We start from the raw sequence: 57,671 nt of genomic DNA, 5'->3' as shown, positions 1-57,671 counted from the left end.
ATATATATGGAGAATTCAATATAAATTAGAATACTACTATTTTATTTAATAATAATAGTAAAGGATTTACGATTGTTGATTGATTCAATAATTATTAACCCATATGGGCTTAAAATGCTTTTGCTGAGTCTATAAGGTATTATTTGTGTTGGAATAAAAAACCCATAATTTATTTTGTTTTGTAGAAATATTTATTACTTTTGCTTTTTAATCTACTAAACCGATAGGGTAATAGATTTTTTAATAAATAAAAAAATGAGTTCAACGATAGCGCAAATATTAATTGAAAAAACAAAAAACTTCTCAATAGAAGAGACGTTGGCATTTTTAGCCAATGAGTACAAGGATAAAGTAGTTTTTTCGACTTCTTTTGGACAAGAAGACCAAGTAATTACCGCTTTGATTGCCAAAGATGATTTGCCAATAAACATTTTTACTTTAGATACAGGTCGTTTGTTTCAAGAAACGTATGATGTTTTTCATAAAACATTAAAAAAGTATAAAAAGGAGATCAAAGTTTATTTTCCAGAAGCCACAGCAGTGGAAGAATTGTTAAATAAAAAAGGACCAAACAGTTTCTATGAATCGGTTGATAACAGAAAAGAATGTTGTTTTATTCGAAAAGTCGCACCGCTTACCAAAGCCTTGAAAGGAAATGCAATTTGGATTACCGGTTTGAGAGCCGAGCAATCCGAAAATAGAAATGATTTACAGGAATTTGAATACGATGAAAAATTCGGCATTATAAAATTCAATCCATTGTTAAAATGGACTTTGAAGGAAGTTGAAGATTATATAGAAAAGAATAATGTGCCACAAAATGCCCTGCACAAAAAAGGATTTGTAAGTATAGGTTGCGCGCCTTGCACCAGAGCAATTACTCCTGATGAAGATATACGAGCCGGAAGATGGTGGTGGGAATCCAGTCATAAAGAATGTGGTTTACACCAAAAATAATAGCTTGACTGTTTATTTGTTTAATCGTATTAACGAATAACCAAATAAACGAATAACCAAATAAACAAAGAATGATGAGTTCAGTATTAAAAACAAACGCTTTAGAAAGCGAAGCGATATACATATTTAGAGAAGTAATTTCTCAATTTGACAAACCAGTTTTGCTTTTCTCTGGTGGAAAAGATTCAATCACATTGGTAAGATTAGCCCAAAAAGCATTCTTTCCAGCAAAAATTCCTTTTCCATTATTGCACGTTGACACTGGACATAATTTTCCGGAGACAATTGAATTTAGAGATAAATTAGTTGCTGAATTAGGATTAGAATTAATTGTAAGAAATGTTCAAGACGCTATTGATCAGGGAAAAGTCGTGGAAGAATCGGGTAAATATTCGAGTAGAAACAGCTTACAAACCACAACGCTTTTGGATGCAATCGAAGAATTCAAATTTGATGCTTGTATTGGCGGAGCGCGTCGTGATGAAGAAAAAGCAAGAGCTAAAGAACGTATTTTTTCAGTTCGTGATGATTTTGGTCAATGGGATGAGAAAAACCAGCGTCCGGAATTGTTTGATATTTTGAATGGTAAAATTGAGAATGGTCAAAACGTTCGTGTTTTTCCAATTTCGAACTGGACAGAATTAGATGTTTGGAGTTATATCGAACAAGAGCAAATTGAAATTCCGTCTATTTATTTTTCTCACAAACGTAAAGTATTCATGAGAGATGGTTTGATTTGGTCGCATTCTCCTTTTGTTTACCAAGAAGAAGATGAAGAAATCGAAGAAAGAATTGTTCGTTTTAGAACGGTTGGGGATATGAGTTGTACCGCTGCCGTTGATTCTTATGCTGCGACGATTCAAGAAGTAGTGGGCGAAATTAGAACTTCAACTATTTCTGAAAGAGGGGCGAGAATTGATGACAAGCGTTCTGAGGCGGCGATGGAGAAAAGAAAACAACAAGGGTATTTTTAGAATGAAATTCTCGAAAATATTTTTGTGTCTATTTCTTTTTAGTATTGGAGTAAAAGCACAAACAGAGAAAAACGTTGATAAACAAAGTTTGTTTTGGGCACGATATTATAATCAGTTGGAATTAAACACTAAATGGTCTGTTCATACTGAGATTGATAATAGAATTTTCATTAATCCAGTAACACAAAATACATTTGTAAGCCGCATTCAGCTTAGAGATAAAGTGACGGATAGGGTAGAGTTAGGAGCAGGTTTTGCTTATTTCTCGGTGGCAACACAAGATCCCGAGGTTGAAAATGGGTTTCATATTCCAGAGTATAGGTTTCAGCAAGATGTGACTGTAAAACAGGCTTTGGGTAAGGTGAATTTAACGCACCGGTATCTATTAGAACAGCGATTTGTTCACAATGCCAGTAAATTAATGTTAGAAGATGGAACAACATTTTACTTAAGGTTTAGATATCGCATCCAGGGCGATTATACTTTTTGTAAAAATGAGAAACAGTACCTAAAAGGGATCCTTTCAGACGAGATAATGATTAACGCAGGCTGTAAAATTATTAAAAACACTTTTGACCAAAACAGATTATATGTCGCGTTACAAGTAGGAGTTAGTCCAGCGATTGCATTAGAGTTAGGTTATTTGAACAGTTTTCAAGAAAGAGCAAATGGAGTAGATTATTTCAATAGAGATATCATCAGATTTAGTTTCATTCACAAGGTTAAGATATAGTACAGAGTAAATATTCTGTAGACAAAATAAAAATAGAAACATTTAGATTTAAAGGTTTGTATATAGGCGGTCAACAAAAACTTGAAACCTTAAACTTTTAAACTTTAAACAAAATAAAAAATGGAAGTTTTAAAAATAGCAACAGCAGGAAGTGTAGATGACGGAAAAAGTACATTAATCGGGAGATTATTGTATGATACAAAATCGTTGACTACAGATAAAATCGAAGCAATAGAAAAAAGCAGCAAACAAAAAGGATATGATTATCTTGATTTTTCGTTAGCAACGGATGGTTTAGTTGCCGAGAGAGAACAAGGAATCACGATAGATGTAGCCCATATTTATTTTTCGACTGCTAAGAAAAGTTACATCATTGCAGATACTCCGGGTCACGTAGAATATACACGTAACATGGTAACAGGAGCTTCTACTTCACAAGTTTCAATTATATTGATTGACGCCAGAAAAGGAGTAATTGAGCAAACGTACAGACACTTTTTTATCAATAATTTATTGCGTGTAAAAGAAGTGATTGTTGCGGTAAACAAAATGGATTTAGTGGACTATTCGGAAGAAGTATACAATAAGATCAAAGCCGATTTTCAAGCATTAAACAGCAAAAGTACTTTCAAAGAGCAAACGGTAAGTTATATTCCGTTAAGCGCTATTAATGGAGGGAATGTGGTTGATAAATCAGAAAATATGCCTTGGTATGATGGACAAACGGTTTTGGAACATTTAGAAGCTTTAGAGCCAAAAGATGTTTATGAAAAAGGCCAAGCTCGTTTCCCAGTTCAAACGGTTATCAGACCAAAAACGGAGGAATACCATGACTTTAGAGGATATGCAGGAAAATTATATGGAGACAATATTAAAGTGGGTGATGCGGTGACTGTATTGCCATCTTTAACTGAATCCAAAGTGACTAACATTCATTTTTTCGATAAAAAATATGACGAAGCTTCAGCAGGTTCTTCAATCACAATCGAATTAGAAAATGATATCAATGTGACTAGAGGCGATATGATTGTAAAATCGAATGAACTTCCTAGAATCGAAAAAGATATTAACACAACAATTTGTTGGATGGACAGCAAAAAGTTAGTTGCCGGAACAAAATATTTAATACAGCACAATACCAATAGAGTTTTGGCAAAAATTGAAAGCGTAAAAAATGTTATTGCAACAGATTATTCCGGTTCAACTCCGGCGACTCAATTAGCAATTAACGAAATAGGGGAAGTAAATATTAAGTTGAGTAAAGCTTTGTATTTTGATGCCTATAATGACAATAAATTAAACGGAGCTTTTATTTTAATAGATGTTGCAACCAATACGACTGCGGGCGTTGGTTTTATAAATTAAAAGCCCCCTAGCCCCGGAAGGGGGTACAAAAACTAATATATTATGCACAGTTTTAGAACCGAAATAGAAGATCCGATTGTCCAAAAAGACATTATCGATTTAGAAAGAAAAATTGCTTTATTCCGTGATGGGAAAATTGATGATGAGCGTTTCCGAAGTCTGCGTTTAGCGAGGGGCGTTTACGGACAACGTCAGGAAGGTGTTCAAATGATTCGTATTAAATTGCCTTTTGGAAAAGTAAGCAGCGAGCAATTGTTGCGTATTGCAAAAGTTTCCGATGAATATTCAACTGGACGTTTGCATATTACAACGCGTCAGGATATCCAAATTCATTATGTAAGTTTGGATAGAACGCCGCAACTTTGGGCTGAATTAGAGAAAGATGATGTTACGCTGAGAGAAGCCTGTGGGAACACCGTAAGAAATATTACGGCAAGTGAAACTGCAGGAATCGACGTGGTCGAACCTTTTGATGTTTCGCCTTATGCCTATGCTATGTTTCAATTTTTATTGAGAAACCCGGTTTGTCAGGAAATGGGAAGAAAATTCAAAATATCATTTTCTTCATCAGATAAAGATACGGCGCTAAGCTATATGCATGATTTAGGATTTATTCCAAAGATTGTAAACGGAGAAAGAGGTTTTAAAGTAATGCTTGGCGGTGGATTAGGTTCTCAGCCAGCGCATGCGGAATTACTTTCGGAATTTATTCCGGTGAATCAAATTATTCCAACAACAGAAGGTGTTTTAAGAATATTTGACCGTTTTGGTGAAAGAGCCAAAAGGTTGAAAGCACGTATGAAATTCTTAATCAAAGATATTGGTAGAGAGGAGTTTCTACAGTTGGTAGATGAAGAGAAACTTGCCTTGTCAAATCAAGTGGTTGAAATCGACACGACAGATTTTGATGCTCCAATCCCTGAACCGATTTTGGCAGCCCCAAAAGTGATAATTGAAGATAGAGTTGCTTTCGAAAAATGGAAAAAAACAAATGTGATTTGGCAGAAACAGGCAGGATATGTAGCCATTGGAATCAAAGTTTTATTGGGAGATTTTTATACTGATAAAGCAAGGTTATTGGCTGAGTTAATTAAGAACTATGGAGCTAACGAATTGCGTTTTACTTTGCGTCAGGATATTTTAATCCGCAATGTGAAAGAAGAGAATTTGGAATTTTTCTACCAAGAATTAGCCAAACTTGATTATGTAGCCATAGGATATGATAGCACTGCGGATATTACTGCTTGTCCGGGAACCGATACTTGTAATTTGGGTATTGCAAGCAGCACCGGAATTGCAGTAGAACTGGAAAGAGTATTAGAAACTGAATATCCACAATACAGCAATAATAAAGAAATCACTATAAAAATTAGTGGTTGTATGAATGCGTGTGGACAACACAATATGGCAGAAATTGGTTTCCAAGGAATGTCTATCAATTCAGGGAAATTAGTGGCGCCGGCACTTCAGGTGTTATTGGGCGGTGGAAATTTAGGAAATGGAAACGGAAGATTTTCGGATAAAGTAATCAAAATCCCTAGCCGAAGAGGACCTGATGCGTTGCGTTTTATCTTAAATGATTTTGAGGCTAATGCCAATGGATTATCATTCCTGAATTATTATGACGCCAAAGGAGAGAAATATTTCTACGAATTATTAAAACCTTTAGCTGATTTGACCAACCTTAACGAAGCTGATTTTATTGACTGGGGAAATGCTGATAACTACATAAAAGCAGTTGGAGTTGGAGAATGTGCGGGTGTAGTAATTGATTTGGTTGCTACTTTATTATTGGAAGCCAAAGATAAACTGACCTTCGCGGAAGAAGCTTTCGCAGAAGAAAAATGGTCGGATGCGATTTATCATTCATACGCAGGTTTTGTAAATGGTGCTAAAGCTTTGTTGCTTTCGGAAAACCAAAAAACAAATCATCAAGCTGGAATAATAGACTTATTTGATACGGTTTTTGTTGAAACAAATAAAATTCCGTTGCAATCCACATTGAAGGATTTAGTGTTTCAAATTAAGCAAAATGAACCATCTGAAGAATTCGCTAAAAAATACATTCAAGAAGCAATTGCATTTTTTGACACAATAGAATTGTACAGAGCCAAAGACCTTAAAGATGAAAAATAAAATAGAACCTCAAGTTACTTTAGTAGGCGCAGGCCCAGGTGATCCGGATTTACTGACCATCAAAGGTGCAAAAGCATTGGCTGAAGCGAATGTAGTTTTGTATGATGCTTTGGCTAATGAAGAACTATTGTCTTATGCTCCTAAAAAAGCATTGAAAATATTTGTCGGAAAGAGAAAAGGATGTCATGCCTATACGCAGGATGAAATTAACCAATTAATTGTAGATAACGCACTTACTTACGGTCATGTGGTTCGATTAAAAGGGGGAGATCCATTTATTTTTGGCAGAGGAAGTGAAGAAATAGAATTCGTAGAAAGCTTTGGAATTCCTACATTTGTGGTCCCTGGAATTTCATCTTCTATTGCAGTTCCAGCTTCTCAGGGGATTTCGTTGACAAAAAGAGGTGTTTCGGAGAGTTTTTGGGTAATTACTGGTACGACTTCTGCACGAAAATTATCTACTGATGTAGCATTAGCAGCGCAATCAACTGCAACAGTTGTTATTTTGATGGGGATGAGCAAACTGGATCAAATTGTGGCTTTATTCCAAAAAGAATCGAAAGGGGAAATGCCCGTTGCAATTATTCAAAACGGAACGACTCCAGAGGAAAAAGTAGGAATTGGAACTATAAATACAATTCAAAGCGTTGTGGAAAAGAATAATCTAAGTTCTCCAGCGATAATCGTCATTGGAGAAGTAGTCGGCGATAGTAAGAAAAGGGTAGGTTTTTATAAAGAATTGAAATCAAACCACAATAAGGTACTAGTGTATGGAAAGGAATGAGTTATATCCAATATTTTTAAAATTACATCAACTCAATGTACTTATTGTAGGTGGGGGAAATGTAGGTTTAGAAAAGTTATCATTCTTATTGAAATCGAGTCCAAATGCGAATGTTGAGGTGGTTGCACCAAAGTTTTTGCCAGAATTGGAAGAGTTGGTCGAAAGATATCCGTCAGTAAAATTGACTTATAAAAAGTTCAATCGATGGATGCTTCGCAAACGGCACATAGTCATTGCCTGCACCGATGATTTGAAAGTCAATAAACGAGTATTTGATTTGTCTCGAAAAAGATACTTGCTTTGTAATATTGCTGATACTCCGCCATTGTGCGATTATTATTTGGGCGGAATTGTAACCAAAGGAAATGTGAAAATCGCTATTTCGACCAACGGAAAATCACCGACAACTGCCAAAAGATTACGCGAGTTTTTTGAAGAAATAATTCCGGATGATATCAATAAAATGGTCGAAAACCTGAATGAATATCGCAAGACGCTGAAAGGAAATTTTGAGGAAAAAGTCAATAAAATGAATGAGATTACAGCAGCGTTAAAAATTCCCGTAGCGCCCGTAGCGGGAACAGAAAGGAATATACAAGACGGAAGATAAATAGTAATAAATCTTAATAACAAATTTCTGTTTTTTTTAAAACGAATAATTATGATATTTGTCAGTAAAAAATAATAAAAAGCACAGTTACTTTGCATGATAAAAAAGTAATTCAGTAAATAGAATAACAACAACAAATTTCCTCAAAGTCACCCACTCCTACTAAGGGGGGCAGATGGGAGGATAAATTAATAAAAAAATGATTAAAACAGATATACTTATAATAGGAGCAGGTCCAACTGGATTATTTGCCGTTTTTGAGGCAGGATTATTGAAGCTAAAATGCCATATTTTGGATGCGTTACCTCAAGCTGGTGGTCAATTATCTGAATTATATCCTAAAAAACCGATCTATGATATTCCAGGATTTCCTGAAGTTTTGGCTGGGGATTTAGTAGATAATTTAATGGAGCAAATCAAGCAATTTGAACCCGGATTTACACTTGGTGAACGTGCTGAAACCATAGAGAAACAAGAAGACGGGAGTTTTATTGTGACTTCAAATAAAGGGAAGAAATTTCACGCTTCAGTTGTAGCAATTGCAGGTGGATTAGGAAGTTTTGAACCACGAAAACCACTTATCGAAGATATTGAATTTTACGAAGATAAAGGGATAAAATACTTTATTAAAAATCCAGAAAAATTCAGGGACAAAAAAGTTGTAATTTCTGGAGGAGGAGATTCTGCTTTAGACTGGAGTATTTTCCTGTCTAATGTAGCTTCTGAGGTGACTTTGATCCACCGTAGAAATGAGTTTAGAGGCGCATTAGATTCTGTAGAAAAAGTACAGGAACTTAAAAATTCAGGTAAAATCAAAATGATTACTCCAGGGGAAGTAATTGGGTTGAACGGTGCTGAGCATTTAGAATCTGTTGTTGTTGATGAAGATGGCGCACACCGCACAATTCCTACAGATTATTTCATTCCACTTTTTGGTCTAACACCAAAATTAGGACCTATTGGAAACTGGGGATTAGAGATCGAAAAAAATGCCATCAAAGTAAACAATGCCTTGGATTATCAAACTAATATCCCAGGGATTTTTGCCATTGGAGATGTAAATACGTATCCAGGAAAATTAAAATTGATCCTTTGCGGATTCCACGAAGCCACTATTATGTGTCAAGCGGCCTACCAAATTATCAATCCGGGGAAGAAATATGTATTGAAATATACTACAGTTTCCGGTGTTGACGGATTCGATGGAACTCGTAAAGAGGCTCCAAAAGCGGTAGTAAAAGCCATAGTGTAATAAAGTTGCTGAGGTACAAAGGTTCTGAGTTGCTAAGGTTGGTTTAAATCCTTGCAATTCAGAACCTTTTTATTTAAAAGTTTTGCAACAAACTCCCTTAGAAACTTTTAAAAAAAACTTGCAATTGTTAGCGCTATGTCTTTACTTTGCACTGTTCATATATTTATTGAAAGTTATCACGAAAGGCGGAGGGAAAGACCCAATGAAACCTTAGCAACCCTTTATCTTTAAAGAAGGTGCTACATTCTACTTTATGCTGAATTTGTTTCAGCATCTAAGATAGATAACACACGAATACGCACTAGTATTTCTCAAACCTTTTCTTGACAACATATCGATATTTAGCCTACTGAATTAATTTCAGTATCAGGAGCGAACAATTGGCGTTTTTTCTGCCAATACCGTTCCCGCTTTCCGTTGCAATCTTTTATTTTTTAAAGAAAAAAATAAAAGGATTTTCACTGCAATCGGGGCTAAAGAGCTAAAATAGTGAACTTTTGTAATTATTAATCAAAAGTGTGAATCCCGATACCTGTCGAGATTTACAAGAAATAAAAAGTTATGTCAAGCATTTCAAAAGACAGTTTAGGAGTTCCCCCTTCGGGGGCTAGGGGGCTTATCCATGAAGCCATTAAAAAAAACATACTCGTACTCGATGGAGCAATGGGAACCATGTTGCAACGCTACAATTTTTCCGAAGAAGATTTCCGGGGCGAACGTTTCAAAGATTTTCCACATTCCTTAAAAGGAAATAACGATTTATTGTCACTCACGCAGCCACAAGCCATAAAAGCAGTACATGCTGCCTACTTTGAAGCAGGAGCAGATATCGTTGAAACCAATACGTTCTCAGGAACCACCATCGGAATGGCTGATTATCATTTGGAAGATTTGGTTTATGAATTGAACTACGAATCAGCACGAATTGCCCGTGAAGTAGCCGATGAATTCACAGCGAAAAATCCAGATAAACCTCGTTTTGTAGCCGGTTCCATAGGGCCAACAAACAGAACAGCAAGCATGTCGCCAGATGTAAACGATCCAGGTTACAGAGCCGTAACTTTTGATGATTTACGTATTGCCTACAAACAACAAGTAGAAGCATTGATTGACGGAGGAAGTGATTTATTATTGGTGGAAACCATTTTTGACACGTTAAATGCAAAGGCCGCACTTTTTGCCATTGAAGAAGTCAAAGACGAACGTAATATCGATATTCCAATCATGGTTTCAGGAACCATTACGGATGCATCAGGAAGAACACTTTCTGGGCAAACGGTAGAAGCTTTTTTAGTTTCTGTTTCGCATATTCCTTTGTTGAGTGTTGGTTTCAATTGTGCTTTAGGAGCCGATTTGTTAAAACCGTATTTACATACTTTGTCACAAAATACGTCGTTCAATGTATCCGCACATCCTAATGCAGGATTGCCAAACGCTTTTGGAGAATACGATGAAACACCGGAACAAATGCAAGCATTCATCAAAGAATATTTAGACGATAATTTAGTAAACATCATAGGCGGTTGTTGTGGAACAACGCCGGAACACATCAAGTTGATTGCTGATATCGCAAAGGAGTATAAACCAAGAGTTTCAACGGCCACGATGTAGTGATATTTCCTGCGAGGTTTTTTTTGAGCCTTGTAGGTATAAAATGAGATTATGGTTAATGAAAAAAATACCTACAAGGTTTTGGAAACCTTGCAGGATCGTAGAACGAGAAAAAATCGCATCAGTTGATTCAGATAGTGAGTTTGCTTCGTTCATCGGAATGACAAAAAGAAGCAAATAATATTGTTGTTATCACAAAACTGCGTGAGGGATAGCAGTGAAAAGCCCACAGTCTCGTCTTTTGGGAAGAGACGAGGACTTGTAGCGAATAGCCCGACCCTTGTGGTCACGCCCAAAAAATTGAAAAAGAGCTTTGTAAAGAGCAAATGATATAATAAAATAACTTAGGACCTAAGCAACTTAGGAACTTAGTAACTCAAATTAAAATGGCACACAAAGAACATAGAAAAAACCTTGTATTATCGGGATTAGAGCCTTTAATCATTACGCCGGAAAGCGTATTTGTGAATATTGGTGAGCGCACGAATGTGACTGGTTCTAGAAAATTCCTTCGGTTAATCAAAGAAGAAAAATACGAAGAAGCACTCAGTATTGCTAAAGAACAAGTGGAAGGTGGCGCACAAATCATCGATATTAATATGGATGAAGGAATGCTGGATGGCGAATATGCTATGACAAAATTCCTGAATTTAATCGCAGCTGAACCGGATATTTCTAGAGTTCCAATCATGATTGATAGCTCAAAATGGGATATTATCGAAGCGGGTCTAAAAGTAGTACAAGGAAAGAGTGTCGTGAATTCTATTTCGTTGAAAGAAGGAGAAGAGCAATTCATTCATCACGCCAAATTGATCAAGCGTTACGGTGCTGCAGTAATTGTAATGGCTTTTGATGAGGTAGGTCAAGCGGACAATTATGAACGTAGAATAGAAATTTGCCAACGTTCGTATGATATTTTGGTAAACAAAGTTGGTTTCCCAGCCCAAGATATTATTTTCGATTTGAATATATTTCCAGTGGCTACAGGAATGGAAGAACACCGCCTGAACGCATTGGATTTTTTCAGAGGGACGAAATGGGTTAGAGAAAATCTTCCTCATGCGCATATTAGCGGAGGCGTAAGTAACGTTTCGTTTTCGTTTAGAGGAAATGACACGGTTCGCGAAGCTATGCACTCGGTCTTTTTATATCATGCCATACAACACGGAATGACTATGGGAATCGTGAATCCGGAAATGCTTTCTATTTATGACGAAATTCCAAAGGATCTTTTAGAGCGCGTTGAAGATGTAATTCTAAACAGAAGAGAGGATGCAACCGAAAGATTGTTGGACTTTGCCGAAAATGTAAAAGGGGATACCAAAAGCAATGAAAAAGCAGTTCAGGAGTGGCGCTCGGGAACTATTCAGGAAAGGCTTACCCATTCGCTAGTAAAAGGAGTTGATGAATTTATAGAAATTGATGTTGAAGAAGCCAGACAGGCAGCTGCAAAACCAATCGAAGTAATCGAAATCAACTTAATGGCGGGGATGAATGTCGTTGGGGATTTATTTGGTTCGGGGAAAATGTTTTTGCCGCAAGTGGTAAAATCTGCCCGCGTAATGAAAAAAGCGGTAGCTTATTTATTGCCGTTTATCGAAGCGGAAAAGGATGGTGTTTCGAGTTTTGCTGGTCGTATCTTAATGGCGACTGTAAAAGGAGATGTGCACGATATTGGAAAAAATATTGTTTCGGTTGTTTTGGCTTGCAATAATTACGAAATCATCGATTTGGGTGTAATGGTTGCTCCAGAGAAAATTATCGCTGCGGCCATAGAACACAACGTTGATATTATTGGATTAAGCGGATTGATAACCCCTTCGCTTGATGAAATGGTTTATTTGGCTAAGGAATTAGACAAAAGAAACATAAAAATTCCTGTTATGATTGGTGGGGCTACTACTTCACGAGCGCATACTGCCGTGAAAATTGCACCGCAATATAGAGAAACAGTTATTCACGTCAACGATGCTTCGAGAGCCGTTACGGTTGCTGGAAATTTACTAAATAAAGATAAAAAAATATACGCAAGCGATATACGAGCGGAATATGATGCTTTTAGAGAGACATTTTTGAATCGTTCGCGAGATAAAAATTTCTTGACGATTGAGCAAGCTCGGAAAAATAAATTGCAATTGAATTGGGATAATTATAGCCCAATGAAGCCTAATTTTATTGGAACAAAAACCATTGAAGTTGATTTGGATGTTTTGGTTCCGTATATTGACTGGACGCCGTTTTTTAGAACTTGGGAATTGTTCGGAAAATACCCGGCAATTTTAACAGATAATGTTGTTGGTGAACAGGCTACTTCCGTTTTTGCAGATGCACAGGAAATGTTAGCTATTATTTTAAAAGAAAAGAAACTGACAGCCAAAGGAATTTATGGAATTTTCCCAGCCAACCAAGTTAATGATGATGATATTGAATTGAGAGACGAAAGTGGAAAAGTGTTGGATAAATTCTTGACTTTGCGTCAGCAATCCCAAAAAACAAAAGGCGCTCCAAACATCGCTTTGTCTGATTTTATTGCTCCAAAAGATTCTGGTAAAACCGATTACATGGGGGCGTTTTGTGTAACGACCGGTTTTGGTGTTGATGAATGGGCAGCAGAATTTGAGAGAGATTTAGACGATTATAATTCAATAATGGTCAAAGCGTTGGCAGACCGTTTTGCGGAAGCTTTCGCCGAATATCTCCACGAAAAAATCCGTAAAGAAATTTGGGGTTACTCGGCTGATGAAGCCTTGAGCACCGAAGACATGATTGCTGAAACCTACAAAGGTATTCGTCCGGCGCCAGGTTATCCGGCTTGTCCCGACCATTTAGAAAAACCTACAATCTGGAAATTACTAAATGTGGAAGAAGAAATAGGAGTGACTTTAACCGAAAGTATGGCCATGTGGCCCGCTTCATCGGTTTCTGGATATTATTTTGGAAATCCGGAAAGTAAGTACTTCGGACTTGGAAAAATAAAAGAAGACCAAGTTATCGATTACGCCAAACGCAGAAGCGTTTCCACCGAAGTGGCGATGAAATGGCTGAATCCAAATATTGCAGATTAAAAAAATGTTTAAGGTTTAAGGTTTAAAGTTGTTCGAAAGAAACTTTAAACCTTAAACTTTAAACTTTAAACAAAAAAAGAATGAAAGTAACACAACATATCGAAGGCGCAAATGGAGAGACATTATTCTCCTTTGAAATTATCCCACCTCAAAAAGGGAAAAGCATTCAGGAATTATACGATAATATTGATCCGTTGATGGAGTTTAAACCACCTTTTATAGACGTAACCACTTCTCGCGAAGAGTATATTTATGTAGATAAAGGCAACGGATTGTTAGACAAAAAACTAACAAGAATGCGTCCTGGGACTCTAGGGATTTGTGCTTCCATAAAACACAAATATAATGTAGATACCATTCCTCACGTGCTTTGCGGTGGATTTACGAAAGAAGAAACCGAGTATTTATTGGTCGATTGTCATTATTTGGGAATTGATAATGTGATGGCATTGCGCGGTGACGCGATGAAGGATGAACAGTATTTTATGCCAAAACATGGCGGGAATGATTTCGCCGTTGATTTGGTTAAACAAATCAATTTATTGAATCAGGGGAAATATTTGCACGAAGTAATGGATGTTGATAACAAAGCCAATTTTTGTATTGGAGTTGCTGGTTATCCAGAAAAACATTTAGAATCGCCCTCCTTAATTTCAGATTTGAAACGATTGAAAGAAAAGGTAGATGCAGGTGCTGATTATGTGGTAACCCAAATGTTCTTTGATAATGCAAAATACTTTGAGTTTGTTGCCAAAGCCAGAGAAATGGGTATTACCGTTCCTATTATTCCGGGTATTAAACCAATTGCTGTGCAAAGGCACTTACAAGTATTGCCACAAATTTTCCGAATCGATTTGCCTGAAGACTTGATTCATGCCGTTAGTCAATGCAAAAATAATAATGACATCAGACAAGTTGGTATCGAATGGGCGATTCAACAATCTTTAGAATTGAAAGCAGCAGGCGTTCCTGTTTTGCATTATTATTCAATGGGAAAATCAGAAAATATTCGACAAATTGCTAGTAAGGTTTTCTAAATTTCGAAGATTTTAAACTACTAAAAAAGCTCGTTTAATTTATTTTTTAAACGAGTTTTTTTATCTAAAAAAAGAATAGTCCTTCTTGATTTTCCTAAAAACAGCTTCCGCAATTTTTTTTGATTGATTTGTAGTTTTTTTAAACCTTGGTGTATTAACAAAATTAAAATTAATGTGGCAGGTATTTTTAAATTAAGAATGGGGTATTAAATCATATAATGTCTATTTTTGTAGGAAGTAAGATTTAGTAAATTAATTGTATTCTCTTAAGTATAAAGAAAAATAACAATTAATTTGTCTAGATTTACTGCCGTAAATCACAGAACTTTATTTGCCTTTGGTTTTAAACTAAATAATACAGCCTACATCTATGAAAGGTATTCTATACAAAATTTTAGATTTTATAAATCTTTATTCTGGAGAAGAGGACAGGCAAAAAGTATTAGAAAATGTAAAAGGTAATATTTCTTTTCGAGGTGCTAATTTTTGGATTTTGGCATGTGCAATTGTAATCGCATCGGTTGGGTTGAATTTGAATTCAACGGCTGTAGTAATTGGAGCGATGCTCATTTCTCCTTTAATGGGGCCTATTGTTGGTGCAGGTTTTGGCCTGGGAATATATGACTTTGAACTCTTGAAAAAAGCATTAAAAAATCTTTTAATTGCAACGATTGTCGGATTATTTGTTTCAACTATTTACTTTTATTTAAGTCCATTCAAGGATACGCAATCTGAATTGTTGTCTCGGACTTCTCCTAATATTTATGATATTTTTATTGCCTTTTTCGGTGGACTCGTTGGAGTTATCGCCATAACAAGAGTTGAAAAGGGAAATCCAATTCCAGGTGTCGCCATTGCCACAGCTTTAATGCCACCTTTATGTACGGCTGGATATGGTTTAGCCATAGGAAATTTTAGTTTCTTTTTTGGAGCCATTTATTTATATACTATCAACTGTGTGTTTATCTGTATTGCTACTTTTTTTATTGTGAAATATTTGAAATATCCACAAGCGAAACAAGTAGATGAGAAGCGTGAAAAACGTGTTAGATTTGCAATGACCGCAATAATTGTGGTATTAATTATTCCTAGTATTTACTTTGCATATGTGTTAATTGAACAACGGAAATTTAATCAAAAAGTTGAAGCTTTTATAAACGATGAATTTACAAGTAAAGGATATACAATCCTATATAAAAAAATTAAAACGAACATTATTCCAAAAAGAATAGAACTAGTTTTTTTAACCAAAAAAACCAGTAAGGATGAATTGAAAATACTGAACCAAAGATTAAAAACGTACGGTATTGAAAGTACGGAATTGAAAATAAGACAGGATACAACTGACATCAAAAAATATATTTCAAACCAAATAAATTTTGAGAAATCTATTTTGAATGAAAAAGACGTGAAAATTGCTAACTTGGAGAAGCTAATAAAGAAAAATAGTTACGATAATAAAGCAATATTGGCAGAAACCAAAATTATTTTTCCGGAGATTGAAAATCTTTCGATATCAAATCACGTATATGATGAAAATAGCACCACGGCGAAAGTAGTTCCCGTGATGGTTTATATAAGTAAAAAAGAACTTTCTAAGAGTTCGAAGAAAAAATTGGTTTTGTGGCTGCAACAAAGGCTTTCAAAAGGAAAAGTAGAAATTTATAGACAGGGATAAATATCTATTTTTTTGTTATTTCTCTAAAAACAGCTTCCAGATTTTTATTTTTCTGATTCAGTTGTAGTGTTTTCAAACCATTATCATGAGCAAAATCAAAAACGGCAGGCCGCATATCTTTATCAGATAAAAAGGTTAATTCCCAAGAGAAATCGTGGGTGTTTTTGAAAGATTTTAAATGTGGGATCTTAGCAATAGCTTGTTCTTCGATTTTATAATCAAATTCTACTTCGATAATTTGTTCTTTGTCGGCGGAAATTAAGTTATCCAGTTTTTTATCGGCTACAATTTTTCCGTTGTTGATGATTATAACTCGATCACAAATGGCTTCCACTTCCTGCATAATGTGTGTGGAAAGGAAAACGGTTTTGTCTTTACCTGCGTTTTTGATGACATTACGTATTTCAATCAATTGGTTCGGATCTAAACCTGTTGTTGGTTCGTCTAGAATCAAAACATCTGGATTGTGTAATAATGCGTTGGCAAGACCTACACGCTGACGGTATCCTTTAGACAATTGTCCTATTTTTTTATGGCTTTCGGTGGTTAAACCCGTTAGTTGAATCACTTCGTCTATTCGGGATTTGGCTACTTTATACACATCAGCATTAAAAGCTAAATATTCCCTCACATATAAATCCAAATACAACGGATTGTGTTCCGGAAGATAACCAATCGAAAGTTGTACTGCCTTTTGGTTGGTGTTTACATCATGTCCATTTACCATTGCGGAACCTTCATCAGCATTGATATAAGTGGTCAATATTTTCATCAAAGTAGATTTTCCGGCTCCATTTGGACCCAAGAAACCAACGATTTCCCCTTTTTTTATAGAAAACGAAATGTTATCCAATGCCTTTTGAGCACCGTAACTTTTTGATATATTATTTACTTCTATTGACATGACGTATTATTTGTTACAAAAGTAAACAGAATAATCTTTGAATGCTAAATTTTTGTTTTTTGAAATAATCTCATTTTGATAAAAGCATTAAAAATCCGCAAGATAAATTGTGGCATTATTATTGTTAAATAAACATTAAATTTAAATAAAAAATTTATGAAAAAAATGATGATTGTTTTAGCGTTAGCTTCAATTAGTTTTGCAAGTGCCCAAAAAGGCACAGTTTTGGTAGCTGGAAATGTTGGGTTTAGCTCGCAAAAAATAAATACTTCAGAAAGTGAAGCTAAACAAAATATTTTTGGCATTTCACCAAAGGTTGGGTACCAATATAATGATAATTGGACAGTTGGGATTCAATCGAGTGCTACATTCTTAAATGGAGAATCGAGTTCAACTAATAATGGATCGAGTTCAGCTGATAATTTATCAAATTATTATAGTGTAGGTCCTTTTGTTCGATATGCCAAACCATTAAATGATACTTTTGCAGTTTATGCGGATTTAGTAACAAGTTATAATTTTGGTAGTACAAGATATAATAGCAGTATCTCAACTAGTACTGTAAAATCAAGCGGATTTGGTATTGGTATTACTCCAGCATTGCAAATTAACATTAAGAAAGGTTTTGGATTGAACTTTGGTTTTGGAGGATTGGGATATAATTCTAATAAAACTACTGCTCAAAATACATCTGATAATCCTCAAAAAACAAAAATATTTGAATTTAATTTTGGGCAATCATTTAACGCAGGAATTTCAAAAAATTTTTAATATATATATGGAATGAATTTTTAAAAAAGCACTTGGTATTCGAGTGTTTTTTTATTTTAAAAGTTATTTATCTCATTAGATTTATATATTTATAAAAAATTAGAAAACATGAATCAACAAAACGGTAAATCAAGTAGTTTGTTTAAAACATACAGCAGCATCATTTGGTTACTATGCGGAATTATAGCCGGAAGTATATTAGGATTAGTTTTTGGAAAAGATGTAGAAATCATCAAACCATTAGGTGATATATTTTTGAATTTACTATTTACAGCAATAATACCGTTGATTTTTTTCACCATCGCCTCTTCGATTGCCAGCTTAGAAAAATCTGAGAAATTAGGAAAACTATTTGTGATTGTTATCGGCGTCTTTTTAAGTACCGTACTTGTTTCGGCAATATTAATGATTATCGGAGTATTGCTTTTTCCGATTCATCAAGATATTATCATTTCAAAGATACCATTGGAAAGTATTCAAAGTGGTAATGCAGGATCGCAAATTACCCAATTGCTTACTGCAGGTGATTTTTATGAATTGCTTTCTCGAAAAAGTATGTTAGCTTTAATTATATTTTCCTTCTTAATAGGATTTGCGAGTTTACGTTCGGGTGAAAAAGGAGCCAGTTTTAGAGATTTTTTAAATTCTGGAAACGAAGTAATGAAACACTTGCTGCATCTGATAATGAAAACCGCTCCAATAGGATTAGGAGCTTACTTTGCATATCAGGTGGGCATATTTGGGCCACAATTATTTGGAGCTTATGCTAAACCTTTGGGACTTTATTATGCGGTTTGTGCTTTCTATTTTGTCGTGTTTTTTAGTTTTTATGCTTTTATAGCGGGAGGAACAAAGGCACTAAAAGTCTTTTGGGGAAATAATATCACACCTGCCTTAACGGCTTTGGGAACGTGCAGCAGTATCGCGACTATTCCTGCCAATTTAGAAGCTGCAGAGAAAATGAATATACCGGCACATATTCGCAATATTGCTATACCATTAGGAGCACCTCTGCATAAAGACGGATCTAGTATGTCATCCGTTATAAAGATTGCGGTTATTTTTGCCATGTTTGGCAAAGATTTTACGGATCCACACACTTTGTTGTTAGCATTAGGGATTACAGTAATCGTTTCGGTGGTTGAAGGTGGAATTCCAAATGGTGGTTATATAGGGGAGATTTTGGCAATTACTATTTATGGTTTTCCGATGGAGCAAGCATTACCGGCTGCTATGATTGTGGGGACTTTAGTGGATCCTATGGCCACTTTATTAAATGCCAATGGCGATGTTGTTTCCTCGATGCTGATTACCCGAATTGCGGAAGGGAAAAAATGGCTTTCGGTTAAAATAGCCGCTTAAATATTTTTTTGAATCGAAATTAACTCAAAAGTCATTTTGAAATCTGTAATAAACCCTAAATTAAAATCATTTATTTAAGTATTTGATAATAAAAAGGTTGTTTAACAAAGAATTCTTTTTTTGTTGCATAAAACAATATTTTTTTTTGGGTCGGTTTGAAATAAGGGCTACATTTGTATCATAATTATTAAAAATAACACACTACCTACAATGTCTAATAACCGTTTTTATTTTAGCAACACTTATTATTTCTTCTTTAGGAAGTAAGGGATTGTGCTATGGTTATTTGAAAAAAACAAACAAATAAAACTAATATACAATCCTGATGAAAATCAGGATTTTTTTTTGCTTAAAAGTTTAGAATATGAGTACAAAAATTGCAATACAAGGTATAAAAGGCTCTTTTCATCATCAGGTGGCACAGGATTATTACTATCAAAATGTTGAGGTAGAGGAGTGTTTGTCTTTTGAAGAATTAGTAGATAGCTTGCTTTCAGGGAAATCAGATCAGGCGGTTATGGCGATAGAAAATTCTATTGCGGGGCCAATTATTCCGAATTATGCCTTGATTGATAAAAACAATTTACACATTATAGGAGAGCATTATTTAGATATTCATCAAAATTTAATGGCTTTAAAAGGGCAGAAAATAGAAGATATTCTGGAAGTACATTCCCATCCGATGGCGTTATTGCAATGTATGGAGTTTCTGAAAAAGTATCCGGACATAAAATTAGTCGAAGATAAAGATACTGCTGAAACGGCTCGAAGAATACATCAAAATCAGTTGAAAGGAATTGCTGCAATTGCAAGTAAAACGGCTTCTGAAATGTATGAATTAGAAATTTTGGCGCCAGAAATTCAGACGATTAATAATAATATGACACGATTTGTGATCATTAATAAAGCGGATAATTTTGTTTCTAAAAATGAAATAAACAGAGCTTCCATCAAATTTGAATTGGATCACAAACGTGGTAGCTTAGCAGCGGTTTTGAATGTAATGAGTGATTGTAAATTGAATCTAACCAAAATACAATCGCTACCAAAAATAGAAACACCTTGGAAATATTCCTTTTTTGTGGATGTTACTTTCGAAAAATACGAAGATTATGCCAAGGCAAAAGCATTATTGACCATTATGGCAGAATACTTCAAAGTACTAGGCGAATATAAAAATACAAAGCCTTAATTAGTCTAAAAGTCGAAAGTTAAAGGTCGAAAGTCAAAATAATAAAATAATAAAAAGCTCTGAAAAGAGAAATATTTAATAGCATGATTACTACAGCGAAACGTCTAGATATAATTGAAGAATACTATTTCTCCTCAAAATTGAGAGAAGTAAGACAATTGGCCTCTGAAGGAAAGCCAATTATCAATATGGGAATTGGAAGTCCGGATTTAAAGCCGTCACAAGCTGTTATTGATGCAGTAGTTTTAGCAATGCAAGATGAAAATGCACATCAATATCAGAGTTATCAAGGATTGCCGGAATTACGACAAGGTATGGCTGATTTTTATCAGAACAACTTTCAAGTAGCGTTGAATCCAGCGAGCGAAATTTTGCCTTTGATGGGTTCCAAAGAAGGAATTATGCATATTTCATTGGCTTTTTTGAATGAAGAAGATCAGGTGCTGATTCCAAATCCAGGATATCCAACGTATACTTCGGTTACTAATTTAGTAGGAGCAGTTCCAGTTTTTTATGACTTAAAAGAAAATAATAACTGGGAACCGGATTTTGAAGCTTTGGAAAAACTGGATTTATCGAAAGTTAAAATCATGTGGATTGGTTATCCGCACATGCCAACAGGAGCGAGCGGAAGTTTGGAATTGTTTTCAAGATTAGTGGCTTTCGCCAAAAAGCATAACATTTTGTTAGTAAATGACAATCCGTATAGTTTTGTTTTGAATGACAATCCAATGAGTTTGTTGCAAGTGGAAGGAGCTAAAGACGTAGCTTTGGAATTGAATTCTTTGAGCAAGACTTTTAACATGGCAGGCTGGAGAGTGGGAATGGTTTTAGGAAATGCAGCCTGTATAGATGCGGTACTAAAAGTAAAAAGCAACATGGACAGCGGAATGTTTTACGGGATTCAAAAAGGGGCAATTGAAGCTTTGAAAAGCGAGAAGTCATGGTTTGAATCGATGAATGCAATTTATAGAAAACGCAGAATTCTTACCGAACAATTGGCAGAGAAATTGGGTTGTAAAGTGTACAAGGAAGGTGTTGGATTATTTGTTTGGGCAAAATTACCGGACGGAATCACATCGGCAGAGAATTTTATTAATGATATTTTATATGACAAATCGATTTTCATTACGCCGGGAACCATTTTTGGTTCTAATGGAGAAGGATATATTCGATTTGCATTGTGTGTAAATGAGGAAAAAGTGCAGGAAGCGATTTTGAGAATTACAAATTAATAATTATGAATTACGAATTTGGAGGTCATGGTGACTTTCGACTTTATAACTTTAAGACTTTATGACTAATGTTTATGTAATAGGAATAGGATTGATAGGCGGTTCGATGGTGTTGGACATCAAGACCCTGCATCCGGAAGCCAAAATTTATGGGATTGATAACAATGAAATTCATTTGGAGGAAGCAATTGCACTCGGAGTTGTTGATGCTGGCGCAACTTTTGATGATTTAATCGATGCCGATTTTGTAATCGTTTCGGTTCCTGTTGATGTTGCATTGACGGTTTTGCCAAAAGTGTTGGATGTTATTGGTGATCATACGATTGTTTTTGAAGTGGGTTCTACTAAAATGCCCATTTGCGAAGCAGTGGCCAATCATCCTAAAAGGCGCAATTTTATTGCCACGCATCCTATTGCTGGAACCGAGTTTTCAGGACCTTCGGCAGCGATAAAAGGATTGTTTAAAGGGAAAACGAATATTATTTGTGAAGTAGAAAAAACGACATTCAAATTACAGGAAAGAGCTTTGGATTTGTTTAAGGCAATGGGAATGAGAATCCGTTATATGGACCCAAAATCGCATGATAAACATATTGCTTATGTGTCGCATTTGTCTCACATTAGTGCTTTTATGTTGGGAAAAACGGTGATTAATAAGGAGAAAGATGAACAGGATATTTTTGATATGGCGGGTTCCGGTTTTGAAAGTACGGTTCGTCTCGCCAAAAGTTCCCCAGCAATGTGGACGCCTATTTTTAAACAAAACAGGAAGCAAGTGGTAAAAACATTGGATGAATACATTTCTAATTTATCAAAGTTTAAAGAACTGTTAGAAAAGGAAGATTACGATGCGATTTACGATGAAATGCAGAGTGTGAATAAAATAAAGGAAATATTAAACGGAATGAACGTGAAAAAATAGCCAATCCCGTTGTTTAAAAATAACTAAAAACTAAAAAAAAATAAAATTTAGAAAAGATGGAAAACAAGAAAGAAATGAGAAATTGGTTGAATGAATTCAATTTGACTCATCCATTAGTGATAGCAGGACCTTGTAGTGCTGAAACTGAAGAACAAGTATTGAAAATTGCACATGAATTGAAAGATTCTGATGTAAGTATTTTTAGAGCAGGAATTTGGAAACCAAGAACGCGTCCGGGAGGATTTGAAGGTGTTGGGGAGATAGGCTTGAAATGGCTTAAAAAAGCAAAAGAAGAAACTGGATTGCTAATGGGAACGGAAGTGGCGAATGCTGCTCACGTAAAATTAGCGTTAGAATATGATCTGGATGTGTTATGGATTGGAGCCAGAACGACTGTAAATCCATTTGCTATGCAAGAAATTGCAGATGCTTTGGCAGGAACAAAAAAAATTGTCTTGGTAAAAAACCCAGTAAACCCAGATTTATCTCTGTGGTTAGGCGGAGTGGAGCGTTTATACAATGCAGGAATTGAAAAACTGGGAGTAATTCACAGAGGTTTTTCTACTTATGAGAAAACAAAATACAGAAACATTCCAGAATGGCAGATTCCTATCGAATTGCAAAATAAATTCCCTGATTTACCTCTTATAATTGATCCGTCTCATATTACGGGAGATCGCAAAATGATTCTCGAAGTGACGCAAGAAGCGTTGGATTTGAATTATGACGGTATGATTATAGAAACTCATTATGACCCAGACAATGCATGGAGTGATGCAGCGCAACAAGTGACGCCAACGGCTTTGAAACAAATTTTTATTGATTTGAAAGTAAGAAAGCAAAATGATGCATCGGAAGAATTTACTCAAAAAATGACGAAATTGAGAACGAATATTGACATCTTGGATGAGAATTTATTAGACTTGCTAGGAAAACGTATGAAAGTAGCAGATGAAATAGGTCAAGTAAAAAAAGACGCTAACGTTGCAATTCTTCAAAATACGCGTTGGAATGAAATTCTTGGAAAAATGATTCTTGAAGGCGAGAAAAAAGGCTTGACAGAAGAGTTTGTGCTTAAAATGTTTAAGGCGATTCACCAGGAAAGTATTGGCCACCAAGAAAAAGTATTAAATGCGTAAAATGATTTAAGATTGTAGAGTAACGATTGCTGAATTTAGATTTAAGTGATTGAGCATTTAAATTTATGAAATCCCAAGGCTTAATGTTTTGGGATTTTTTGTTTTTTTTAGACACTTCGAAAATCGAAAAACCTCCATAAATCATTTATCTTTGCAAAATATTTTATTTATGCTAAAACATATATCATAGATCTAATATCTTAAATATAAAAAATGACAGGACTCGTTTACAAATCTACAGGAAGTTGGTACACCGTAAAATCTGAACAAGGGGATTTTATAGAATGCCGTATGAAAGGGAAATTCCGAATCAAAGGAATTAAAAGTACCAACCCAATTGCTGTGGGTGATATTGTAGATTATGAACTCGAAGAATCATCCGATACCGTTACGGGAACCATTCATAAAATTCACGATAGAAAGAATTATATTGTTCGGAAATCAGTTAATTTGTCGCATCAGATGCATATTATTGCCTCTAATATTGACCGCGTTTTTTTATTGGTTACGATAAATAATCCACCAACGACTTTTAATTTTATTGACCGTTTTCTGGTAACTGCCGAAGCCTATGGAATTGAAACAATTTTGGTTTTTAACAAAATTGATACTTTTGATGACGCTACACTTGATGAGCAATTATACATGCAGCACGTGTATCAGGAGATTGGATATAAATGCCTGCGCGTCTCTTCGACTGAAATGAAAGGAATTGAAGAGTTGAAAGCGATGATGATTGGTAAAGTGAGTATGTTTTCAGGACATTCCGGTGTGGGGAAATCCACATTAGTCAATGCCATGGAACCGACTTTACATCTAAAAACAAAAACAATTTCTGAAGCGAGCAAGCAAGGACAACATACCACAACTTTTGCCGAAATGTATGATTTGTCTTTTGATGCCAAAATTATAGATACGCCGGGAATCAAAGGTTTTGGAATTGTCGATATGGAAAAAGAAGAAATTAGTGGTTATTTCCCTGAATTTTTCAAGTTGAAAGAGCAATGTAAATTTAATAATTGTTTGCATAAAGACGAACCACATTGCGCCATTAAAGCCGCATTGGAAAAAGACGAAATAGCCTGGTCCCGTTATAGAAGTTACCTGAAAATTCTGGAAGGTGATGATGAAAATTATCGTACCGATATTCATAATGAGGACCGAATAATAAGTGATAAGACCAGAGAATAAAGGTGTCGAAAGTTGCAATGTCGAAAGTCGAAAGTCAGCATTAACTAAATATTTAGAATAGTTTTTTGACTTTCGACTTTAAAATTTTAAGACTTATAAATGAAAATCGTCCTTCAAAGAGTTTCCTCCGCCTCGGTAACCATAGAAAATAAAATTGTAGCCGATATCCAAAAAGGATTATTGGTTTTAGTTGGTATTGAAGATGATGACGCTCAACAAGATATTGATTGGCTGGTAGGTAAAATTGCCAATATTCGTATTTTTGATGATGCAGATCATGTGATGAATTTATCTGTAAAAGACATTGATGGAGATATAATCGTAGTAAGCCAATTTACACTTCATGCTTCTACTAAAAAAGGAAATCGTCCATCGTATATTAAAGCTTCAAAACCAGATGTTGCCATTCCCTTGTATGAGAATTTTGTGAAACACCTAGAAATTGAGCTGGGTAAGAAAGTTCAAACGGGTATTTTTGGTGCAGACATGAAAGTACTTTTGTTAAATGATGGCCCGGTGACTATAACTATTGACAGTAAAAATAAAAATTAAGTTTTTTTTTAATCGAATAATTCTTATATTTTTGAGGAAATGTTTTCTTATGCAATTCCGATATATCATCCTCGTATTCTTTTTTTTTACTACCATCCTTTTCGCTCAAAAGACGGAATATAATAGTCTAAATATTTCTGATAGCCTCAAAGAAAATGCCAATGCTGTAGTTCGTTTAAACCAAATTGATATTACTATTTCGTCTCAAAGAAATATGAATATTAAAACTAAAAGGGTAGTTACAGTTCTAAACGAAAAAGGGCTAGGCGCCATACAAGCATCTGAATATTATAGTAAGACTGCATCTATAAAAAGTATAGAAGCTGTTGTTTATGATGTTTTAGGCAATGAAATAAAAAAAATAAAACGAAAGGATTTTAGAGATCAGAGTGCAGTAAGTGGCAGCACTCTTTTTTCAGATGACCGAATTATTTATCTGAATTACACTCCCATACAATATCCTTTTACAGTCATTTTCGAAAGTGAATTAGAAACTTCTAATACTGCTTTTATACCGCAATGGTATCCTGTGGCAGACTATTTTGTAAGTATCGAAAAAAGTATTCTTAATGTAAGTTATCCACCAGATCTTGGTTTTAAAAAAATGGAATCTAATTTTTATAATTTTAAAATTAAAAAGACTATTGATACTCCATCGCAACTTTCCTATACCGCAGCAAATATTCCGGCTCAAAAGGAAGAAGACTATAGCCCTAGTTTTAATTCGATTTTTCCAAAAGTAATGATGGGTCTAGAACTATTTCATCTTGAAAATGTTGATGGAACTGCTAAAACCTGGGAAGCTTTCGGGAAATGGTACTCCGATAAAATTTTAACCGGCACAACAGAATTGCCTGAAGAAACCAAGGCGAAAATGAAAGCATTGGTTGGAGATGAAAAAGACCCGATAAAAAAAGCAAAACTAATCTATGATTATGTCCAAAAAAAATCGCGATACGTAAATATTAGCATTGGAATTGGAGGATGGAAACCTATGTTAGCCGGCGACGTAGATCGATTGGGCTACGGGGATTGTAAAGCATTGACCAATTATACCAAGGCACTCCTAAATGCCGTAGATGTTCCCTCTTACAATACCATATTATATGGAAATCCAAGAAAAAAAGATATCGAAAAAGACTTTGTTTCAATGCAAGGAAATCACATGATTTTATCGATTCCCAATGGGGATAATTATGTTTGGCTTGAATGTACCAGTCAGGATACTCCGTTTGGATATCAGGGAACTTTTACAGATGACAGAAATGTTTTGATTATGAAACCAAGTGGAGGTGAAATTGTGCATACCAAAATCTATGAGGATAAAGGAAATACTCAAGTTAGTAAAGGGAATTATACTATTGCTGAAAACGGCGATTTCTCTGGTAAAATCAGTATTGTTTCTGAAGGTTCCCAATACAATAGAAAAGCGGATGTAGAAAATATGCAGCCAACGGATAAAGAATTGCATTATAAAGAATATTGGGATAATATCAATAATTTGAAGCTAGAGAAAATAACATTCACTAATGATAAAGAAAAAATAAGATTTACCGAGAATGCGGGTATAAACGCCATTAATTACGGAAGCATTTCTGCTAATAAAATGATGTTTGTCTTGAATGCGTACAATCAATTTTCAGGAAATATAAAAAGAATAAGGAATCGTATAAATCCATTGGAAATACAAAGAGGTTTTGTAGATACGGATGAAATTGAAGTTAAATTGCCAGTTGGATTCAACATAGAGTTTCTTCCAGCAGGTTTTGAATTGGATTCCAAGTTTGGAGCCTACAAAACAGAAATAGTTAAAAAAGATGCTTCTAATTTAATTTATAAAAGAACTCTTTTTATTAAAAAAGGAATATATTCTAACAAGGAATATGACGAGTACCGCCTTTTCATTGAACAAATTTCTAGAAACGATAATGCAAAAATAATTTTAACCAAAAATCAATAAGATATGTTATTCAAAAAAGCACTTCTAGTAGTAGTACTTCTATTTTCAATTTCTAAAATGAAAGCACAAAATTTTGAATTAGGGAAGGTTTCCATTTCAGAATTACAAGAGAAAGCGCATCCGAAAGATACTTCTGCTGTAGCGGCTATCCTATTCAAAAAAGGGAAATTAAGTTTTGAATATTCTCAAGAAAATGGGTTTGCAATGCTCACAGAAGTGAAAATGCGAATAAAGATTTATAAAAAAGAGGGATATGATTGGGCAAATCAAAAAGTGAGATATTATTTAGGGAATAATACCAAGGAAAAAGTATCTTTCTCTGAAGCAATGACTTATAATTTAGTCGCCGGTAAAATTGAAAAAACAAAATTAAAAAGCGATGGAGAATTTGATGAAATTATAAATAGGTATTGGGGGCAAAAAAAAATAACATTGCCTAATGTAAAAGAAGGTTCAATTATTGAATTCCAATACAATATTCGATCTTATAATGTAGTAAGTCCTAGGGAATGGGCTTTTCAATCTAGTGTTCCTGTAAATTATTCGGAATATAATTCCTATGTACCAGAATACTTTGTTTATAATTCTACTTTAAAAGGATTTATAACACCCAAAATAACTGTTGATACATCAAATAAATCTATTGTTTTAACTTCCAAAGAAAGAACACAAAACGGGATGGTCACAAAGACTTCTTTTTCTAATGATAAAATTGATTATTTAGAAACAAAAACAAATTATTTAGTGGAAAATATTCCTGCCATGAAGGATGAAGTTTATGTGAATGATATTGATAATTATAAGACTAGTTTGGTGCAAGAACTATCGATGACAAAATATCCAAATTCACCTCTAAAAACATACTCAACAGATTGGAATTCAGTTGTAAAAACAATTTACCAATATGATGATTTTGGTCCTGAATTGAATAAAACAGGTTATTTTGAAGAGGATTTAAAAGTTGTGATTGCGGGATTGAATACAGTAGAAGAAAAAGTTGATGCAATTTTAAAATACGTAAAAGCAACTGTAAAATGGAATGAATATTACGGATATTCCTGTAATGATGGAGTGAAAAAAGCTTACAAAGACAAAACGGGTAATGTAGCCGAAATAAACCTGATGCTAACAGCAATGCTTCGTTACGCTGGCTTAACCGCAAACCCTGTCTTAGTAAGTACTAGGTCCAATGGAATTGCAATGTTTCCTAATAGAACAGCTTTTAATTATGTAATTGGAGCTGTTGAAGATGGAGCTAATTTAATCTTACTGGATGCCACTGATCCTTTTTCGACACCAAATGTTTTACCTTTTAGAGCGCTAAATTGGGTTGGTCGATTAGTACGAAAAGACGGAACCTCGCGCGAAGTAGATTTGATGCCAAAAACGACCTCTAATAATATAGTAACAATGAATTATTCTTTAAATGAAAAAGGGGAAGTTTTAGGAAAATTACGAAGACAAAGAACCGATCATAATGCGATGGTTTTTAGAGAATCGATAAAAGATAGTAAAGAAGACGTTTATCTTGAAAAGTTAGAAAATGAGAATGATCAAATGGAGATACAAGAATATTCCAGAACAAACGAAAAACAGCTGAAATTGCCTATTGCTGAGACATTATCTTTTAGTGGTGCCAATTTTAGTGAATTAATCGGGGGAAAAATTTATATAAAACCAATGCTATCTTTTGTTCAGAAACAAAATTATTTTAAACAAGAAAACAGAGAATATCCAGTAGATTTTGGTTTTCCTTATTTGGATAAATATGCAATAAATATTCAGATCCCAGCGGGATTTAAGGTGGAAACCCTTCCAACTGCAATGAATATTTCGATGCAGGATAATTTAGCAAATTTCAAATTCATGACAAGTTTAGTAGGCAATACGATTCAGATATCTATTGTAAATCAAATGAATACTCCAATCGTTTCAGCAGAATATTATTCAACGCTAAAAGAATATTTTCAAAAAGTAATTGAAAAACAAAATGAGAAAATTGTTCTTATTAAAATATAACAACACTTCGTCCCTTCGTACCTTTGTGGCAAAATAATAAAGAATAATGAACCTAAAAAACTCCCAGCTCGAAGTAGATACTTGGATAAAAGAACACGGCGTTCGCTATTTCAACGAATTGACCAATATGGCACAACTTACGGAAGAAGTAGGTGAAGTGGCCCGAATCATTGCCCGTCGTTACGGAGAACAATCCGAAAAAGAAAGCGATAAAAACAAAGATCTCGGTGAAGAATTAGCTGATGTGGTTTTTGTAGTTTTATGTTTAGCGAATCAAACCGGAATCGATTTGCAAGCTGCTTTCGATAAGAAAATGGATTTGAAATCCGTTAGAGATAAAGATCGTCACAAAAACAACGAGAAACTCAAATAATTTGTGAAATATAAATTATGAATTATAAATGCGGAGTGGTAAATTGCGAACTTGAATTATAACACTCGTAATTCATAATTCATAACTCATAATTAGCTACATGAATTTAAAATTAAGCACGAATTCACAATTCACAATTGACAATTCACAATTAAACATTACTGGCTCAAAAAGTGAAACCAACCGACTATTATTGTTACAAGCCTTATTTTCAAATATTACATTAGCGAATACTTCGAACTCTGATGACAGTGAAGTAATGCAAAAAGCATTGAAAGGAAACGAGGAAATAGTAGATATTCATCATGCGGGAACGGCGATGCGATTTCTAACAGCTTATTTTGCGGTTAATGAAGGACGTGAAGTCGTGTTGACAGGTTCTTCAAGAATGCAGGAGCGTCCGATCAAAGTTTTGGTGGAAGCGTTGGAGCAATTAGGTGCGCAAATCTCTTACGAGAAGGAAGCAGGGTACCCGCCTATTCGAATCAAAGGACAAAAAATTACGGCTTCTAAAGTTAATATTCCGGCAAATGTAAGCAGTCAATACATTTCGGCATTATTATTAGTGGCACCAAAACTAGAAAATGGAATTCAAATCACTTTGGTAGGTGAAATCACTTCTGTTCCTTACATCAAAATGACCTTGGCATTGTTGAATGATTTAGATATTAAAACCAGTTTTGAAGGAAATGTGATTACCGTTTATCCAAAACCAGCAGTGGAATCGAAAGTTATGACTGTAGAATCCGATTGGAGTTCTGCTTCGTACTTTTTTAGTTTGGCTGCTTTAGCGGAGGAAGCTACTATTTCGTTAACTAGTTACAATGAAAACAGTTTGCAAGGAGATTCGGCTTTGGTTCAAATTTATAAGCAAATGGGAGTCGAAACTCACTTTGAAGGAAACAAAATGACTTTGGTTAAACAATCTAATTTTAAACTTAAAACTTTAAACTTAGATTTAAATAATACGCCTGATATTGCCCAAACTATAGTGGTTACTTGTCTTGGTTTAGGAATAGGTTGTCACCTCACAGGACTTCATACCTTGAAAATTAAAGAAACAGATAGACTGGAAGCACTGCTAATTGAACTAACAAAATTGGGAGCCAATATTTCGGTGACCAATGATAGTTTGACGCTTGTGGCTTCAAACAATATCAATCATAATGTGCCAATTGCTACATATAACGATCACCGAATGGCGATGGCATTTGCACCTTTGGCCTTGAAAGTACCAATTGTAATTGAAAATGCCGAAGTAGTATCTAAGTCCTATCCTGATTTTTGGGAAGACATGAAAAAATTAGGTATTGAAATCTCAGAAAAATAAGAGTTGTAAAGACAAGTGAATCAGCTACTTTTGAAAATAAACAGCAAAACACTTGACAACGCCTATCTCACAATCGTATATTTGCACCTGAAAGATTTTTTGGATTCTCATAAATCTAAAATCTAAAATCTAAAATCTAAAATTTAATATGAAATTATCACATTTTCAATTTGATTTACCAAAAGAACTTCTAGCTGAATATCCTGCCGAAAACAGAGATGAAGCACGTCTTATGGTTATTGATCGTAAGAAAGGAACTATAGAACATAAAATGTTCAAAGACGTTATCGATTATTTTGATGACGGAGATGTTTTAATTCTGAATAATACCAAGGTTTTCCCAGCGCGTTTGTATGGAAATAAGGAAAAAACAGGAGCAAGAATCGAAGTTTTTTTACTTAGAGAATTAAACTCTGAGCAAAGACTTTGGGATGTTTTAGTTGATCCAGCCCGTAAAATCAGAATTGGTAATAAATTATATTTTGGCGATGACGATTCATTAGTTGCCGAAGTAATTGATAATACTACTTCTCGTGGAAGAACATTGCGTTTCCTTTACGACGGTTCTTATGAAGAATTCAGAAATAAATTGACGGAACTAGGAGAAACTCCAATTCCAAAATACATTTCAAGAGACGTAACTCCGGAAGATGCGGAACGTTACCAAACCATCTATGCTAAAGAAGAAGGAGCAGTAGCAGCACCAACAGCAGGTTTGCATTTTTCTAAAAACCTATTGAAAAAATTAGAGATAAAAGGAATCAAATTTGCCGAAGTTACACTTCACGTAGGTTTAGGAACTTTCAATCCGGTTGAGGTAGAAGATTTATCGAAACACAAAATGGATTCTGAGGAATTAAAAATTACTCAAGAAGCGTGCGATATCGTTAACGATGCCAAAGTTAAAAAGAAACGTATTTGTGCCGTAGGAACTACTTCTATGCGCGCAGTTGAAAGCGCGGTTTCATCACAAAGAACATTGAATCCATTCGATGGTTGGACAAACAAATTCGTTTTCCCTCCTCATGATTTCAGTATTGCGACTTGTATGATTACTAATTTTCATACACCAAAATCTACTTTATTAATGATGGTATCTGCATTTTGCGGACATGATTTGATGAAAAAAGCATATGCTGAAGCGATCCAAGAAGGGTATAAATTCTATTCTTACGGAGATGCTATGTTGATTATATAATTTGAATTTATTTCAGATTCTAAATACCAAAAACTCGTCAGCAATGGCGAGTTTTTTTATGCAATTTAAAATTGCTTGGGCGTTTTGCGGGCTGTACATTTCAAGTTTTTACATAAAAACCAAAGAAATACTAGCACTGCGGGAGCTTCCTCTGGTCGCTTCCTCGTCGCTGTATTACTACTGGTTTTATGTAAAAAGCTTTCCATTTCCATCCCTAACGCAATTCGTTTTTCATCGATTATTATTAATTTTCAACCGAAAACCGATTGATATTTGGATGCTTGTTTATTGTTTTGGTTGTCCTGCAAGGTTTTTTTTAACCTTGTAGGTTTGTTACAAAAACAAATTACACCTACGAGGTTAAAAAAAACCTTGCAGGATAGCATCTGGCAAATCAAAATAGGCAGCTCAATGGTGTAATAATCGAAACTGAGTTTTTTAAAATAGAATCGCCTAGGGGATACCTGAAATCTAAAAACTAATCCACTTGATAAACCAGTTTTACAGTAATATTTGCAGTTTTGTTTTTGGACTGCGTATTAAAAGAACCGCCATAAGAAAAATCTTCCGATGAGTTTTGACCTGTAATTTGAAAAACTCCCATATCCGATTTTTTTAGATTTCCCAGATTTGCAACCGCATTTTCAGCGATGCTTTTGGCTCTAATACTTGCGTCTTTAGTAGCTTCGGCAATCATTTTTATTTTTAGTTCGGCTAATTTTGTGTAATAATATTCAGGTGGATTCGAATAAAATTCCACACCGGAGTTGATCAGTTCACTGGATTGTCTCGAAATTTCTTCAATCTTATTTACTTCCTTAGATTGAATACTGACACTTTGGGTTAGTGTGAATCCAGTGAATATTTGTTGCTTGGTAGTGCCATTTGTATTGAATATAGTCTCAAAATCTTTATTGAAATTCACCGCCGAAAATACCATTTCATTGTCCTTAATGCCTTTGCCTGCCAAATAGCTTTTTATTCTTTCTCTGTCGGTATCCAGTGAAGCATAGGCTTCTTTCAAAGTCGAACTTTTTTTAGAAAAGGAGCCACTCCAAACAATCAAATCAGAAACAAAATCTTTCTTCCCTAATCCCGTTACACTTATCGTATTGTTACTTTTATTTCGATTCTGAAAAGCATTCGAAAATAAATAAGAAGAAACAACTACAGCAATTGCAAGAATGATAACATTCAAATTATTTTTAAGCATAACTTTAATTTTTTAAAATTCAATCAAATATAATGATTTAGTAAACTGAATTTTAAAATTTAGTAAGTCTCTTTTTACGAATTTATTTTTTTATTCTTTTGTTTATCTTCTTTTCTCTATTTTCTTTTTTGTCTACTTTTACAAAACAAAATACACACAATGACTTTCGAAAATACTCTTGAATTTGCACAACAGCTCGATTCCCAAGATTCTTTAAAAAAATACCAGGATGAATTTATCTTTCCTCAAGTAAATGGGAAGAAGGTTGTCTATTTTACTGGTAACTCATTAGGGTTACAGCCGAAACGCACGAAAGCTTACGTGGATGAGGTCATGAATGACTGGGCAAACCTTGCCGTTGAAGGTCATTTTTACAGCGAAAAACCTTGGTGGGATTACCACGAAAGATTTGCTAATCCGCTGAGTAAAATAGTAGGAGCGCTTCCAAGTGAAGTTACGGTAATGAATACTTTAACGGTGAATCTTCATTTATTGATGGTTTCGTTTTACCAACCTACAAAAACCAGGTATAAAATCATTTGTGAAGAAAAAGCCTTTCCTTCTGATCAATATATGTTTCAAAGTCAAGTTCATTTTCATTCCCGAAACCTCGGGATAAAACCAGAAGATGCTATTGTCGAAATCAAACGTCGTGAAGGAGAACACAATATTCGCCTAGAAGATGTTTTGGCAAAAATTGCCGAAGTAGGTGAGGATTTGGCATTGGTTTTAATTGGTGGAGTAAATTATTATACGGGACAGGTTTTCGATATGAAAACTATAACGGAAGCTGGCCACAAAGCAGGGGCAATAGTAGGCTGGGATTTGGCTCATGCAGCGGGAAATATTAAATTAGATCTTCATGATTGGAATGTAGATTTTGCGGCCTGGTGCAGTTACAAATACATGAATTCAGGACCTGGAAATGCGTCAGGATGTTTCATTCATGAAAAACACCACAATGATGCTAATTTACCAAGATTTGCCGGTTGGTGGGGACACAATAAAGAACGCCGTTTCAAAATGGAACAAACTTTCGATCCTATCCATGGTGCCGATGGTTGGCAAATAAGCAACTTACCTATACTTTCTTTAGCACCTTATTTGGCATCAGTAGAAATGTTTGATGAAATAGGGATGGATGCTTTAATCGAAAAAAGAGATAGAATCACTTCTTATTTGGAATTTATTCTTCACCAAATTGACAAAGAGGTAAACAGCAGTTTCGAAATTATAACACCGTCAAACCCTGCCGAAAGAGCGTCGCAATTATCAGTTTTGTTGCATGGGGAAGGACGCAGTTTATTTGATTATCTGATGAAAAACGGCGTAATTACAGATTGGCGCGAACCTAATGTGATTCGTTTAGCTCCTGTTCCCTTGTACTGTTCATTTGAAGACATGTACAATTTTGGTCAAATTCTTAAAAAAGGTATTTTAGGATAAGTGAGCTTTTAAGCAGAAATAAAAAATTAGTTCGAATTATATAAAAAAAACAATTAATAGTATAATAGAGGAATGGTATTTGAACCTTTACTTTGTCAGGTTATTAATTATAAAATTTAAAGTTATGAAGTCACTATATATTATGTTAATCTCGTTAGTTATATTTTCTTGTCAAAATCAAGGAAAAATGGAAATTCAAAAAGCTAAACAGGCTAGTATTGATTCAATGAAAGTTGCTAATGCTGATTCCATTAAAGTTGCATTTGAGAAACAAAAAGTTATCGATTCCATGCAAATTGAAATGACGAAAGTTAATGAGCAAAAAGTAGAAGTACAAAGAGAAGTTGTTGTAGTTAATCATGAACCGGGTACCACAACTACAACCACCACTAGAAAAAAGAAAGGTTGGAGTTCAACTGCTAAAGGGGCCGTAATTGGCGCGGGAGTTGGTGCTGCAACTGGTGCAATTGTCAGTAAGAAAAAAGGTCAAGGAGCTATAATAGGTGGTTTATTAGGCGCAGGAGTAGGTGCTGGAACTGGAGCAATTATTGACGGAAACAAACAGAATTAAAAAAATAAATAGTTATAAAAGTTTGAATGCCTGATTTTCAATTGAAAATCAGGCATTTTTTGTTAGGTTAAAAAGTTTTAGTTGGCTGGTTTTTTCTAGCATATTGAAAACGATCCACTAATTTGGGTAAACAATAGCCATCGAGTCCATTTATTGCCACCACATTTCCCTTGTCAATTTGTAGCCAGCCATCTTTGTGTTGCAATTCTTCGTCAAAAAATAAATTTTCGATTGATGCAATAATATGAATCGTATCATTTTCCTTGATGTAATATTCATTTACATATTTGCAATACAATTGAACGGGACTTCCTTTTACAAACGGAATTTCTATATTATTTTTATACTCTTCTTCCAGATTGGTTTTGTCAAATTCAGAAACCCCAAGTTCGTAATTCGCCGAGGTATGATGGGCATCTTCAATCATATCAACCGTAACGTGATTGACAGTGAAGTAACCGGTTTCTCTTATGTTTTTGTATGTATCTCTGGGAACAGTTGTAGGTCGCATGATAAATCCAATTAATGCAGGATTGCTTCCTAAATGGGTCACACTACTGAAAATTGCTACATTTGATTCTCCATTAATGGATTTTGTTGCAAGTAAATTAGCTGATTTATATCCGGTGCAAGAATTAATCAAATTCAATCTTTCGATTTTTTCCATTTGAGAAATGTCGTCTTTAGAAATGTGCTTCATGTCTTTATTAATTTGAAACAAATATACTTTTTGTTTAATGAAATAAGAAATAATTTAAACAAATAATTATAGGTTGAAAAGAAAATACTGGTCAATATTTTTATTTCAAAAAGCAATTAAAAATAAATTGTTTAAAATAACTTACAAATCATATATATTTGTTTACCAATTTATTCGAAAATGAAAAAGCTCAAAAAAGTCCTTCTGGTTTTACTTTCTTTAGTAATGATTCTAGCAATAACATTAGTTATTTATGGTTTTTATCTAAAACCGAAATACGAAGGAGAATTGCAGTTGAAAAATATTCAGAAAGAAACGACCGTTTACTTTGATGATTTTGGGGTACCACATATTTATGCCGAGAATTCAAAAGATGCGATGGAAGCTTTAGGTTATGTACATGCGCAAGATCGATTGTGGCAAATGGAATTGATGCGACGTATTGCGCCGGGACGATTGTCAGAAATATTTGGTTCGGTTGCATTGAAAAATGACAAGTTTTTCGCAGGACTTGGTATCGAAGATGCTTCTGCAAAAGCGATTGCTACATTAGATAAAAACAGTCCAAGTTATCAACTGACCATGGCTTATTTGGACGGAATAAATCAATATGTTGAAGAAGGTAAAACACCGATTGAATTTCAGTTAATTGGCATAAAAAAAGAAAAATTCACCATAAAGGATGTTTATAATATATTTGGATATATGTCTTTTAGTTTTGCGATGGCCCAAAAATCAGATCCATTGTTGACTGATATTCGAAATAAATATGGAATGAATTATCTGAAGGATTTTGGTTTGGATGGTTCTTTCAATACCACCCGAATTAAAAATGCACAGGAAAAACCACAAGAATATGTTGCTATTGCTAAGTCAATTGCTTCGCTTTTAGACCAGTCTCCTATTCCTCCTTTTGTAGGAAGTAATAGCTGGGTCATTGCACCACAAAAAACAAAAAATGGGAAAGTGATTTTTGCCAACGATCCTCATATTGGATTTTCGCAGCCTGGAACGTGGTATGAAGCGCATATTGTAACGCCATATTTCGAATTGTACGGCTGTTATTTGGCGGGAACACCATTTCCTTTGCTAGGGCATAACAGAGAATATGCGTACGGTTTGACGATGTTTGAGAATGATGATATTGATTTTTATCAAGAAGAAAATAATCCTTATGATGCCACTAAATATAGAACGCCGGTAGGATTTAGTAAATATCAAACCACCAAGAAAATAATAAAAGTTAAAGATTCTGCGGATGTAGTTTTGAATTTAAAAATCAGCCGTCATGGACCAATCATGAATGATTTAATTGATGGTTTAAATAAAGATAAACCAGTTGCAATGTCTTGGATTTACACGCAACAGCCCATAAAAATTCTGGATGCTGTGTATATGCTTTCGCATTCTAAAAGTAAGGATGATTTTCAAAAAGGGGTCGCTTTAATTGCCGCTCCAGGATTGAACGTCATGTATGGCGATGCAAAAGGAAATGTGGGCTGGTGGGCAACAGGGAAATTATACAAACATAATGAAGGCGTAAATACTAATTTTATTTTGGATGGCGCCAGCGGAAAAGATGACATTACTGAATACTTGGATTTCTCCAAAAATCCTTCTGCGGTAAATCCCGAATGGAATTATGTATATTCTGCTAATAATCAACCGGAACCCATTGACGGTTTTTTATATCCGGGTTATTACCTTCCGGAAGATAGGGCCAAAAGAATTACACAATTATTGGAACCGAAATCCAATTGGGATAAAGAAGCAGTTAGCAAAATGATTTTCGATAATACTTCATTAGTAACGATTCAGACTGCTAAAAATTTAATTTCCAATGTGGATTACAATTCACTTTCCCAAAATGAAAAAGCAGCAATCGCTATTTTAAAATCTTGGAAAGGAACTAATAATCTTAACGATGTAGCGCCGACGATTTATAATAAATGGGTTTATTTTTACTTAAAAAACACGTTTGAGGACGAATTGGGTACCGCTAATTTTAAACAATTTTTGGCAACGCATATCATGAAACAAATAGTTGCGAAACAAATGACTAATGAAAATTCATTATGGTGGGATAATATTGCAACCAAAAACAAGAAAGAAACCAAAAGTGAAATTCTGTCTAGGTCTTTTAAAGAAGCGGTTGTCTCATTGGAAAAGCAGCTAGGAAATTCCGTTGCGTCTTGGACTTGGAATAAAGTGCATGTTCTGGAGCATCATCATCCTTTAGGGAAAGTGGCTGCCCTGCGACGTATGTTTAATGTAGGTCCATTTGAAGTTCCGGGAACAAATGAAGTGATCAATAATCAATTTTTTGACTATACCGATGAAGCAAAATATGTAGTAAAAGGAGGTCCGTCGACGAGAAGAATTGTAGATTTTTCGGATGTAGAAAACAGTTGGAGTATTTTGCCAACAGGGCAATCAGGGAATCCCCTGAGCTCTCATTATAGCGATCAAGCAGATTTATACAACGCTGGAAAGTTTAGAAAAATGAAAATGAATAAAGCAGAGATTATTAAGACTTCGACAAAATTAGTTTTCAGTCCTAAATAAAATACTGTTAGAAAGAGCTGTAATTATATTGATTTTCTGCTTCCCTGCTTAAAATAGTTTTTAGTTGATAGCAGGATTCGCGTGAGGGAGTGAAGTGGAAATCCTTTTTTGAGGAACGAAAAAAAGATTGCAACGAAAAGCCCGACCCGACTTTTTTGGGAGGGTCACGCCCAAATAAATCTGCTAAATTGCCTGATTGTGTTGATAATTACTTAATTTTGCGGACTTATCATTTATTTTTTTCTTGATGCAAACTCCTAAAAAAATAGCGATTGTTGGTTCTGGATTAGTCGGTTCCCTATTAGCTATTTATCTCCGCAAAGCTGGTCATACTGTTCATGTTTATGATAGAAGTCCAGATATTCGACAAATTCAGTTTTCTGGACGTTCCATAAATTTAGCTATGTCTAACCGTGGTTGGAAAGCATTGGACGGTGTGGGAGTGGGCGACGATGTGCGAACGATTGCTATTCCCATGGACAAACGCGCAATCCATTTAGTTGATAAACTTAATTTTCAGAATTACGGACAAGAGGGCGAATCCATTTATTCGATTTCGAGAGGTACTTTGAATCGGAAAATGATAGATTTAGCGGAAAAAGCAGGAGCTGAATTTTTCTTTGAGCATAAAATTTGGGATGTTACTTTAGATGATGCGACTTTGCACATTGGTGAAACCGAAAGAGGGGCGTGGGAGGATGAGAAATATGATATGGTTTTTGGTGCTGACGGCGCTTTCTCGAGAATTCGCCACCGCATGCAACGTCAAAGTATGTTTAATTACTCTCAGGAATTTTTAAATATGGGTTATAAGGAATTAAATATTCCTGCAAACCCTGATGCTTCGCATAAATTAGACAAGAATTCTTTTCATATTTGGCCACGAGGCAAGTACATGCTGATTGCATTGCCTAATTTAGACGGGAGTTTTACCTGTACTTTGTTCATGCCTTTTGAGGGAGAAAACTCTTTTGCGTCTTTGACTGATAGGAAATTAGTAGAGGAATTTTTTGAAAAGAATTTGCCTGATACAATTGAGGTTATTCCAAAATTAGCCGAAGATTTCTTCAAAAATCCAACCAGTACGCTGGTAACTATGAAATGTTTTCCGTGGACTTATCAGGATAAAGTGGCTTTAATTGGCGATGCCTGTCATGCAATTGTTCCGTTTTATGGGCAAGGAATGAACGCTGGTTTTGAAGATATTTCGGTGCTTTATGAAATGATTGAAAAGTATGGTGATGATTGGAAAACGATTTTTTCAGAATATGAAAAATCCCGTAAACCCAATGCCGATGCGATTGCCGAACTTTCGTATCGCAATTTTATGGAAATGAGTTCTAAAACTGCCGATGAGAAATTCCTTTTGCAAAAGAAAATAGAGAAATCATTTTCCGATAAATATCCCGAAAAATGGGTTCCACTTTATAGTCGAGTAACATTTAGCGATCGTCCTTATGCAGAGGCTTTGGCGATTGGCGATTATCAAAACGCTATTATGGAGCAGGTTTTGAACTTGGAAAATATAGAAACTATTTGGGATACTAAAGAGGTAGAGAATATAATTTTGGAACTTTTAAATAAAAAATAATAATCAAAATTCAACTATAAAATTTTAATAGTTGAATTTTGATTGAAAAAATTAATCGTCTTCGCGATGTACTTTTGTAAAATCGAAAGCCGGTTTACAAATGGCAATGTATTCGCAAGGTTCGTCAAATGGATTTGAATATTGAACTCTGGTGTTTTTCTCGATTTTTATGGATTGTCCTGTTTCAAGAATGACAATTTCCCCTTCAATATTAAATTGTTTTTTACCCTTTATAATATAAGTATACTCCTCAAATTCTGGCGTTTGAAAAGGTTCGCTCCATTTGGGCGGTGCAATCATGTGCGCAATAGAAATTTCCGGATTGTTGGTTGTTGCTATTCCATGATGTTCTTCTATTAATTTTCCATCAGTGGTTGGAACTATAAAAGGTGTTTTTTGTATAAAATATTTTTTCATATTTGGATTTTTTTTTGAAATGCGCTTCAAGTAGGTTTAATTCTAAAAGGTTGCTGTGAACTTATTTTTTAAACATTTTTGACAAAACGCCAAAAGCTCCTCTAATAAAGGTGGCGCTGGTAAGTACCTTGAGAACTGATTTCCCTACAACGTCAGCAGTACTAGGTCCTTTGTTTTCTTCCTTTTTATCTGCTTTTTCTTGCTCTTGCTCAGCAACTTCCTGCTCGACTACGGATATTTTTTTATTGAGCATTTCATAAGCACTTTCGCGGTCAATAAGTTCGCTGTATTTTTTTACCAGCTTCGATTTGTTATTTATTTCTTGAATTTCGCTTTCAGTTAAAATGTCCATTCTGCTCATAGGCGCACGCATCATTGTGGCTGCAAGCGGTGTTGGGATTCCTTTTTCGTTCAAAGCGGAAACCAATGCTTCTCCAATTCCAAGGCTGGTTAATACTTCATCAGTTTTGTAATATTCTGAAATTGGATAATTATCCGCTGTTTTTTTAATCGCATCTCTGTCATTAGCAGTAAAAGCTCTTAAAGCATGTTGTATTTTTAAACCTAATTGCGCTAAAACACCACTAGGGATATCCATCGGATTTTGGGTAATAAAGTAGATTCCAATTCCTTTAAATCGAATTAGTTTAATTATGGTTTCTATTTGGTCAAGCAATGTTTTACTTGCTTCATTGAAAATTAGATGGGCTTCGTCGATGAAAATGACTAATTCAGGTTGGTCCACATCTCCTTTTTCAGGCATTTGCTGGTATATTTCAGCGAGCAAACTCAACATGAATGTTGAGAATAATTTTGGTTTGTCTTGAATATCCGTCAAGCGAACGATGTTTACGTATCCTTTACCGGTTTCGTCAATACGCATTAAATCTTCGATGTCAAAAGACATTTCTCCAAAAAACAATTCTGCTCCCTGTTGTTCCAGTTCGATTATTTTTCTAAGAATAATACCCGTGGTAGAGGTGGATATTTTTCCGTAATTTTCTTCAATCTCGTCCTTTCCTTCCTCGGTAATATAATTGATCACTTTTTTGATGTCTTTTAAATCCAATAAAGGCATTTTATTGTCATCGCAAAATTTGAAAATTACTGAAACTACTCCTGATTGGGTGTCATTCAAATTTAGTATTCGTGAAAATAAAACAGGACCAAATTCTGAAACAGTAGCGCGAAGACGAACCCCATTTTGTTCGGACAAGGATAATAATTCAACAGGAAAGCTAGATGTAGAATACGGGATGTTTATTTTGGCATGACGTTCAGTTATAAAGGGTTTTTCCTCACCTTCTTTTGCAATACCGCTAAAATCACCTTTTATATCCATCATCAATACGGGAATCCCAAACGACGATAATTGTTCTGAAAGTACTTGAATGGTTTTAGTTTTTCCAGTACCAGTAGCCCCCGCAATTAATCCATGACGGTTTAAGGTTTTCAATGGGATTTTAACAGTTGCGTTAGCTAAAGCTTCTCCATCAAGTATAGCACCGCCGAGAATGATACTTTCTCCCTTTGAATCGTAACCTTCATTAATATTTAGTATAAAAGCTTCCTTTCTGTCCATGATACATTTAAATTAAAATTATATGCAAGTTATTGTTTTTTTTTAAAATGATGTTATTTTTAGTATTTACTGCTGTTTTATTCCTTTTTTGTTAACAATTGTTAAAAAAAACATTTTATTTGTCTTCTGTGACTATATTGAAATATTACTATAATATATCACAAAACACTATGTATATATAAATATAATGATTAAATTTATTATATATATTGACATAAATGCAAACTAATATGAGGTGGGGTGTTTATTGAAATTAAATTAATTGTAATAAAATAAAAAAAAGTTTTTTTATTTAAACTAAAAATATAAATTTGCTCCACTACAAGTTTATTATAACTAAAGATTATTATTTAAAACTATTAAAATTAAAAAAAATGGCAAACGTTAAAAAAGAAAACGGTTCAAAAGGAGGAGGAATGATTTCAGGAATCATTATTGTGGCATGTGTTTTGGTTGGATGGTTGATATGGAATTTTATAATGGGTAATGGTGCGAATTTTGAAGGCGGATCGAATACTGGTCACCCACTACCGGGAAATTATTTGGCTATGGTGTACAAAGGGGGACCTATTGTACCAATTTTATTAGGTTGTTTATTAATGGTTATTGTATTTTCTTTTGAGCGTTTTGCGGTAATTTCAAAAGCAGCTGGTAAAGGGAATCTTGATCAATTCATGATAAGTGTACAAAACGACATTAAAGCTGGAAATATTGAAGGAGCTATTGCTGCGTGTGACAAACAAAAAGGTTCTGTTGCAAATCCAATAAAATCTGCTTTGTTGAAATACCAAGAAGTTAAAAGAGAAGGTTTAGATAGTGAAGCAGCTGCGGAAACGATTCACAAAGAAATAGAGGAAGTTACTTCATTAGAAATGCCAATGTTAGAAAAACATATGACTATTCTTTCGACTATGGTATCATTGGGTACACTTGCAGGTTTACTAGGAACGGTGACGGGTATGATTAAAGCATTTAGTGCTTTGTCTGCTGCTGGAACTCCAGATTCATCTGCTCTTGCAAATGGTATTTCAGAGGCCTTGATTAATACAGCTACAGGAATTTCGACTTCTGCATTAGCTATTATCGCTTACAACTTCTTTACTTCAAAAATTGATACTTTGACTTATTCTATCGATGAGGCAGGTAATACAATTGTAAATACTTACAGACATTTCAGAAGTACACAAAAATAATTAATAATTTAACTAACAAGGAAATAGAGGTCTGGAAAACAGATTCTATTTTCTTGTAAGTATAAAAAAGAATATTAATGGCTATAAAGATGCAAAAAAAAGCAGGGTCGACTGATATGACAGCAATGTGTGATGTCGCCTTTCTTTTGTTGTCGTTCTTCGTGATGACAGCAACAGCTAGGATACCGGAAGCGTTGCCAGTAGATACGCCTGCGTCGATAACTCAAACTAAGTTACCTGAAAAGGACTTAGCTACCATAACGGTAGGAAAAGGAAAAGTATTTTTTGATTTGAAAGGAAGAGAAGTTCGTAAAAGAACGCTTGAATTAATGGGTCAAAAATACGGTGTTGCATTTACAGAGGAGGAATCTTCAAAATTTGCTTTAATGGAAGGTATTGGTGTGCCAATTACCAATCTGAAGCAATTGATTGCCATGAAAACCGCTGACAGAAGTAAACCGGGTTTGCAGCCAGGTGTACCTAAAGATTCACTTGATAATCAATTGAAAGAATGGGTTTATAATGCTCGTATTGCAAATATTGAGGTTGATGACAAAGAATTGCAATTTGCCATAAAAGGGGATGCAAAAGAAGAGTATCCGGCTATATTAAAAGTTATGGATATTTTGCAAGATCAAAAAATCAATAGCTTCAATTTAATTACTGGTTTAAGAGCAATAGATAAATAACTAAAAAAATACACTAAAATGGCTGAATTAAATACCGGCGACGGTGGAGGCAAAAAAGGTGGAAAAGTAAGAAGTAAAAAATCAAACTCAAAAGTAGACTTAACTGCTATGGTAGATTTGGCCTTCTTATTGATTACGTTCTTTATGCTTACCACGTCCTTGTCTAAACCGCAATCTATGAATTTGGGTTTGCCGGATAAAGAAGAGGATAAAAATAAAGATAAGCCACTTAAAGTTGACGAAAATCGTACGATGACAGTGATGTTAGGAGATAATGATAAAATGGTTTATTATATGGGTTTATTGGCTTCTCCTAAGGTAGGTCCAACAGAAATTTCGTATGGTAAAGAAGGTATTCGTAAAGAATTGTTGAAAAGAAAAAAATCAGTAGTTGAATACACTGGAAACAAAGACAAAGGTCTGATCGTAATTATCAAACCAAGTAAGAAATCAAATTACCGTAACTTAGTAGATATTCTAGACGAGATGAACATTGTTGGAGTACCTTCAAATGCAATTGTAAATGATTTTTCTCCGGAGGAACTAAAATTGTTAGAAGGTAAATAAGGAAAGTCTTATTGCTCAATAACCTAATAATTAAGAAATATGAAATTAGATATTTTCACAAACCAATGGCTTGATATTGTATTCGAGGGTCGTAACAAAGCTTATGGGGCTTATGATCTAAGAAAATCAAATACCAAGACTACAGTGAGGGCGCTTATATTTGGAGCAATTGTTTTTGCTTTAGCTGTTAGTACACCGCTTATTTTAAGTTTACTTCCAGATTCAGCTGAAAATGATGCTGCTTTAGATCAAAAAATTGTAAGTATTAAACTGCCACCTAAGAAGGAAGAAATTAAGAAAGATCTACCGCCTCCTCCGCCACCACCTCCAAAAGTTGATCAAGTAAAATTTGTGAAACCTGTGGTTGCAAAAGCTGAAGAAGTTACAGAAGAGCCGCCTAAAACTATCGAAATAAAAGATAAAAAATTAGGAGCTGAGACTATAAAAGGAGATCCAGACGCAGTATTGACGGTAGAACCTGTTGGTAATGGCCCAAGTGCTGTTGTTGAAGAAGATAACCAAATTTATAACACGGCAGGGATAGAAGTTAAACCCGATTTTCCGGGTGGAATTGATAAATTTTATAAATTTGTCGGTAGTAATTTCCAACCACCAGAAGAAGGAAGTGGAGGTAAGGTCTACGTTACTTTTGTAGTTGAAAAAGATGGTTCATTAACTGATATCAAAGTAATACGCGATATTGGTTATGGTACAGGGAAAGAAGCTATACGTGTTTTGAAAAAGTGTCCTAAATGGTCGCCTGGAGAACAAAATGGTAAAAAAGTTAGAGTGCTTTATTCTCTTCCTATTACTATTCAATCTCCAGAATAATGTTAGATAAAACATTCAAAAATATTCAGAAGAAATCGCTTAAAGAGCGATTTCTTCTCGTTATAGGAATTTTGTTTTTTTTGGTGTATCTTGTATTGGGTTTAGTTATTATATTTTGGAGAGCTTTCCCATTAAATATGGCACCTGGTTATAGAATTGCTTTTGGGGTCATTCTAATTGTATATTCGTTTTTAAGATTTCTTAGGTTTTTTAATTCTAATGAAGAATAGTATGTCTAAAAATAGTGCAATTTTAGTTTTTTTTGTTAGTGCTGTTTTACTTTCGGCCTGTAATCAAAAGGAACAAAAGAAGCAAGGTCAAGAAACCATATTGAAAGGCTCTACATCGATTTTTGTAGATGAGACTTTAATGCCTGTACTTGAAGAACAGGTTGCTGTTTTTGAAAGTAACTATGAGGCTAAAATTAAACTTATTCCAAAATCTGAAGTAGAAGCAGTGAATGCTTTGGTTGACGAAAAATCTGCCATTGCAGTTTTGGCTAGAAAGTTATCTGGTGAGGAAATGAAAATATTTGATCAAAAGAAGATTATTCCTAAAGTGACTAAATTTGCCACAGATGGAGTGGCTTTAATTTCGAATATTAAAAGCAATGATACATTAGTTGATTTGAAAGCGGTCATCAATTTCATGCAAGGAAAATCAAGTACTACAATTAAAGGGCTTGTTTTTGACAATCCAAATTCAAGTACAGTTAGTTATATGAACGCTTTGGCAGGACTTAAGACTATTCCACAAAAAGGTGTTTTTTCATTTAAAACAAATGATGAAGTTATTAAATACGTTTCTGAAAATGAAGGTCTGGTCGGAATAGTTGGCGTTAATTGGCTTTTCCAACCTATGCCTGACATGCAAAAGTATATTGATAAAATTAATATCATGAGTGTAAAAGGACTTAAAAATGAAAATTATTATGAACCTTCACAAAACAATATTGCTGAAGGTACTTATCCTTTGGCACGCGATTTGTATATAATCAATTGTCAGGGATATTCTGGTTTAGGAATGGGATTTGCCTCGTTCGTCGCCGGAGACATTGGACAAAGAATAATTTTAAAATCTGGTTTGCTTCCGGTGCGTATTCCAGCAAGGAGTATCACTATTAAGAGAAAAGCCAAGAGTAATATTAAAAAATAAACATAAATAAAGATGAATAAATTTAAAATTTTCAGTGTTGCTTTATTGGCTTCGGTAAGCGTAAGTCAAGCTCAAGATTTGAATCAAGCAAAAAAAGCAATAGACGCAGAGCAGTTCGAAAGTGCAAAATCGATGTTAAAAACAATTGTAAACTCTAAACCGTCAAATGGTAGAGCTGCTTTTTTATTAGGTAATATTTATTTAACTCAAAATGTTGAAGATAGTGCTAAAATCTATTTTCAAAAAGGTTTGACAGGTAGTGAAGGCGCTAAGCTTAACTACATTGGTTTAGGACAAATGGATCTTGACAATGGAAACTCAGCCGCTGCACAAGCAAATTTTACTTTGGCTACTAAGGACGTTAAAAAGAAAGATGTAGAAGAGTTTGTTTATATTGGTAAAGCATATATGAATTCTACAAAACCGGATTATAAAAGTGCAATTGCAATTTTGAACAGAGCCAAAATTAATAATCCGCAAGATGCTCAAGTTTTACTTGAACTTGGGAATGCTTTTTATGGCGACAAAAACCAAAATGAAGCGTATGTTTCATACCGTAATGCTTTTCAAGCAGATGCAACCTTAATAAGAGCTAAAATGCAATTAGGTGTTTTACTTAAAGGAGCTAAAGCGTATACTGAAGCTGTAAAAGCATATGATAATGTAATTGCGACTAGTCCTAATTATGGACCGGTTTATCGTGAATTAGCTGAAACTTATTATTTATGGGGAAGAAATGAACCTGCAAAAGGTAAAGAATATTTGAAAAAAGCATTAGATTATTATGAGAAATATATGAGTTTAACAGATTATTCGTTAGCCTCTCGTATGCGTCATGCTGATTTTCTAATCTTGGCAGGTGATTACGTGGCATTGGAAGCGGAAGCCAATAAAATGAAGAAATTAGATAATGTTAATCCTAGAATTCTTAGGTATTTAGGATATTCTGCATATGAAAATGGAAATGTTGATGTTGCGATAAAATCATTAGAAAGTTTTATTTCTAATCCAACAAATAAAATAATTGCAAAAGATTACATGTATTTAGGTTTTACCAGAATTAAAAAAGCAATAAGTGCAGATGGTAAATCTATTGACGCAGCTCTATTCAATAAAGGTATGATGGATGTTAAAAAATCTGTTGAAATGGAAATCACAATGACTAATGATCTTCAGGATACTGGTAAAAAATTGTTTGAGCAAAAATTTTATAACGAAGCAGCAGCTGTTTTTGAGCTAGCAACAACAAATAAAGAATCTAGAAATTACTTACTTGATAATTTCTATTTAGGAAACTCTATTTATTTTTATAATACTAGAAAGGATGTTGTTAAAGTAGATGCAGTAGCACTTCAAAAAGCAGATGTAGCATTTGGAAACGTTATCGAAGCATCTCCAACTACTCAAGACGCATATATCTATAGAGCTAGAACAAATAGATTATTAGAAAAAGATGATTTAACAATTAAGTTTTATGAAGCTTATATTAAAGTTGTTACAGATAAAGGTGCCGAAGAATTAGCTAAACCGGCTACTAAAACAAAATTAATAGAGGCAAACAACAACATTGCTGTAATCTATTCTAAAACGGATAAAACGAAAGCAAAAGAATATCTAAACAAAACGCTTGCTATTGATCCAGCTAATCAATACGCTTTAGACGCATTGAAATCGTTGAAATAATTTACATATTTCATTACCTAAAAACCGATAGTTCATAAGGACTATCGGTTTTTTTTTGAGCATAAACAGTAGGATTAATTGCTAGGATTAATCCCGCTATTTGCTCTATCTTTTTTAAGTTCAAAAAATGCCCTTAAAAAAGGATATCACTTCTATCGGGGCTAGCAGCTATAATTTGTGATTTTCAGAAAGCATTTTTAAAAATTCAAATTAACTCCTTTTCTAATTAACTATCTTTGCACTTTAAAATTAAATAATGTTATCAAAAGAAATACAATTAGAAGTTAATAAAGGCGCAATGCTTCCATTGATGGAAGAGTTCTACACCATTCAAGGTGAAGGGTTTCATACCGGTACAGCGGCCTATTTTATTAGAATAGGTGGATGTGATGTTGGTTGTCATTGGTGTGATGTTAAGGAAAGTTGGAATGCTGAATTACACCCGCCAACAAGTATAGATTTGATTGTTGCCAATGCAAATAAATATGCGGACACGGTTGTAGTTACTGGTGGAGAACCTTTGATGTGGGATATGACTTTGCTAACGGACAGGCTAAAAGAACAAAACTTACGCGTACATATTGAAACCTCAGGAGCTTATCCGCTTTCAGGAACTTGGGATTGGATTTGTCTTTCGCCAAAGAAAAACAAATTACCCACAGAAACTGTTTATGAAAATGCACATGAACTGAAAGTAATTATTTATAATAAACATGATTTTATTTTTGCAGAAGAACAAGCCGAAAAAGTAAATCCAAATGCTATTTTATTCCTTCAGCCAGAATGGAGTAAAAAAGAAGAGATGACACCATTAATCGTGGAATATGTAATGAACAATCCGAAATGGCGTGTATCATTACAAACACATAAATATTTGAATATTCCTTAATAAACAAATACACCAAGCTGTAATTACATTTTGGGGTATTTTTATAAAAGAGTATAGCTGAGCTACCAGGCTTTTTCCTTTTTCAATGCTGTAATATGTGCTAAATGATGATTTCCATGCCAAGCATAAGTTCCAATTATTTCCTTTATTTTAAATTCGCTATTATGTTCCGGATGAATGAATGTTTTTTCTAAATCGACTTCATCTAAACTTTTCATTAAATAAGCCAATCGAAAGTGTAATCCTTCCAGAAAAGATAATGTGGCTTGAATAGACATCGTTGTATTATCATGCATTTCTGCCCAACGGTCTTCATGATAGAATTTTATTACGGGTTTATCTTCTGTCAAAGCCCATTTGATTCTAATGAAACAATTCATGTGACTATCGGCGCAATGATGAATCACTTGTCGAACGGTCCAGCCATCTTGTCGATATGGCGTGTCGAGTTGTTCGTCTGTTAAATAAATCACTTCTTTATTTAGTCGTTTTGGGAAACTTTCGATTTCAGCTATTTTTTCAGCCAGATAATTATTGGAATAGAATTCTGGCGTAATAAATTTTCCAATGGGGTAACGTAATTTTTCTAGTACTGAATTTTCCATAATAATTTGATTAGTCTTTATTCCTGGCACTTTCTTCTTTTTCTAAATCGAAAGCTTTGCTAAATAATCATAATGCTCACCTTCAAGAATTAATTCACATTGAAATCCATTGTCTAAAGCAGCATTTTGCAAAGTATTATAATCAATGAACATCCAATCGAATGGTTTTTCCTTTTCTCCTTTGTATGCGATATTGAAAACAATTTCGCCATAATATTCATTTTTTGAAGGAATCCATTTTCCCCCATCTTCATCATCATCATCAAACATATAAATGATATCAGAACTGTCCAATAGAATTTGTCCACCCGGATTTAGTAATGATTTTAGTTTTAAAAGAAAATTCGGAATATTTTTCAATTTACCACACATTCCTGCGCCATTCATTAAAAGTAATATTGTGTCGTACTTTTCATTTTCTAAAGTCATTACATCCTGAATTTTCGCATTTTTTAATCCACGAAGTGTACATGCTTGGATTGCATTTGCAGAAATATCAATTGAAGTAACATCTAATTTCCGTTCGTTTTGTAAAGACAAACTATGGCTACCTGCGCCACAACCTACATCTAGGATTTTTCCTTTGGCAAGTTGTAATGCTTTTTGTTCCATTTGCGGCATTTCATCATAAGAGCGAAATAAATAGGCAACCGACATTTCATCTTCTTCAGAAATGGTAGTCTCCGTGATTAAATCTTCGGGAGCATTATTAGTTTGATAATCAAGTATGGCTTTGCCAAAAAGGTCTTTCATTGTTTGTAATTCAAAATTCAACATTCATTAATCAATAATCCTCGTTCAAAAAGTGTTAGTTTTGTAGAAAATTTAAACTTTCAAATTGAAACCTACTTTAAACGAACTTCCTAAAGAAGCCAAAGATAAGCATATCGAAAACAAAAAGTATTTTGATAAGCTGAAAAAGAAGACCCCAAAGAATTTAGATTATGTTATGCAGGATTTGCATGACGCTGAATTCAAAAAAACAGATTGTTTAAAATGTGCCAATTGCTGTAAAACAACTGGGCCACTATTTACTTCAGCTGATATTGAGCGTGTGTCGAAATATTTGAGACAAAAGCCGCAGCAATTTATAGAACAATATCTGCGTGTTGATGAAGACCAGGATTATGTTTTGCAAAGTGTACCATGCACTTTTTTAGATCATGAAAATGCTTGTATGATTTATGATGTCCGTCCGAAAGCATGCCGAGAATTTCCGCATACGGATAGAAAGAAGTTTCAACAAATTACAGATTTAACCTTGAAAAATGTTGCTATATGTCCAGCAGCTTTTAATATTGTGGAGGAAATGAAGAAAAAGTTGCCGTTATAATATGGCTTTTAGATGGTAATTCTTGATTATTATTTTATTGTTATTTGTAAATCAAATATTTTTCACTCATTTTTTTAAACTGCTGTAATCCGTCCTTCCAGCTTTCCCTAATTTCCTTTTCTGAGATTCCATTTTCTATTTGCTTTTGTAGCTTTTTAGTTCCCGCTAATTTTGTAAAAAAGGAATTAAAAAATTTTGATTTATCGGTGGTTGAATGATAAGCTTTAATAAGCCATTTCAATTCGAGTTGATTCACCTTAGTTTGAGATGATAAATCTTCACCAAAACATTCCACTCCATTATAAAGTGGATTTTGGGCACCTAAATTTGGTTTCGGAATAAAACTAAAACCACTTTTTGGTAAATAAGGAGAGCCATAAATTTGAAATTGTTTTTCGGTACCGCGTCCCACGCTTACGTTGGTGCCTTCAAAAAGACACAAGCTAGCATAAAGATTAACGGCTTTGTCGTTCGGAAGATTTGGTGATGGTTTTATTGGTAAACTGTAATTCATTTTTCTGTTGTAATTAAGACATTGAATGACTGTCAATTTACATTGAATTCCATTTTTTAACCATTTTTCTCCATTAATCATTTTAGCATATTCACCAATAGTCATTCCGTGAAGTAAAGGAATTGGATGCATACCCACGAAACTCGTGAATTCTTTTTCTAAAATTGGTCCGTCCACAATACTTCCATTAGGATTGGGTCTGTCAAGAATGAGCAGTGGAATATTGTTGTCGGCGCAAGCCTCCATAATATAATGTAAGGAGGAAATATAGGTGTAAAATCGAGCGCCTACATCTTGCAAGTCAAAAACCAAAATGTCAATTCCAACTAGCTGTTCGGGTTTTGGTTTTTTATTATCACCATATAACGAAATAATTGGCAGTCCAGTTTTAGAATCTTTTCCATCAACTACATGTTCGCCTGCATCTGCTGTTCCGCGAAAACCATGTTCGGGAGCAAAGATGGTTTTGACAGCAATATTTTTTCCTAATAGAAAATCCACTAAATGAGTCTTGTCAGATAGGATTCCAGTTTGGTTAGTTACGATTCCAATTTTTTTGCCTTTTAAAATAGAAAGATAAGCAGTGTAATTGTCGGCACCAGTTTTAATCTTATTCTTGGAAACACTTGTTACTTTTATTAAACTGTCGTTTTTCATTTCCTGCGCTTGCGTTTTTTTGGTCGTACAGGAGATTAGAGTAGTAAATAAAAATAAAAGCGAAAATGTATTTTTTATAAATGGAGCCATGTGATAAATCATAATAAAATTAATGTGTATTAGTGTAATTCGTGTTTTAGCTGTATTTTTGGCACAAGCGACGCAAACTGGCTTAGCAAATCTAAAATAGAAATTGAATCAACTTGAATTTAGAATACTTCATCGCCAAAAGACTCATTACGGCTAAAGATTATAAAAGTAGCATATCTGCTCCAATTATAAAAATTGCAATTTCGGCAATTGCTATTGGTATGATCATGATGATTGTTTCTGTAGCAACAGGAATTGGATTGCAACAAAAAATCCGAGAGAAGGTTTCTGCTTTCAATGGGCATATCATTATTTCGAATTACGACAACAATCAATCGGAAGTTACGCTGGTACCTATTTCCAAGAAGCAGGATTTTTATCCAAAGTTTAAATCCGTTCCAGGAATAAGTCATATTCAAGCCATCGCGACTAAAGCCGGGATTATAAGGACCGAAACAGCTTTTGAAGGAATTATTCTAAAAGGAGTTGGAAAAGATTACCAATGGAATAACATTAAAGAATATCTGGTTTCGGGTAAGTTGCCTGATTTTTCTAAAGACCTAAATGAAGAAGTGCTGATTTCGCAATTCCTGGCGAATAGACTAAATCTGAAAGTTGGTGATTCCTTTAATACTTTCTTTATCAAAGAAGGTCAAAATAAACGACCTAACATCCGAAGATTCAAAATCACGGGAATTTTTAACTCAGGGTTTCAGGAATTTGATGCTACTTATGTAATAGGTGACATAAGGCACCTGCAACGCATCAATAAATGGAGTTCAAACGAAGTGGGGGCATTTGAAGTTTTTGTAAATGATTTCAATAATATAAAAACAACTGGCGTACAGGTCTATGAGCAAACTGCCTCAACGCTTGATACAAAAACCATAATCGAAAAATACAGTTATATATTTGAATGGCTTCAATTATTCGATTTCAATATCATAATCATACTAGTAGTTATGATCTTGGTGGCAACAATCAACATGGTCGTTGCGCTATTAGTTCTTATTCTCGAACGAACCCAGATGATAGGGATATTAAAAGCATTAGGTGCGGATAATTGGTCCGTCAGAAAAATATTTCTATACAACGCCTTTTACCTTATAGTACGAGGATTGTTTTGGGGGAATCTTATAGGGATATCGTTGTTGTTAATTCAGCAACATTTTGGTATAATCAAACTCAACCCGGAAAATTACTATGTCAACCAAGCTCCAGTGTATCTTAATTGGGGTTACATACTGTTATTAAATTTACTTACGGTTACCGTTTGTTTCCTAGTGTTGCTAATTCCTTCCTATATAATAACCAAAATATCTCCGGTAAAAGCCATCCGTTTCGATTAGACAATCATTTGGGCGTTTCCCTTTATAAAAAAGAGGCTATTATCAATAAAGGTAATAGCCTCTTTTTTATAAACGGTCGGGCTATTCGCTACAAGTCCTCGTCAAGTTGCGTTTCCCTCCAATTTTCTGCGGGCTTTCCACTGCTATCCCTAACGCGGGCAACTAACCAGCGACTTTATTATTTCTATGAAGGGAAAATTTCTAGCAGCTAGGTCTATTTCATTCCATTTTCTTGTGGGTTTTACTTTCCTTTCTTAACCCAGTACAACATACCGCTCACTTTGTCACTTCGAAAAGAGAGACCTCATTGACTAGTATTCATTTGTTACCTTATATATAGGACTGTACTTTTACTACCTATATATAATGACAAACACGGTTTTTGCTGATAAAGTCAACCTTTTTCGTGGGTGAGTCCCATCCCGACGATTCGGGATCGGAAGTAGATCAAAAAAAAATACTTTCAAAATTCACGTTTCCAGTGAGTTAAAGCAAACATTAAGAAAACGACAAAAAAAAGGTTTAAAAAAGCTTGAATAACGCAATAAAGAGTGTAGTTTTGCACCCGCAACAGCGAATAAGTTCATTAAAAGATTGGCAAGTGAGTATAGGGTTTGGGATTAGAAATCATTTCTAAAAATAAATCAAAAAAAGCTTGTGAGATTTGATTTTGCTTATTACTTTTGCACCCCGCAAAACATGCAAAGTTCCTTGAAAGACTGGTAAGAAAAGATAAAGAAATGGAGGATTTAAATCTTCAAAAAAAACTTTAAATTTTTCTTGCGAGATTAGAAAAGAAGTTGCACTTTTGCACCCGCTTTGAGAGATACTTTAAGTAGTTTGAATCACGGCAAAGAAACTGAAATAAATTCGGTTTAAAAAAAGAAGAACACGTTCCTAGACATATTGAATTGACAGCCGTCTCGTCCGAAAGGCGAGACAAATAATAAAGAGTAATAGAATCGAAAGATTTGAAAAAACCACTAGAGACTTCAGTCAAATAAACAAAGAGAACGGATTTATCCGAACTCACACAATATACGATGAAGAGTTTGATCCTGGCTCAGGATGAACGCTAGCGGCAGGCTTAACACATGCAAGTCGAGGGGTATAGTTCTTCGGAATTAGAGACCGGCGCACGGGTGCGTAACGCGTATGCAATCTACCTTTCACAAAGGGATAGCCCAGAGAAATTTGGATTAATACCTTATAGTAATACGACTTGGCATCAAGATGTATTTAAAGATTTATCGGTGAAAGATGAGCATGCGTCCCATTAGCTAGTTGGTATGGTAACGGCATACCAAGGCAACGATGGGTAGGGGTCCTGAGAGGGAGATCCCCCACACTGGTACTGAGACACGGACCAGACTCCTACGGGAGGCAGCAGTGAGGAATATTGGACAATGGGCGCAAGCCTGATCCAGCCATGCCGCGTGCAGGATGACGGTCCTATGGATTGTAAACTGCTTTTGTACAGGAAGAAACCCTTTCACGTGTGGAAGATTGACGGTACTGTAAGAATAAGGATCGGCTAACTCCGTGCCAGCAGCCGCGGTAATACGGAGGATCCAAGCGTTATCCGGAATCATTGGGTTTAAAGGGTCCGTAGGCGGTCTAGTAAGTCAGTGGTGAAAGCCCATCGCTCAACGGTGGAACGGCCATTGATACTGCTAGACTTGAATTATTAGGAAGTAACTAGAATATGTAGTGTAGCGGTGAAATGCTTAGAGATTACATGGAATACCAATTGCGAAGGCAGGTTACTACTAATGGATTGACGCTGATGGACGAAAGCGTGGGTAGCGAACAGGATTAGATACCCTGGTAGTCCACGCCGTAAACGATGGATACTAGCTGTTGGGAGCAATCTCAGTGGCTAAGCGAAAGTGATAAGTATCCCACCTGGGGAGTACGTTCGCAAGAATGAAACTCAAAGGAATTGACGGGGGCCCGCACAAGCGGTGGAGCATGTGGTTTAATTCGATGATACGCGAGGAACCTTACCAAGGCTTAAATGTAGATTGACCGGTTTGGAAACAGACTTTTCGCAAGACAATTTACAAGGTGCTGCATGGTTGTCGTCAGCTCGTGCCGTGAGGTGTCAGGTTAAGTCCTATAACGAGCGCAACCCCTGTCGTTAGTTGCCAGCGAGTCATGTCGGGAACTCTAACGAGACTGCCAGTGCAAACTGAGAGGAAGGTGGGGATGACGTCAAATCATCACGGCCCTTACGCCTTGGGCTACACACGTGCTACAATGGCCGGTACAGAGAGCAGCCACTGGGCGACCAGGAGCGAATCTACAAAACCGGTCACAGTTCGGATCGGAGTCTGCAACTCGACTCCGTGAAGCTGGAATCGCTAGTAATCGGATATCAGCCATGATCCGGTGAATACGTTCCCGGGCCTTGTACACACCGCCCGTCAAGCCATGGAAGCTGGGGGTGCCTGAAGTCGGTGACCGCAAGGAGCTGCCTAGGGTAAAACTGGTAACTAGGGCTAAGTCGTAACAAGGTAGCCGTACCGGAAGGTGCGGCTGGAACACCTCCTTTCTAGAGCCTTAGTGTTAGTAGTAATACACGCTAGGGAAAGAAGACGAAAAGTCGAAGTGGAAACAAATAAAGACATTATATTACTCTTGCTGTTAGTTCAAATAATACAATTTAAGTTAAAGATAACGATTTAGGATTTAAGATTTAAGATTTGGGATTTAAGATGTGAAAACATCAAAAATCAGGAATCAACAATCAAAAATCAGAAATCACCTTGTCTCGTAGCTCAGCTGGTTAGAGTATTACACTGATAATGTAGGGGTCGACAGTTCGAGTCTGTCCGAGACAACAAAACAATTACGAATTCAGAATTATGAATTACGAATTGAGAATAAAAAGTTCATATAAATAGATTCAAAGGAAATTCTAGGGTTGAAAGATTACGAATTACATTAATTCATAATTCATAATTCACAATTCATAATTAAAAAAGATTGGGGGATTAGCTCAGCTGGCTAGAGCGCCTGCCTTGCACGCAGGAGGTCAACGGTTCGACTCCGTTATTCTCCACAAAAGAAGTACAAAGAAAAAAGTACCAAGTATCAAGATAAATCTTAATACTTAATACAAAAATCTTGATACTTATTAAAGTTCATTGACATATTGAGATAAGAAAATAATAAAAAGTAGAAAGCATTTTTTGCTTGTTTATCATTAGACAAGTAAAAGAAACGGTCTCGTTTTAATTAACGAGATTGGTACAATAAGCAAAATAAGGGCGTATGGGGGATGCCTTGGCTCTCAGAGGCGATGAAAGGCGTGATAAGCTGCGAAAAGCTACGGGGATTGGCACACACGAATTGATCCGTAGATACCTGAATGGGGCAACCCACTATGTTGAAGACATAGTACACCGATAGGTGGGCAAACCCGCTGAACTGAAACATCTAAGTAGGCGGAGGAGAAGAAAACAAAAGTGATTCCGTAAGTAGTGGCGAGCGAACGCGGATTAGCCCAAACCAAACATGTTACGGCATATTTGGGGTTGTAGGACCACGACATTTGTTGCGGATAGAATTAGAATCTACTGGAAAGTAGAGCCAAAGAAGGTGATAGCCCTGTATAAGTAATAGAAGATAACGATAGTGGTATCCTGAGTAGGGCGGGACACGAGAAATCCTGTCTGA

At 35.0% G+C, this 57,671-nt stretch carries 46 protein-coding genes, 2 tRNA genes, 2 rRNA genes and 1 riboswitch (1 of these 51 cut by a window edge); of the genes, 42 read left to right on the top strand and 8 right to left on the bottom strand.

Annotated elements, in window-relative coordinates; all coding sequences use genetic code 11:
* Positions 1 to 255 precede the first annotated feature (255 nt).
* From H4V97_RS08065 to H4V97_RS08010, 12 genes are all read left to right on the top strand, one after another.
* Entirely contained in the window at positions 256 to 957 is a 702-nt protein-coding gene (locus H4V97_RS08065; RefSeq protein ID WP_196848987.1) for a phosphoadenylyl-sulfate reductase, read from the top strand.
* Positions 958 to 1,031: 74 nt separating this feature from the next.
* Positions 1,032 to 1,931 carry a sulfate adenylyltransferase subunit CysD gene (cysD, locus tag H4V97_RS08060; RefSeq protein WP_196849014.1) on the top strand — a complete coding sequence of 300 codons (900 nt, stop codon included), beginning with the start codon at positions 1,032 to 1,034 and terminating at the stop codon, positions 1,929 to 1,931.
* Position 1,932: 1 nt separating this feature from the next.
* A complete protein-coding gene (locus H4V97_RS08055) occupies positions 1,933 to 2,664 on the top strand; it encodes a DUF2490 domain-containing protein (RefSeq protein ID WP_209549426.1) in 732 nt (243 codons plus the stop codon).
* A 120-nt stretch (positions 2,665 to 2,784) separates the two neighbouring features.
* Entirely contained in the window at positions 2,785 to 4,029 is a 1,245-nt protein-coding gene (locus H4V97_RS08050) for a sulfate adenylyltransferase subunit 1 (protein ID WP_209549425.1), read from the top strand.
* 42 nt (positions 4,030 to 4,071) lie between these two features.
* On the top strand, positions 4,072 to 6,165 hold the full coding sequence (locus H4V97_RS08045) for a HEPN domain-containing protein (RefSeq protein ID WP_209549424.1): 2,094 nt from the start codon (positions 4,072 to 4,074) through the stop codon (positions 6,163 to 6,165).
* Positions 6,155 to 6,949: a uroporphyrinogen-III C-methyltransferase gene (cobA, locus tag H4V97_RS08040; RefSeq protein WP_209549423.1), complete on the top strand. Its 795-nt coding sequence runs from the start codon at positions 6,155 to 6,157 to the stop codon at positions 6,947 to 6,949. Before H4V97_RS08045 ends, cobA begins: the two co-directional genes overlap by 11 nt.
* Positions 6,936 to 7,559, top strand: coding sequence for a bifunctional precorrin-2 dehydrogenase/sirohydrochlorin ferrochelatase (locus tag H4V97_RS08035; RefSeq protein WP_209549422.1), 624 nt, complete (start codon positions 6,936 to 6,938; stop codon positions 7,557 to 7,559). The genes cobA and H4V97_RS08035 overlap by 14 nt, the downstream gene beginning before the upstream one ends.
* Positions 7,560 to 7,758: 199 nt before the next feature.
* Entirely contained in the window at positions 7,759 to 8,811 is a 1,053-nt protein-coding gene (locus H4V97_RS08030) for an NAD(P)/FAD-dependent oxidoreductase (RefSeq protein WP_196848993.1), read from the top strand.
* A gap of 170 nt (positions 8,812 to 8,981) precedes the next feature.
* Positions 8,982 to 9,101, top strand: a riboswitch (SAM riboswitch).
* Positions 9,102 to 9,372: 271 nt separating this feature from the next.
* Positions 9,373 to 10,422, top strand: coding sequence for a homocysteine S-methyltransferase family protein (locus H4V97_RS08025; protein ID WP_209549421.1), 1,050 nt, complete (start codon positions 9,373 to 9,375; stop codon positions 10,420 to 10,422).
* A gap of 386 nt (positions 10,423 to 10,808) precedes the next feature.
* A complete protein-coding gene (gene metH / locus H4V97_RS08020) occupies positions 10,809 to 13,487 on the top strand; it encodes a methionine synthase (protein WP_196848995.1) in 2,679 nt (892 codons plus the stop codon).
* An 80-nt stretch (positions 13,488 to 13,567) separates the two neighbouring features.
* Positions 13,568 to 14,524: a methylenetetrahydrofolate reductase [NAD(P)H] gene (gene metF / locus H4V97_RS08015; protein WP_196848996.1), complete on the top strand. Its 957-nt coding sequence runs from the start codon at positions 13,568 to 13,570 to the stop codon at positions 14,522 to 14,524.
* A 370-nt stretch (positions 14,525 to 14,894) separates the two neighbouring features.
* Positions 14,895 to 16,202 (top strand): TIGR00341 family protein, encoded by a 1,308-nt coding sequence (locus tag H4V97_RS08010; RefSeq protein ID WP_196848997.1) that lies wholly within the window; start codon positions 14,895 to 14,897, stop codon positions 16,200 to 16,202.
* Positions 16,203 to 16,206: 4 nt separating this feature from the next.
* Here the strand turns inward: H4V97_RS08010 and gldA are convergent, their stop codons facing one another.
* Positions 16,207 to 17,106, bottom strand: a complete 900-nt coding sequence (gene gldA / locus H4V97_RS08005) for a gliding motility-associated ABC transporter ATP-binding subunit GldA (protein WP_196848998.1) — start codon at positions 17,104 to 17,106, stop codon at positions 16,207 to 16,209.
* A gap of 156 nt (positions 17,107 to 17,262) precedes the next feature.
* Between gldA and H4V97_RS08000 the strand changes: the two genes are divergently transcribed.
* From H4V97_RS08000 to queA, 13 genes are all read left to right on the top strand, one after another.
* Positions 17,263 to 17,877 carry an outer membrane beta-barrel protein gene (locus H4V97_RS08000; protein ID WP_196848999.1) on the top strand — a complete coding sequence of 205 codons (615 nt, stop codon included), beginning with the start codon at positions 17,263 to 17,265 and terminating at the stop codon, positions 17,875 to 17,877.
* A gap of 108 nt (positions 17,878 to 17,985) precedes the next feature.
* Positions 17,986 to 19,239 carry a dicarboxylate/amino acid:cation symporter gene (locus tag H4V97_RS07995; RefSeq protein ID WP_196849000.1) on the top strand — a complete coding sequence of 418 codons (1,254 nt, stop codon included), beginning with the start codon at positions 17,986 to 17,988 and terminating at the stop codon, positions 19,237 to 19,239.
* Positions 19,240 to 19,603: 364 nt separating this feature from the next.
* Positions 19,604 to 20,431: a prephenate dehydratase gene (locus H4V97_RS07990; RefSeq protein ID WP_196849001.1), complete on the top strand. Its 828-nt coding sequence runs from the start codon at positions 19,604 to 19,606 to the stop codon at positions 20,429 to 20,431.
* 83 nt (positions 20,432 to 20,514) lie between these two features.
* Positions 20,515 to 21,666: an aminotransferase class I/II-fold pyridoxal phosphate-dependent enzyme gene (locus tag H4V97_RS07985; protein WP_196849002.1), complete on the top strand. Its 1,152-nt coding sequence runs from the start codon at positions 20,515 to 20,517 to the stop codon at positions 21,664 to 21,666.
* 61 nt (positions 21,667 to 21,727) lie between these two features.
* Positions 21,728 to 22,588 (top strand): prephenate dehydrogenase, encoded by an 861-nt coding sequence (locus H4V97_RS07980; RefSeq protein WP_209549420.1) that lies wholly within the window; start codon positions 21,728 to 21,730, stop codon positions 22,586 to 22,588.
* 56 nt (positions 22,589 to 22,644) lie between these two features.
* Entirely contained in the window at positions 22,645 to 23,727 is a 1,083-nt protein-coding gene (locus H4V97_RS07975) for a bifunctional 3-deoxy-7-phosphoheptulonate synthase/chorismate mutase type II (RefSeq protein ID WP_196849004.1), read from the top strand.
* 213 nt (positions 23,728 to 23,940) lie between these two features.
* A complete protein-coding gene (rsgA, locus tag H4V97_RS07970) occupies positions 23,941 to 24,918 on the top strand; it encodes a ribosome small subunit-dependent GTPase A (RefSeq protein ID WP_209549419.1) in 978 nt (325 codons plus the stop codon).
* 99 nt (positions 24,919 to 25,017) lie between these two features.
* A complete protein-coding gene (dtd, locus tag H4V97_RS07965) occupies positions 25,018 to 25,470 on the top strand; it encodes a D-aminoacyl-tRNA deacylase (protein WP_196849006.1) in 453 nt (150 codons plus the stop codon).
* A gap of 214 nt (positions 25,471 to 25,684) precedes the next feature.
* Positions 25,685 to 27,430 carry a DUF3857 domain-containing protein gene (locus H4V97_RS07960; protein ID WP_317196494.1) on the top strand — a complete coding sequence of 582 codons (1,746 nt, stop codon included), beginning with the start codon at positions 25,685 to 25,687 and terminating at the stop codon, positions 27,428 to 27,430.
* 3 nt (positions 27,431 to 27,433) lie between these two features.
* Positions 27,434 to 29,449 (top strand): DUF3857 domain-containing protein, encoded by a 2,016-nt coding sequence (locus H4V97_RS07955; RefSeq protein WP_245345217.1) that lies wholly within the window; start codon positions 27,434 to 27,436, stop codon positions 29,447 to 29,449.
* Between the two features lie 46 nt (positions 29,450 to 29,495).
* Entirely contained in the window at positions 29,496 to 29,822 is a 327-nt protein-coding gene (locus tag H4V97_RS07950; protein WP_121337600.1) for a nucleotide pyrophosphohydrolase, read from the top strand.
* Positions 29,823 to 29,922: 100 nt separating this feature from the next.
* Positions 29,923 to 31,152 (top strand): 3-phosphoshikimate 1-carboxyvinyltransferase, encoded by a 1,230-nt coding sequence (aroA, locus tag H4V97_RS07945; RefSeq protein WP_209549417.1) that lies wholly within the window; start codon positions 29,923 to 29,925, stop codon positions 31,150 to 31,152.
* 148 nt (positions 31,153 to 31,300) lie between these two features.
* Positions 31,301 to 32,350 (top strand): tRNA preQ1(34) S-adenosylmethionine ribosyltransferase-isomerase QueA, encoded by a 1,050-nt coding sequence (gene queA / locus H4V97_RS07940; RefSeq protein WP_196851469.1) that lies wholly within the window; start codon positions 31,301 to 31,303, stop codon positions 32,348 to 32,350.
* Positions 32,351 to 32,828: 478 nt separating this feature from the next.
* On the opposite strand, the gene H4V97_RS07935 is transcribed toward queA, so the two are convergent.
* The gene (locus H4V97_RS07935) at positions 32,829 to 33,563 is read right to left on the bottom strand and encodes an SIMPL domain-containing protein (RefSeq protein WP_209549416.1); all 735 of its coding nucleotides are present in this window, start codon (positions 33,561 to 33,563) and stop codon (positions 32,829 to 32,831) included.
* 159 nt (positions 33,564 to 33,722) lie between these two features.
* On the opposite strand from H4V97_RS07935, the gene kynU reads away from it, so the two are divergent.
* Both kynU and H4V97_RS07925 read left to right on the top strand, forming a co-directional pair.
* On the top strand, positions 33,723 to 35,009 hold the full coding sequence (gene kynU / locus H4V97_RS07930; RefSeq protein WP_209549415.1) for a kynureninase: 1,287 nt from the start codon (positions 33,723 to 33,725) through the stop codon (positions 35,007 to 35,009).
* Between the two features lie 124 nt (positions 35,010 to 35,133).
* Complete coding sequence (locus tag H4V97_RS07925) at positions 35,134 to 35,580, top strand: glycine zipper family protein (RefSeq protein ID WP_209549414.1); 447 nt, start codon at positions 35,134 to 35,136, stop codon at positions 35,578 to 35,580.
* Between the two features lie 67 nt (positions 35,581 to 35,647).
* Here the strand turns inward: H4V97_RS07925 and H4V97_RS07920 are convergent, their stop codons facing one another.
* Positions 35,648 to 36,280: a flavin reductase family protein gene (locus H4V97_RS07920; protein ID WP_209549413.1), complete on the bottom strand. Its 633-nt coding sequence runs from the start codon at positions 36,278 to 36,280 to the stop codon at positions 35,648 to 35,650.
* A 180-nt stretch (positions 36,281 to 36,460) separates the two neighbouring features.
* Between H4V97_RS07920 and H4V97_RS07915 the strand changes: the two genes are divergently transcribed.
* Both H4V97_RS07915 and H4V97_RS07910 read left to right on the top strand, forming a co-directional pair.
* Positions 36,461 to 38,845 (top strand): penicillin acylase family protein, encoded by a 2,385-nt coding sequence (locus H4V97_RS07915; protein ID WP_209549412.1) that lies wholly within the window; start codon positions 36,461 to 36,463, stop codon positions 38,843 to 38,845.
* Between the two features lie 247 nt (positions 38,846 to 39,092).
* On the top strand, positions 39,093 to 40,436 hold the full coding sequence (locus tag H4V97_RS07910; protein ID WP_209549411.1) for an FAD-dependent oxidoreductase: 1,344 nt from the start codon (positions 39,093 to 39,095) through the stop codon (positions 40,434 to 40,436).
* A gap of 51 nt (positions 40,437 to 40,487) precedes the next feature.
* Here H4V97_RS07910 and H4V97_RS07905 read toward each other — a convergent pair whose 3' ends face one another.
* Positions 40,488 to 40,853, bottom strand: a complete 366-nt coding sequence (locus H4V97_RS07905) for a cupin domain-containing protein (RefSeq protein ID WP_209549410.1) — start codon at positions 40,851 to 40,853, stop codon at positions 40,488 to 40,490.
* A gap of 61 nt (positions 40,854 to 40,914) precedes the next feature.
* Positions 40,915 to 42,435, bottom strand: coding sequence for a helicase HerA-like domain-containing protein (locus H4V97_RS07900; protein ID WP_209549409.1), 1,521 nt, complete (start codon positions 42,433 to 42,435; stop codon positions 40,915 to 40,917).
* Between the two features lie 374 nt (positions 42,436 to 42,809).
* Between H4V97_RS07900 and H4V97_RS07895 the strand changes: the two genes are divergently transcribed.
* The 7 genes from H4V97_RS07895 to H4V97_RS07865 all read left to right on the top strand — a co-directional run bounded on the left by H4V97_RS07895 (position 42,810) and on the right by H4V97_RS07865 (position 49,442).
* Complete coding sequence (locus H4V97_RS07895; protein WP_209549408.1) at positions 42,810 to 43,628, top strand: MotA/TolQ/ExbB proton channel family protein; 819 nt, start codon at positions 42,810 to 42,812, stop codon at positions 43,626 to 43,628.
* A 77-nt stretch (positions 43,629 to 43,705) separates the two neighbouring features.
* Positions 43,706 to 44,317, top strand: a complete 612-nt coding sequence (locus H4V97_RS07890) for an ExbD/TolR family protein (RefSeq protein WP_196851459.1) — start codon at positions 43,706 to 43,708, stop codon at positions 44,315 to 44,317.
* Between the two features lie 18 nt (positions 44,318 to 44,335).
* Positions 44,336 to 44,884, top strand: a complete 549-nt coding sequence (locus H4V97_RS07885; protein WP_209549407.1) for an ExbD/TolR family protein — start codon at positions 44,336 to 44,338, stop codon at positions 44,882 to 44,884.
* A 39-nt stretch (positions 44,885 to 44,923) separates the two neighbouring features.
* Positions 44,924 to 45,715, top strand: a complete 792-nt coding sequence (locus H4V97_RS07880) for an energy transducer TonB (RefSeq protein WP_209549406.1) — start codon at positions 44,924 to 44,926, stop codon at positions 45,713 to 45,715.
* Between the two features lie 231 nt (positions 45,716 to 45,946).
* Positions 45,947 to 46,870, top strand: coding sequence for a PstS family phosphate ABC transporter substrate-binding protein (locus tag H4V97_RS07875; RefSeq protein ID WP_245345216.1), 924 nt, complete (start codon positions 45,947 to 45,949; stop codon positions 46,868 to 46,870).
* 12 nt (positions 46,871 to 46,882) lie between these two features.
* Positions 46,883 to 48,553, top strand: a complete 1,671-nt coding sequence (locus H4V97_RS07870; protein WP_209549404.1) for a tetratricopeptide repeat protein — start codon at positions 46,883 to 46,885, stop codon at positions 48,551 to 48,553.
* A gap of 256 nt (positions 48,554 to 48,809) precedes the next feature.
* Positions 48,810 to 49,442: a 7-carboxy-7-deazaguanine synthase QueE gene (locus H4V97_RS07865; RefSeq protein ID WP_196851454.1), complete on the top strand. Its 633-nt coding sequence runs from the start codon at positions 48,810 to 48,812 to the stop codon at positions 49,440 to 49,442.
* 62 nt (positions 49,443 to 49,504) lie between these two features.
* Here H4V97_RS07865 and H4V97_RS07860 read toward each other — a convergent pair whose 3' ends face one another.
* Both H4V97_RS07860 and H4V97_RS07855 read right to left on the bottom strand, forming a co-directional pair.
* A complete protein-coding gene (locus tag H4V97_RS07860; protein WP_209549403.1) occupies positions 49,505 to 50,047 on the bottom strand; it encodes a YfiT family bacillithiol transferase in 543 nt (180 codons plus the stop codon).
* 42 nt (positions 50,048 to 50,089) lie between these two features.
* Positions 50,090 to 50,800, bottom strand: coding sequence for a class I SAM-dependent methyltransferase (locus H4V97_RS07855; RefSeq protein ID WP_209549402.1), 711 nt, complete (start codon positions 50,798 to 50,800; stop codon positions 50,090 to 50,092).
* Between the two features lie 85 nt (positions 50,801 to 50,885).
* Here H4V97_RS07855 and H4V97_RS07850 point away from each other — a divergent pair, with 85 nt between their 5' ends.
* Positions 50,886 to 51,380, top strand: coding sequence for a YkgJ family cysteine cluster protein (locus tag H4V97_RS07850; RefSeq protein ID WP_066082878.1), 495 nt, complete (start codon positions 50,886 to 50,888; stop codon positions 51,378 to 51,380).
* 40 nt (positions 51,381 to 51,420) lie between these two features.
* Here H4V97_RS07850 and H4V97_RS07845 read toward each other — a convergent pair whose 3' ends face one another.
* The gene (locus tag H4V97_RS07845) at positions 51,421 to 52,551 is read right to left on the bottom strand and encodes an exo-beta-N-acetylmuramidase NamZ domain-containing protein (protein ID WP_410505195.1); all 1,131 of its coding nucleotides are present in this window, start codon (positions 52,549 to 52,551) and stop codon (positions 51,421 to 51,423) included.
* A 203-nt stretch (positions 52,552 to 52,754) separates the two neighbouring features.
* On the opposite strand from H4V97_RS07845, the gene H4V97_RS07840 reads away from it, so the two are divergent.
* The 5 genes from H4V97_RS07840 to H4V97_RS07820 form a co-directional block, all read left to right on the top strand.
* Positions 52,755 to 53,990 (top strand): ABC transporter permease, encoded by a 1,236-nt coding sequence (locus H4V97_RS07840; RefSeq protein ID WP_209549400.1) that lies wholly within the window; start codon positions 52,755 to 52,757, stop codon positions 53,988 to 53,990.
* Positions 53,991 to 55,030: 1,040 nt separating this feature from the next.
* Positions 55,031 to 56,544: ribosomal RNA gene (locus H4V97_RS07835) — 16S ribosomal RNA — on the top strand.
* 215 nt (positions 56,545 to 56,759) lie between these two features.
* Positions 56,760 to 56,833: transfer RNA gene (locus H4V97_RS07830), tRNA-Ile, on the top strand.
* A 147-nt stretch (positions 56,834 to 56,980) separates the two neighbouring features.
* Positions 56,981 to 57,054 (top strand) — tRNA-Ala (locus H4V97_RS07825).
* A 191-nt stretch (positions 57,055 to 57,245) separates the two neighbouring features.
* Positions 57,246 to 57,671 (top strand): 23S ribosomal RNA (locus H4V97_RS07820); it runs 2,460 nt beyond the window's last position.
* The 16S and 23S rRNA genes sit together here with 2 tRNA genes alongside, the layout of an rRNA operon.

It is taken from the genome of Flavobacterium sp. CG_23.5 (assembly GCF_017875765.1).
Classification (GTDB): Bacteria; Bacteroidota; Bacteroidia; order Flavobacteriales; family Flavobacteriaceae; genus Flavobacterium.
Note: the sequence above shows the minus strand (reverse complement) of the source record. Positions and strands in the feature narration are given on the sequence as shown.

Excerpts from the sequence above, each read along its gene's own strand:
- H4V97_RS08065 (WP_196848987.1), top strand. The coding sequence starts at position 256 with ATGAGTTCAACGATAGCGCAAATATTAATTGAAAAAACAAAAAACTTC.
- cysD (WP_196849014.1), top strand. The coding sequence starts at position 1,032 with ATGAGTTCAGTATTAAAAACAAACGCTTTAGAAAGCGAAGCGATATAC.
- H4V97_RS08055 (WP_209549426.1), top strand. The coding sequence starts at position 1,933 with ATGAAATTCTCGAAAATATTTTTGTGTCTATTTCTTTTTAGTATTGGA.
- H4V97_RS08050 (WP_209549425.1), top strand. The coding sequence starts at position 2,785 with ATGGAAGTTTTAAAAATAGCAACAGCAGGAAGTGTAGATGACGGAAAA.
- H4V97_RS08045 (WP_209549424.1), top strand. The coding sequence starts at position 4,072 with ATGCACAGTTTTAGAACCGAAATAGAAGATCCGATTGTCCAAAAAGAC.
- cobA (WP_209549423.1), top strand. The coding sequence starts at position 6,155 with ATGAAAAATAAAATAGAACCTCAAGTTACTTTAGTAGGCGCAGGCCCA.
- H4V97_RS08035 (WP_209549422.1), top strand. The coding sequence starts at position 6,936 with ATGGAAAGGAATGAGTTATATCCAATATTTTTAAAATTACATCAACTC.
- H4V97_RS08030 (WP_196848993.1), top strand. The coding sequence starts at position 7,759 with ATGATTAAAACAGATATACTTATAATAGGAGCAGGTCCAACTGGATTA.
- H4V97_RS08025 (WP_209549421.1), top strand. The coding sequence starts at position 9,373 with ATGTCAAGCATTTCAAAAGACAGTTTAGGAGTTCCCCCTTCGGGGGCT.
- metH (WP_196848995.1), top strand. The coding sequence starts at position 10,809 with ATGGCACACAAAGAACATAGAAAAAACCTTGTATTATCGGGATTAGAG.
- metF (WP_196848996.1), top strand. The coding sequence starts at position 13,568 with ATGAAAGTAACACAACATATCGAAGGCGCAAATGGAGAGACATTATTC.
- H4V97_RS08010 (WP_196848997.1), top strand. The coding sequence starts at position 14,895 with ATGAAAGGTATTCTATACAAAATTTTAGATTTTATAAATCTTTATTCT.
- gldA (WP_196848998.1), bottom strand. The coding sequence starts at position 17,106 with ATGTCAATAGAAGTAAATAATATATCAAAAAGTTACGGTGCTCAAAAG.
- H4V97_RS08000 (WP_196848999.1), top strand. The coding sequence starts at position 17,263 with ATGAAAAAAATGATGATTGTTTTAGCGTTAGCTTCAATTAGTTTTGCA.
- H4V97_RS07995 (WP_196849000.1), top strand. The coding sequence starts at position 17,986 with ATGAATCAACAAAACGGTAAATCAAGTAGTTTGTTTAAAACATACAGC.
- H4V97_RS07990 (WP_196849001.1), top strand. The coding sequence starts at position 19,604 with ATGAGTACAAAAATTGCAATACAAGGTATAAAAGGCTCTTTTCATCAT.
- H4V97_RS07985 (WP_196849002.1), top strand. The coding sequence starts at position 20,515 with ATGATTACTACAGCGAAACGTCTAGATATAATTGAAGAATACTATTTC.
- H4V97_RS07980 (WP_209549420.1), top strand. The coding sequence starts at position 21,728 with ATGACTAATGTTTATGTAATAGGAATAGGATTGATAGGCGGTTCGATG.
- H4V97_RS07975 (WP_196849004.1), top strand. The coding sequence starts at position 22,645 with ATGGAAAACAAGAAAGAAATGAGAAATTGGTTGAATGAATTCAATTTG.
- rsgA (WP_209549419.1), top strand. The coding sequence starts at position 23,941 with ATGACAGGACTCGTTTACAAATCTACAGGAAGTTGGTACACCGTAAAA.
- dtd (WP_196849006.1), top strand. The coding sequence starts at position 25,018 with ATGAAAATCGTCCTTCAAAGAGTTTCCTCCGCCTCGGTAACCATAGAA.
- H4V97_RS07960 (WP_317196494.1), top strand. The coding sequence starts at position 25,685 with ATGAATATTAAAACTAAAAGGGTAGTTACAGTTCTAAACGAAAAAGGG.
- H4V97_RS07955 (WP_245345217.1), top strand. The coding sequence starts at position 27,434 with ATGTTATTCAAAAAAGCACTTCTAGTAGTAGTACTTCTATTTTCAATT.
- H4V97_RS07950 (WP_121337600.1), top strand. The coding sequence starts at position 29,496 with ATGAACCTAAAAAACTCCCAGCTCGAAGTAGATACTTGGATAAAAGAA.
- aroA (WP_209549417.1), top strand. The coding sequence starts at position 29,923 with ATGAATTTAAAATTAAGCACGAATTCACAATTCACAATTGACAATTCA.
- queA (WP_196851469.1), top strand. The coding sequence starts at position 31,301 with ATGAAATTATCACATTTTCAATTTGATTTACCAAAAGAACTTCTAGCT.
- H4V97_RS07935 (WP_209549416.1), bottom strand. The coding sequence starts at position 33,563 with ATGCTTAAAAATAATTTGAATGTTATCATTCTTGCAATTGCTGTAGTT.
- kynU (WP_209549415.1), top strand. The coding sequence starts at position 33,723 with ATGACTTTCGAAAATACTCTTGAATTTGCACAACAGCTCGATTCCCAA.
- H4V97_RS07925 (WP_209549414.1), top strand. The coding sequence starts at position 35,134 with ATGAAGTCACTATATATTATGTTAATCTCGTTAGTTATATTTTCTTGT.
- H4V97_RS07920 (WP_209549413.1), bottom strand. The coding sequence starts at position 36,280 with ATGAAGCACATTTCTAAAGACGACATTTCTCAAATGGAAAAAATCGAA.
- H4V97_RS07915 (WP_209549412.1), top strand. The coding sequence starts at position 36,461 with ATGAAAAAGCTCAAAAAAGTCCTTCTGGTTTTACTTTCTTTAGTAATG.
- H4V97_RS07910 (WP_209549411.1), top strand. The coding sequence starts at position 39,093 with ATGCAAACTCCTAAAAAAATAGCGATTGTTGGTTCTGGATTAGTCGGT.
- H4V97_RS07905 (WP_209549410.1), bottom strand. The coding sequence starts at position 40,853 with ATGAAAAAATATTTTATACAAAAAACACCTTTTATAGTTCCAACCACT.
- H4V97_RS07900 (WP_209549409.1), bottom strand. The coding sequence starts at position 42,435 with ATGGACAGAAAGGAAGCTTTTATACTAAATATTAATGAAGGTTACGAT.
- H4V97_RS07895 (WP_209549408.1), top strand. The coding sequence starts at position 42,810 with ATGGCAAACGTTAAAAAAGAAAACGGTTCAAAAGGAGGAGGAATGATT.
- H4V97_RS07890 (WP_196851459.1), top strand. The coding sequence starts at position 43,706 with ATGGCTATAAAGATGCAAAAAAAAGCAGGGTCGACTGATATGACAGCA.
- H4V97_RS07885 (WP_209549407.1), top strand. The coding sequence starts at position 44,336 with ATGGCTGAATTAAATACCGGCGACGGTGGAGGCAAAAAAGGTGGAAAA.
- H4V97_RS07880 (WP_209549406.1), top strand. The coding sequence starts at position 44,924 with ATGAAATTAGATATTTTCACAAACCAATGGCTTGATATTGTATTCGAG.
- H4V97_RS07875 (WP_245345216.1), top strand. The coding sequence starts at position 45,947 with ATGTCTAAAAATAGTGCAATTTTAGTTTTTTTTGTTAGTGCTGTTTTA.
- H4V97_RS07870 (WP_209549404.1), top strand. The coding sequence starts at position 46,883 with ATGAATAAATTTAAAATTTTCAGTGTTGCTTTATTGGCTTCGGTAAGC.
- H4V97_RS07865 (WP_196851454.1), top strand. The coding sequence starts at position 48,810 with ATGTTATCAAAAGAAATACAATTAGAAGTTAATAAAGGCGCAATGCTT.
- H4V97_RS07860 (WP_209549403.1), bottom strand. The coding sequence starts at position 50,047 with ATGGAAAATTCAGTACTAGAAAAATTACGTTACCCCATTGGAAAATTT.
- H4V97_RS07855 (WP_209549402.1), bottom strand. The coding sequence starts at position 50,800 with ATGAAAGACCTTTTTGGCAAAGCCATACTTGATTATCAAACTAATAAT.
- H4V97_RS07845 (WP_410505195.1), bottom strand. The coding sequence starts at position 52,551 with ATGAAAAACGACAGTTTAATAAAAGTAACAAGTGTTTCCAAGAATAAG.